The following is a 57,092-nucleotide window of genomic DNA, read 5'->3' on the forward strand; positions in this document are numbered from 1 at the left end:
CCTCGGGGCTGATGCGGGACATGCAGGCCAGGCTCGCCGGCGATCCGGAGCTGGCCGAGGCGTACCGGGCCGCCCACGACGACTACGTGGCGCGCCGCGACAGGGCGGCCGCCGAGGACGGCCTGGAGCCGCTGCCCCGCGACATGCAGAGCACCGGGGGCATGCCCACCCGGGTGAAGTGCCTGCACGCCCTGGTCGGGCACGAGCTGGCGGTTCCGGGGAGCAACCCCTTCGGCCGCGAGGCCCTCGACGCGCTCGGCGACTGGTGGTCCGCCGGGCCGTGCGTCGCCCGGGACGTGACACCGTGTGCCCAAGCCGCGGCACCGACCACGAAGGAGACCGAGTGATCCGCGTCGCCGCGATCGACTGTGGCACCAACTCCGTCCGTCTGCTCGTCACCGACATCGGCAGGGACAGGCTGATCGACCTGGAGCGCCGGATGGAGATCGTCCGGTTGGGCCAGGGGGTCGACGAGACCGGCAGGCTCGCGCCTGAGGCCCTGGAGCGCACGTTCGCCGCGATGCGCGGCTACGCCGGCCTCATCGACCGGCACGGGGCCTCCGCGGTCCGCGTGGTCGCCACCAGCGCGACGAGGGACGCCGCCAACCGGCAGGACTTCGTCGACGGCGTGCGCGACATCTTCGGGGTCGAGCCCGAGGTGATCACCGGCGCGGAGGAGGCGGAACTCTCGTTCGCAGGGGCCACCCGCGACCTGGTGCGGTTCTCGTACGAGACGGGCCTGCCCGCCCCCGACGGCACCCGCCCGCCGTACCTCGTGGTCGACATCGGCGGCGGCTCGACCGAGTTCGTGCTCGGTTCGACACACGTGGAGGCCGCGCTGTCGGTCGACATCGGGTGCGTCCGGCTGACCGAGCGCCACCTGCGCGACGCGGGTGACCCTCCGTCGGCGGAGGCGATCGAGGCGATGACCGCCGACATCGACGACGCGCTCGACCGGGTCGCGGCCGAGGTGCCCGTGGAGCGGGCGCTGACGATGGTCGGGCTCGCCGGATCCGTCACCACCGTCGCCGGAATAGCGCTCGACCTGCCGGAATACGATCCGGAGAAAATTCACCACTCGCGAATTTCCGCAGGTCAAGTACATGACATCGCCGAGCGGTTGCTTGGAATGACCGTTGAACGCCGGGCGGCGATTCCCCTCATGCATCCCGGAAGGGTCGACGTGATCGGGGCGGGCGCGCTCATCCTGGACCGGATAGTGACCCGGTACGGCTTCGGCGATGTCGTCGCCAGTGAGCACGACATCCTCGACGGCATCGCGTGGTCGCTCGCCGATTCATAACAAGACCTAGACATTTCACCTGTTTAGGGAGTATTGAGGAAAGCTTCCCGTTTATGGTTAGGTAAAGAAGCTTTAGCGAGGCTTTGCCGTGGGGCCCGGCACAGCTGTTGTCGGCGCGGCAACCGTCTCCCGAGCGATCTTGCCTCCCAACGAACGGAGCATCCCCTCATGAAGTCCGGACTAGCAAGCAAGCTAGCCGCAGCAGGAGCCAGCGCGGCCATGCTGGCAACCATGGCAGTAGGCATGCTGGCCACGCCCGCAGCGGCGGCCAGTGGATCGAGCCAGGCGGGGAAGGTGGCCTCGGCCGCCGCCAAGCCGAGGCCCGCCGTCTTTGCCGGCACCCCCAAGGCCTCCCCCGCGAAGTACGCGGGTGAGTGCCCCGTCAACGTGACCTTCTCCTCGAAGATCAAGGTGAAGGCCGTCAAGAGCAAGACCACGGTCGCCTACCGGTGGCTGCGTGGAGACGGCTCCAAGAGCAAGGTGAAGTCCTTCACCTTCCGCGGCAAGGGCGTCAAGAGCTTCACGGTCAAGGAGAAGGCCACCTTCAAGGGCAACGTCAAGGGCTGGCAGGCCATCCAGGTCCTTGCCCCGCGCGGCGTGAAGTCCTCGAAGGGCTACTTCTCGGTCGCCTGTGGTTCCGGCGAGGACAAGCACGAGATCATCAACCCCCGCGTCGGCGCTCAGGTGTGGGTCGACGAGGGCAACTGCAAGGCTGTCCTGGTCGGTCGCATCCACGCCTCCGGCGTCCGCTGGGTGCACTACCGCTGGGTCGTCAACGGCCACGTCGTCGACCGTGACTCCGTCCGCGTCGACGGCTCGCGCAAGGTCTTCCACGTGATCAGGCCCCGTGACGACTTCAGGGGCTGGGCCTCGCTGCAGATCGTCGGCCCGGTGGAGGCCTCCTCCAACCGCGCCTACTTCAAGATCTGGTGCAAGGACACGTCGCCGAAGGTCTGGGCCTCCGTCGACGCTCCGGCCGCCTACGAGGGCACCTGCCCGACGACCCGTACGTTCAGCGCCGTGCTCAGCGCGAGTGGTCGCACCACCGTGAAGTACCGCTGGATCCGCGACGGTGTGGCGGGCGACTGGAAGCACGCCTACTTCAGCGGTCACGGCCCGCAGCGTGAGCGGGTGTTCGACAGCTGGACCGCCTCGGTCTCCGGCGAGTCCAGGCGCGCGATCGACATCGCCGGTGGCCCGACCACCGGCACCGCGGTGGCCAAGGTCGTCTGCAAGGTCGCTCCGACCCCCACGCCGACCCCCACCCCCACCCCCACTCCCACCCCGACCGCCACGGCTACCACCACCGCCTGATGGCACGGTAGGTCGAGGTAGCGTGCCCGGCGGCTGACGCCGGGCCGCGTCCCGAGTGAGACGAGAGGCGGCGCCCGCATCCAGCGGGCGCCGCCTCTCGCGTTTCCGCGCCCGTCCTGCGGAGTGCGCGTTCCGGAGACCGTGCGGCGCGAGCGACGGGGTGTGGACCTCGTGGTCTCCCGCGTCGGGCACCATCGAGGGATGACCCACGTTCCTCCCGGATCCGGCTGGCCCGACGATCCCGCCCGTCCCGACACCCCGGTCGCGCACGACCCCGCCGAGGTGCGGAAACTCGCGGGGGAGAGCCGTACCCTCGCGGAGCTCACGGCCGCGCAGTCGGTCTGCCGGGCCTGCCCGCGCCTGGTGGAGTGGCGTGAGGAGGTGGCGACGGTCAAAAGGCGGGCGTTCGCCGAGGAGACCTACTGGGGCCGGCCCATCGCCGGGTGGGGCGACGAGAGGCCCGAGATCCTCATCGTCGGGCTGGCACCGGCGGCGCACGGCGGCAACAGGACCGGGAGGATCTTCACCGGCGACCGCAGCGGCGACTGGCTGTTCGCCTCGCTGTACCGGACGGGCCTGGCCGTACAGGAGACCAGCCTTCGCGCGGGGGACGGCCAGCGGCTCATCGGCGCGCGGATGGTGGCGGCGGTCCGGTGCGCTCCCCCCGCCAACAAGCCCGAGCCCGCCGAGCGGTCCGCATGCTTCCCCTGGCTGTCCCGCGAGGTCGCCCTGGTCTCGGCGGACGTACGGGTGGTCGTCGCGCTCGGAGGCTTCGCCTGGCAGGCGATTTGGCCCGCGCTGAAGGACGCCGGGTACGCCCTGCCGCGGCCGAGACCGCCCTTCGGGCACGGCGCGGAGGTGGAGATCACCTCCCCCCTGGGAAGTTCCGCACATCTTCTCGGCTGCTATCACCCCAGCCAGCAGAACACCTTCACCGGCCGGGTGACCGCGCGGATGCTCGACGATCTCTTCACCAGGGCGAACGCGCTTCGCGGCTTGTGAACTCGATCACAAAGAGAAGATCAGCAGGAATTCTGTTGAGAAGAGTGGGTGTTTCTAGCCGGTAGCGGAAATTCTGGTCAGATTGCCACATGAGCGGCTGGCGCGATCGGAGGCCCGAGCGTATGCTTGTGAAAGGTTTCACAAGCTATGAAACTTAAGGATGGCGTCGAAGTGAACCGCAACTCCAAGCACATCGTGGTCGTCGGTGGAGGCTACGTCGGCCTTTACACCGTGCTGCGCCTGCAGCACACCCTCCGCAAGGAACTCCGCGAAGGAAGCGTGCGCATCACCGTCCTGACCCCCGAATCCCACATGACCTACCAGCCCTTCCTCCCCGAGGCCGCCGCGGGAAACCTCTCGCCCCGGCACGTGGTCGTCCCGCTCCGCCGCGTGCTCTCGAAGGCGACGATCCTCAACGGCAGGGTCTCCAAGGTCAACCACGCGGCCAAGTCCGTCACCTTCGCCCCCAACGTCGGCACACCGCACGAGATCGACTACGACATCGTGGTCATGGCCGCCGGATCGATCTCCCGTACGCTCCCCATCCCCGGCCTGGCCGACGCCGCGATCGGTTTCAAGACGGTCGGCGAGGCGATCGCGCTGCGCAACCGGGTGCTCGAGCTCCTCGACCGGGCCGAGAGCGACGAGGACGAGGCCCTGCGCAGGCGTGCCCTGACCTTCGTCGTGATCGGCGGGGGTTTCGCGGGCGTCGAGGCGCTCGCCGAGCTGGAGGACATGGCGGTCGACGCCACCCGCTACTACCGGAACATCTCCCGCGAGGACATGCGCTGGATCCTCGTCGAGGCCACCGACCGCATCCTCCCCGAGGTCGGCCCCGAGATGGGCGCGTGGACCGCCGAGCAGCTGCGCGAGCGCGGCATCGAGGTCAAGATGAACACCCGCCTCGAGTCCTGCGAAGGCGGCCTGGTCAAGCTCTCCGACGGCGAGGAGTTCGAGGCCGCCACCATCGTGTGGACCGCGGGGGTGAAGCCCAGCCCGGTCGTGAACGCCGGGGACCTGCCGCTCGACGAGCGCGGCCGGATCAAGACGACCTCCCGCCTGACCGTGGCCGGCGTCGAGGACGCCTACTCGGCCGGAGACGTGGCGGGGGTGCCCGACCTGACCAACCCCGGCCAGTACTGCGCGCCCAACGCGCAGCACGCCGTGCGGCAGGCCAAGGTCCTGGCGGACAACATCACCCGGAGCCTGCGCGGGCGGGAGCTCGCCGACTACCGGCACAGGTATGTCGGCTCCGTCGCCGGTCTGGGCCTGCACAAGGGCGTCGCCAACGTCTACGGGATCAAGCTGCGCGGGCTCGCCGCGTGGTTCATGCACCGCACCTACCACCTGTCGCGGGTGCCCACCGTCAACCGCAAGGTCCGTGTGACGGCCGACTGGACCCTGGCGCTCTTCTTCAAGCGCGAGACCGTCTCTTTGGGGGAGATCGAGGAGCCGCGCACGGAGTTCCGCGCCGCGGCGACGAACTGAACCCCCGCCCCGCAGGGCGGAACCGACTCCCGAACCCGGCGGTGGGCGACGAGGCCCACCTCCGGGTTCGCCGTTCCCCGCGGTGTGCTATTCCTTGACCGGGCCCCTCCGAAGCCGAGGCGATCCACGGGTTTCCAATGAAAGTGATGCGACGGTTGCCTTGAGCAGTTACGCATGAGTGGTCCGTTACGTATGATTACGGCGCCCCCGTAGCCCAATGGCAGAGGCAAACCCCTTAAAAGGGTTCGAGTGAGGGTTCGAGTCCCTCCGGGGGCACTCATGACGATCTGCCGGACAAGGCCCATGACCAGTGAAAACCGGGTCGTGGGCCTTTCCTCGTTTATCCGGCCGTCCATGACCGGTGCCGAACGGCCACGGCCGTCCACCCCAAATGCGTCCGCGAAACTTTTGGTTACCCAAATGTGATCGGTTTTCCCGGGCGCGTTCGGGATTCGCCACCGGGCGAGGAGCCCCCGCATCCCGGCGCCCTTCGCGTGGAGGGAGGTGGACGGGCGGGGGTACGGCGCCGCCGTGGCCCGCCCGCTCGGTGATCTCGGCGGCGGGCGCACCGGCGGGAGCCGGACACCCCACCGCGTTTCCCCTCCTGGCAGGTCTGACCGTAACTTGGAAATATGGACGGTAAAAATACCCTCGGGGAGTTTCTCCGTGCTCGACGCGAGGTCACGACCGTCGACCAGGTGGGACTGCCGCGGACCCGTCGCCGGACACCCGGACTGCGCCGGGACGAGGTCGCGATGCTGGCCGACGTGAGTACCGACTACTACATCCGTCTGGAACAGGGGCGGGAGCGCAATCCGTCGGTCCGGGTGCTCGAAGCCCTGGCGCGGGTCTTCCAGCTCGGTCCCGAGGCGGTCGAACACCTTCACGATCTCGCGCACCGCAGGAGCCCCGGCCGCGAGCCGGTCGGCGGTTCCGACCGGTTGCGTCCGGCGGTGCGGCGGTTCATGGAGAGGTGTGATCACGCGGTCACGTTCGTGCTGAACCGCCGGCTCGACCTCCTCGCCAGGAATCCACTGGCCACCGTCCTTTACCGAGGAGTGGGCGGCTGCGACAACGCGCTGCGGCTGGCCTTCCTCAACCCCGTCGCACGCGAGTTCTACCTGAACTGGGAACAGCAGGCCCATGACCTGGTGGCCCACCTCCGCGCCATCGGGGGAACGGGCCACGCGGACCCGTTCGTGCTGGAACTGGTCGAGGATCTCTCACGGGGGAGCGAGGACTTCCGGAGGCTGTGGGCCCGCTACGACGTCCGTAGCAGGACGTACAGGTCCGTTCCGTATCGCCACGGCGAGGTCGGGGAGATGACTCTCAACTATGAGGTGTTCCGCGTCGGCGGTCTCGCGGGCCAGCAGCTCGTCGTCGGCCAGCCCGAGCCGGACGCCCCCTCGGAACGCGCTTTCGACGCGCTGAGAAGGCTCGCCGGAGTTGAGGGGACCCACCCGGCCGGCGACGAACGGCGAGCGGGGCGGGGGGCGACCCGTCTCCCGTGAAAGGGCGCGCGTCCCTGGGCGGGCACCGCGTCGCCCGTCAGACGGTCGGCCGGTGATCGGTGCGGATGCGGTCACGGTTCGATGTGCCGCCCGGCCTGGGATTCGGAAGGGTTCCAGGTATAAAATAGTAACCATGAGGGACGAGGCGAACCTGGAGCCCATGCTCCGGGCCAACGGGATCGCCCGCCAGGTGATCGGTCACATCGGGGACAAGTGGTCCCTGCTGGTGATCGCGGCGCTGGGGCCCGGGGCCCAGCGGTTCTCCCGGCTCAAGACGCGGATCGAGGGGATCAACCAGCGCATGCTGACCCGGACGCTGCGAGCACTGGAGCGCGACGGCATCGTCGAGCGCAACGTCTACCCGACCTCGCCGCCCACGGTGGAATACGTGCTCACCCGGATGGGGCGGGACCTGTCGGTGGCCGTGACCGGCATCTGCGAGTGGGCGCGCCGCAACCTCGACGAGGTCGAGGCGTCGCAGCGGCTTTTCGACGAGCGATCGGCGAAACAGATGTGAGGCCCGGGAACCGGGCGCGCTACCCGTTCGTTGACAACATCGGCGGTAGCCGTACGGTCACTTGGACAACATAGATATCGGCACGATACGGCCGTGTGACAACCGATCTAATACGCTGATCGCGTAGGTCGCAGCGTGGAGGCAGCGATGGAGAGCAAGAACCCCGTATTCAGTCGGCAGGCCAAGGGCCAGCAGCAAGGCTGGGGCGCGCCGACCCCCACCCCTGAGCAGCTTCAGGGCATGTACAACACGCCGTCATACGCGCCGCCCGCACAGCGGACGATGACGATCGACGACGTGGTCGTGCGTGGTTTCATCACCCTTGGCACGCTCGTCGTCTCGGCGGCGGTCGCCTGGGTGCTCAACCTCGGTATGGTCGCGGCGATCGCCGGTGTCATCGTCGGACTGATCCTCGCCCTGGTCATCTCGTTCAAGTCCAGCACCAACCCCGTGCTGATCCTCGGCTACTCGGTCGCCTACGGCGTCGCCGTCGGCGTGATCAGCCACGTCTACAACGATCTGTACAGCGGCATCGTCTTCCAGGCGGTGGTCGGCACGGCTCTGGCGTTCGCCGCCATGCTCACCGTTTACTCGCTGCGCATCATCCGCGTGACGCCGAAGTTCACCAAGTTCGTCGTGGCCGCGGGGCTGGGCCTGATGGGCCTCATGCTCATCAACCTGGTCGCCGGTTTCTTCATCGAGGACGGCATCGGCATCCGGTCGGGCGGCCCGCTGGCCTACGTGTTCAGCATCGCCACGATCCTCATCGGCTGCTTCTTCCTGCTCCTCGACTTCGACGAGGTCGAGCGCGGGGTGAAGAACGGCGCCCCGGAGAAGTACTCCTGGCTGATGGCCTTCGGCCTGACCGTCACCCTGGTCTGGATCTACCTGGAGATCCTGCGCCTGCTGAGCTACTTCTCGAGTAGCGACTGACGACAGCGCCGGGAGGCCCCGCCGGACACGTTCCGGCGGGGCCTCCCGTTTTTCTTGGCGGACACGTGAGTGAACGGAAGGCAACGGGGGATAGACGAACCGCGACGGAAGAGAGCATCTCGGGGCTTGCTATCTGGGCTTTCGTGATGCACTGTCGAGCAAAGGAGCCTATCCGTGGAGGTGCCCATGTCGTTGAACCACTCACTGGAGACGCAGAGCAAGCTGATCGCAAGGGTCCCGGACATCACGGGACGCGCACTCCCAGAGTGGTTCCAAGCAATCGACAACGGCCCGTCGTTCCTTCGCTGTGACGAGCGAGCCACCTGGCTCGCCGATGAGCACGGGCTGACCCACGGCTACGCCGCCGCCATTGTGCACGAGCACGAGCGGCATCGCCGTACCCGTTACCTGTAAGTCGCCTATCTTCGTGAAGCCCGCGCCACTTTCTGTGGTGCGGGCTTTGATGTGCGCCATGATGAGCGCATGGATCATGACAAGGCACGCGGATTCATCCGCGCCAACCACCGCGCGGTCATGCTGACCTCGCACGCCGACGGGCGCCCGCAACTCTCCCCGGTCACCGTGGGGCTCGACGCGGAGGGGAACGCGATCGTCAGCACCCGGGAGACCGCGGCGAAGGTGCGCAACCTCCGCAGGAACCCGCAGGTGTCGCTCTGCGTGACGACCGACGAGTTCTTCGGCGAGTGGATCCAGATCGACGGCGTGGCGGAGATCGTTTCTTTGCCCGAGGCGATGGATCTCCTGGTCGGCTACTACCGTGACATCTCCGGCGAGCACCCCGACTGGGACGACTACCGGGCCGCCATGGAGCGGGACCGGCGGGTGATCCTGAAGATCGCGATCACCCGCGCCGGCCCCGACGTGCACGGCTGACCGGCCGTCCCCGGCGAGGGGACGCCGCGGCCGGACATCGGGGTCTCCGATCGCCCGGCCGGGTTCAGCGGGTCCGGCTGTCTCAGCTGAGGCGTTCCAGAACCATCGCCATGCCCTGACCGCCGCCGACGCACATGGTCTCCAGGCCGATCGACCTGTCGTGGAAGGCGAGGCTGTTGATCAGCGTGGAGGTGATGCGGGCACCGGTCATCCCGAAGGGGTGGCCGACCGCGATGGCGCCGCCGTTGACGTTGAGCCGGTCGAGGTCGATCCCGAGGTCCTGGTAGGACGGGATGACCTGGGCGGCGAACGCCTCGTTGATCTCGACGAGGTCCACGTCGCCGATGGCCATGCCCGCCCTGGCCAGGGCCTGCTTCGAGGCCTCGACCGGGCCCAGGCCCATGATCTCGGGGGACAGGCCGGTCACCCCGGTGGAGACGATCCGGGCGAGCGGGGTGACGCCGAGCTCGGCGGCCTTGGTGTCGCTCATCACGATCACGGCGGCGGCGCCGTCGTTCAGCGGGCAGCAGTTGCCCGCGGTGACGGTGCCGTCCGGCCGGAAGACCGGCTTGAGCTGGGAGACCGCCTCGTAGGTGGTCCCTGCCCGGGGGCCGTCGTCCTTGCTCACCACGGTCCCGTCGGGCAGGGTCACCGGGGTGATGTCCCTCTCCCAGAAGCCGTTGGCGATGGCCTTCTCCGCCAGGTTCTGGGAGCGGACGCCGAACTCGTCCTGCTCCTGCCGGGAGACGCCCTTCAGCCCGGCGAGGTTCTCCGCCGTCTGGCCCATCGCCACGTAGACGTCGGGCACCTGGCCGTCCTCGCGCGGGTCGTGCCAGACCCCCTTGCCGCCCTCGGCGGCACTGAGCGAGCGGGCGTGGGCCTCGCCGAACAGCGGGTTCATCGTGTCGGGCAGCGAGTCGGAACTGCCCTTGCCGAAGCGGGAGACGCACTCCACGCCCGCGGAGACGAACACGTCGCCCTCGCCGGCCCTGATCGCGTGCAGGGCCATCCGGGTGGTCTGCAGCGAGGACGAGCAGTAGCGGGTCACGGTGGTGCCCGGCACGTTGTCCAGGCCGAGCAGGGTGGCGACCACCCGGCCCATGTTGAAGCCCTGCTCGCCGCCCGGCAGGCCGCAGCCCAGCATGAGGTCGTCGATCGTGGTCGGGTCGAGCTGGGGGACCTTGGCAAGCGCGGCCTGGATGATCTGTACGGTCAGGTCGTCGGGGCGGATGTCCTTGAGGGACCCCTTGAAGGCGCGTCCGATGGGCGAGCGCGCGGTCGCGACGATGACTGCCTCGGGCATGTGGCTCTCCTGGGTTCGTGTCTGCTCCTCCAGCGGAGCGTACCGCGCGGTATGCCCGAAGCCACGCCCAGGGGGCGGTGTAACAGAACTTTGTACGGGAAGCACAAGGCCCCCTCCCGCCCGGGGGCGGGAGGGGGCCCGGCCACGAATCAGCCGTACATGCCGGGGGAGGTGCCGTCGCCGTCCTTGATCCCGTGGAGGCCGCCCTTCTCGTCACGCCACATCCGCCAGCCGTTCTGGCTGCCGGTGAACCACAGGGGCGGGGCGCCCGAGCCGGACACCCGCGTGCCGTCGGCGAGCCTGAACTGGCACAGCGAGGCCACCGAGTAGAAGCCGGAGTTCTGGCCCTTGAGCGCGAGTGGCTTGGGATCAGTCACGCAGAAGGACCAGGCCCGCTCGTCCTTGACGTCGGCGTTGCGGCCGGTGGGCAGGTCGAAGACGTTGCCCGGCTTGCCGTGCCGCAGGAAGCCGACCTTCTCCATCCGGGTCGGGAAGGCCAGCCACCAGCCCGACTCGGGAACCTGCTCGGCGGAGATCTGGCCGAGGACCCGGCCGCTGTCGGCCTCCAGCCGGGCGAACCCGCCGTAGCGGCCCTCCTGGTCGACCGGGCGGACCACCGGCGCGAAGCCGGGGCTGCCACTGGGGTAGACGCGGACCACCGACGGGCGCATCCAGTTGACCGTGCCGTCGGCGAGCTTGACGGAGAACAGGCCGAAGGCGGAGACCTTGCTCGTCTTCGGATTGGTGTAGGGGGCGACGTATCCGACGAGGTTTCCCGCGGTCGCGCCGAAGGACCAGCCTCCCGACAGGTCCACCCCGGCGCCGAGGGGCTGCTCGACGGGAACCCGCCAGATGGCCTTGCCCGTCTTCAGGTCGCGCGCCTCCAGGACGGGGTGGCGGGCCAGGCGGAGGAACACCACGCGCGAGGCGTCGGACCACTCGGCCTCGGCGATGCCGGGGATCTTCCACATGACCTTGCCGGTCACCGGATCGAGGACGACGACGCGGGCGCTCGCGAGCGCGGTGTTCTCGGGCACGCACACGAACGCCCCGCACCGCTGCGGGCCGAAGGTGGAGTGCACCGGGCGGCTCCACTTGCGCGTCCCGGTCCTGCCGTCGAGGCCGACGAGCGTGGCCTTCCAGCGGCCCCGCCTGGCGGGGTCGATCGTCACCGCGACGGACTGTCCCGCGGAGGTCTCGACGATCGCGGGGGCGGGCACCCCCATCCCCGGCAGGCGGCCCGCCATGGTCGAGGGATGGGCCCACAGCCTCCTGCCGGTGGCCAGGTCGAGGGCCACCGTCTCCAGCGTGCCGTCGGGCTTCATGGAGGTCGTCGTGGCGACGCCACCGGCGGTGGTGGTGCGGCTGACCGCGTTCATCTCGGTGTTGTGCCAGGTGGGATGGTCCGGGGTGGCCGCTTCTGTGCCGGAGCAGCCGCCCAGGGCCAGAGCTCCGGCGAGCACCAGGGCCGGTTTCGCGAGGGGCCGGATCACGGGTATTCCACTCCAATGCGGGCGAGGCGTTACGGCTTCGCAGCGGAGGGTGACCGTGTTCAGGCGTCGTTGGGCCGCATCCCCGGCCTGCGGCCGAGCATGGTCACCCACCGTCCGTGAGGTCCGGTCGCTCGTCCGGCGACACGGGTCGCGGAGACCTCGGCGCCGGGCTCCTCCGCGGCCTGGGCCGCCGCGAGGTAGATCGACTCAGTGCGCCGGGCCCGGGGCTCGGGCCAGAGTTCCAACGCACTGCATACGGAAGGTAGCACCGCGTAAGCAATCTGGAGATAACCTTGAGCAGATGGGTGATAACGATCAAGGCCGAACATCTCCGCGGGGTTCGTGTCGAACTCCTGTCCCAGCAGGTCCGCGAAGGCCACCGTCCGCCCGCCCGCCTCGACCACGGCGACGGTCTGCGCGGCGGCCAGCTGGCGGCTCCACCGCCGTGTCACCCAGCGGAGCGGCTGCGCGATCGGCCGGACCGTGCCGAGGTCGGGGCAGGTGCCCACGACCACCTCCGCCCCCGCCTTCCGCAGCCGCCTGACCGCCTTCTGCAGATGCCGTACGGCGTGGGCGGGCCTGCTCTGCGAGGTGACGTCGTTGGCCCCGACGAAGATGACCGCGATCTCGGGACGGGCCCTCAGTGCCGTGTCCACCTGCTCGCCCAGCTCCGCGGAGGTCGCTCCCGACCTGCCCGCGACGGTCAGCCGCACCGGCCGCTCGGCGATCACGGCCAGCCCGTGGGCGATCAGCACGGCGGGCGTCTCCGCCGGGTCGGAGGTGCCCAGGCCGACGGAGATGGAATCTCCGAGCATGGCCATCCTGAGCGGCTCGCCGCCGAACGCCCCGTACACGCCGTCCGACGGCGGCCCCTCCATGCCGTGCGGGCGGCCGACGGCGCGGCGGGCCACCAGTGCCTCGGCCAGCAGCAGGCCGTAGGTCGCCGCGCCGAGCGCGGTGAGGCCCCCTCCGCCCAGCGCGGCCGCCGCGGCGATGCGGCGGGCGGTCCTCGCCACTCCCGGTGTCCAGATCACGTGGCGTCGCTCCCTCCGTACAGGGCGGTAGCGTTGCCCTTGGCAACACAGCCGAGTCCCCGCCACCCCCATGGGATCACGGCGACCACAACAACAAGCCGACCAGGCTTTGGTATTTCGAGGTGATATCCCGGTGCGCGTACATGACTCGCTCGTCGAGCTGATGGGCAACACCCCTCTCGTCCGGCTGCACAAGGTGACGGAGGGCATCTCCGCCCAGGTGCTCGCGAAGGTGGAGTACTTCAACCCGGGGGGATCGGTGAAGGACCGCATCGCGGTCCGGATGATCGACGCCGCCGAGCGTTCGGGGGAGCTGCGCCCGGGGGGCACGATCGTGGAGCCCACCTCGGGCAACACCGGGATCGGCCTCGCCATCGTGGCCCAGCAGCGGGGATACCGCTGCCTGTTCGTGGTGCCGGACAAGGTGGCCCAGGACAAGATCTCGGTTCTGCGCGCCTACGGCGCCGAGGTCGTGGTCTGCCCGACCGCGGTCGCTCCCGATCACCCCGACTCCTACTACTCCGTCTCCGACCGGCTGGCCAGGGAGACGCCGAACGCCTGGAAGCCGGACCAGTACTCCAACCCGCACAACACCGAGAGCCACTACCACTCCACGGGCCCGGAGGTCTGGGAGCAGACCGAGGGCAGGATCACCCACTTCGTGGCGGGTGTCGGCACCGGCGGCACGATCAGCGGCACCGGCCGCTACCTCAAGGAGGTCTCCGGCGGCCGGGTCAAGGTCATCGGAGCCGACCCGGAGGGCTCGGTCTACTCCGGGGGCACCGGGCGCCCGTACCTGGTGGAGGGGGTCGGCGAGGACATCTGGCCGGCCAACTACGACACCACGATCTGCGACGAGGTCATCGCGATCTCCGACAGGGACTCCTTCAACATGACCCGCCGCCTGGCCCGCGAGGAGGCGCTGCTGGTGGGCGGCTCCTGCGGCATGGCGACGGTCGCGGCGCTGCGCGTGGCCGAGCGGGCCGGGCCGGACGACGTGATCGTGGTGCTGCTGCCCGACGGCGGCCGGGGCTACCTGTCGAAGATCTTCAACGACGAGTGGATGGCCGACTACGGCTTCCTGACCACCTCCAGCGAGGAGGGCCTGGTCAAGGACGTGCTGACCCAGAAGCGCTCCGGCATGCCGGAGTTCGTGCACACCCACCCGCACGAGTCGGTCGACACGGCCATCTCGATCATGCGCGAGTACGGCGTGTCGCAGCTTCCGGTGATGAAGGAGGAGCCGCCGGTCATGGCCGCCGAGGTGGTCGGCTCGATCCTGGAGCGCGACCTGCTCGACGCCCTGTACCGGGGCCGGGTGCGGCCGACCGACCCGCTGGCCGCCCACATGTCGCAGCCGCTGCCGACGATCGGCGCGGGGGAGCCGGTCTCCATCGCCGTCGAGGCGCTGGAGAAGGCCGACGCCGCGGTCGTCCTCGACGACGGCAAGCCCGTCGGCCTGATCACCCGCCAGGACCTGCTGGCCTTCCTCGCCAACCGCTAGCCGTGCTCCCGGCCGGGTCCCCCGGCCCTCAGGCCCCCGGCTCTCGGCTCTCGGAGACGCGGGGGTCTTCCGGCTCCGCGCCGCCGGGGGATCCGAGGGTTTCCAGCGGGAGGTCTCCCGGGGCGGGGGCCTCCGGGGTCAGAGGGGGAACTCCGCCATCACCTCCCAGGCCCCGGAGGGGGTGGGCCCGGCCATGAGGCGGCCGCCGAGCGCCTCGACGCGCTCGGCCATGCCCACCAGGCCGAAGCCGCCACCGAGGCGGGAGATCCTGACGTCGGCCGCCGAGCCGTAGTTGCGCACCCGCAGCCGTACGGCGCCCCCGGTGGCCGAGGCGCCGCCCACGCCCGCGCCGGTCGAGGTGCTCGCGGAGACGTAGGCGGCACGCCGGCTTCGCGGGTCCTGGCCGTTCCTCGTCCTGGCGCGCACGCTCTCGGCCCACGCGCGCAGGCCGGATCCGTCGGTGAGCCTCAGGTCCGCCTCGACCCAGCCGGTGCCCGGGGCGTGCCTGCGGACGTTGGTCAGCGACTCCTGGAGGACCCGGTGGAGGGTGGTCATCACCTCCTGGGCCACGGTGTCGTCGGTGATGCCCTGGCCGATGTCGAAGGTGACCTGGGGACCCGCGGCGGAGAAGCGCTCGACCATCGTGCGCATGTCCATGAGGGTGCTGCCCGGTGAGCGGGCCGCCTGGTCCTCCGCGCGCAGCACGCTGACCAGGCGGCGCATCGAGGTCAGCGCGTCGGCCCCGGCGTTGGCGATCGCCTCCAGGGAGGGGACCACGGCCTCCGGCTTCTGCTCGGCGACGACCTTGGCGGCCTGCGCCTGCACCACGATCCCGGTGATGTGGTGGGCGACCAGGTCGTGCAGCTCCCTGGCCAGTTCCAGGCGCTCGGACCGCCGCACCGTGTCGACGGCCTCCCGGCGGCGCTCCAGCTGGAAGCGGAGGTAGGCGCCGATCCCGGCGGCGAAGGACCAGCAGACGAAGAGCAGGAAGCCGACGGCTATCGCCGGCTCCGGGCCCATGGAGTTCAGGCGGGCGGTGGAGGCTTCGAGCACGACCATCGTCGCGAGGGAGAGCAGCGCGGCCCGCCGTACCGGCTCGATCGCGCGCAGCCCGCCGACGGTGAGGACCAGCAGCGACCCGATCTCGGCCGCGCCGGGGCTGCCGTCGCCGTCGGTGATCCCGATGAGCAGAGAGGACAGGAACGACACCGTCAGCAGGGTGACGAGCCCGCCGATCCGCCGGCGGCGGCGGCGCACCACCGCCACGACGCCCACCAGGCCGCACACGGGGCTCAGCAGTATCGCCGGGTTGGGGCCGTTCGTCGCCGCGACCACGTCGATCAGCAGGAGCAGGACAAGCCAGCCGATCAACGCTATCTCGCTGAGGCGTTTGACCCAGTAGACCAACCGGCTCGTTTCTCCCACGGTCCCCGAGCCTAGGCCTCGGGGAGGAGATGTCATATCGGCCGTTCGGCCGAACCGTCCCCGCCGGGACCGGCTCTTCAGCGGAGGCGGCGGCGGGAGCCCGTGACCGATCCTTGAGAGGTCGAAGGGGGAAAGAGATGACCATCATCGGGATCGTGCTGCTGGTCGCGGGGCTCGTGGTCGGCGCGGCCCTGACGCTCGCCGACCCGCTCCTGCTCTCGCGGATCAGCGGGGAGCGCGTCGAGTAGGCCGAGTAGGTGGCGCAGGGCCGTGAGGAGCGGCTCCCACGGCCCTGGGACCCCCGCTGCTGCGAGTAGCGTTGACCCCATGAACCATGGATTCGAGACGCTGGCCATCCACGCAGGTCAGGAGCCCGACCCCTACACCGGGGCCGTGGTGCCGCCGATCTACGCGGTGTCCACCTACAAGCAGGACGGCGTGGGCGGGTTGCGCGCCGGATACGAGTACAGCCGGTCGGCCAACCCGACCAGGACCGCGCTGGAGGAGGCCATGGCCGCCGTCGAGGGCGGCAGCCGTGGCCTGGCCTTCGCCTCGGGCCTGGCGGCCGAGGACACGGTGCTCCGTACGATCTGCAGGCCGGGTGACCACGTGATCATCCCGAACGACGCCTACGGCGGCACCTACCGCCTGTTCGCGAAGGTCCACGAGCGCTGGGGGCTGCACTACGACCCGGCGCCGCTGGGCGACCTGGCGGCGGTGGCGGCCGCCGTGACCCAGAAGACCAAGATCATTTGGGTGGAGACGCCCACCAACCCGCTGCTCGGCATCGCGGACATCGCGGCCCTGGCCCAGCTCGCGACCGAGTGCGGCGCGCTGCTGGTGGTGGACAACACCTTCGCCTCCCCGTACCTGCAGCAGCCGCTGGCGCTGGGCGCGGACGTCGTGGTGCACTCGACCACCAAGTACGTGGGCGGCCACTCCGACGTGGTCGGCGGCGCGCTCGTCGCGCGGGACGCCGGGCTGGGCGAGGAGCTCGCCTACCACCAGAACGCGATGGGCGCGGTGGCCGGGCCGTTCGACGCCTGGCTGACGCTGCGCGGCCTCAAGACGCTCGGCGTGAGGATGGACCGTCACTGCGACAACGCCGAGCGGGTGGTGGACCTGCTGCTCGCCCATCCGCGGGTGACCTCGGTGCTCTACCCGGGCCTGGCCGACCACCCCGGCCACGAGGTGGCGGCCAAGCAGATGAAGCGTTTCGGCGGCATGGTCTCCTTCCGCGTCGCCGGAGGCGAGGCCGAGGCGGTCGAGCTGTGCGACCGGACCAAGCTGTTCACCCTGGGCGAGTCGCTCGGCGGCGTGGAGTCGCTGATCGAGCACCCGGGCCGGATGACCCACGCCTCCGTGGCGGGCTCGCCGCTTGAGGTTCCCGGCGACCTGGTACGCCTGTCGGTCGGCATCGAGTCGATCGACGACCTGCTGGCCGACCTCACCCAGGCGCTGGGGTAGCGACGGGCACGGGGAGGCGCAGGGAGGCTCCGGCCGGGCCGTCGCGACGGGCCTGGCACGGGCCTGAGGGGGCCGGGCGGCCGCCGTCCGACAGGGCCGGGGGGCCCGGGGATGGGCTCTGACCGAGCCGCGGGGCGGCCGGGCGGCTCAGACCGGGTCGCCCCAGACCATCAGCACCAGGATGACCATCCAGATCAGCACGATCACACCGGAGAGTGCGGCGATCCGGCCCACCTGCACCTTGGCGTCGTCGTCCGGGTTCTCGCTGGCGAGGACCCGGATGGCGGTGCTCTGGTCCCGGTCCACCATGATCAGCAGTACCGCGGCGACGATGAAGAGCGTCATGGACACCGACAGGTACGGCTTTCCGAGAAATTCGCGGCCCAGCAGCAGCCCGAACAGGAAGACCCCGATGGACGCGAAACCGTAGAGACGCGTGGTCTTGTGCAGATAACGCAGGACGCCGACGTTCTTGGCGCGGATGAATCTGGGAGTGGACATCGTGGCGGCGGTGATCGGCCCCAGAGCGAAGATCGCAAAACCGATGTGCAGCCAGAGCAGCAGGTCTGTCATGCGCCAGACATTAGTATCCGGTGATCTCGTCTGGGTACGGCTCGCGCGGGTCACTCACCTTCGGTGGTGTCGTTCCTGTCGCGCGTGGGCGGGACCATGCACAACTCGAAACAGACGCAGACGATGAGCATCAGCGCCACGAGAACTCCCGCGAGCATCGGGCTCACTTCCTCCCCTTTCGAGAACCGTGTTTTTCCATTACTGGGTAGACGGCGTTTGTTTCGGGGTGGTTGTTACGGAAGGGTCACGGTTGAGGGGGGCGATGTCCGGCGTACGAGATTTTCGATCTTCGCATTCCGCTCGGAGCACGTCCGCGGGGTTAGTAGGATCGTGGGCGAGCTCGTTCCCGTGTGATGAGACCGGCGGCGGTGAAGTCGCGGTCGTGCCGGGCGGGCGTTCCATCGGACAGAGTAAGACGGCACAAGGGAGTGCCCGCCGTGGGTGTCAAACATGTCGAGCCGTACACCGAGGAGTGGCGGGAGCAGCCGTCCCGCTACGCCCGCCTCGTCGTCGAGGCGCTGGGCGACCAGGTCGAGAGCTGGTGGCAGGGGCCCTGCGACCCGCGCACCGTCACCATCCGCCTGATCGACGGCGACGCGCTGGTCTGGGACGAGGAGAGCGGCTGGCGCCGTGGCCGCTACGCGAGCGGCGACCCCGCGACCCCCACGGTCCTCACCGGCGACCGCTATCTCGGCGGCGGCCTCCTGCTCTCCCCCGAGCGGGTCCCCTCCGCGATCGCCGACGCCCGCGCGGGCGTCGGCAACAGCACGGCGTGGCGGCCCTGCTACCGCTCCCACCGCCACCACCGCGACGGCTTCGATCTGGCGCTCGACGGCTACGTCGCCTACGTCAACGCCTGATCCCTCACAGGGCTCAGCGGGTGCGGCGGGACCGCAGGAAGTCGCTGACGACGTACTCTCCCAGGCGGTCGGCGCCGGGGGAGAAGACCCGGCCGCCGTTGCGGCGCCCGACCTCGTTCACGAAATCCTTCAGGCGCTCGTCGTCGGCGAGCATGAAGACGTTGAGCGTCGCCCTGCGCCGGGTCATCTTGTCGACCTCGGCGAGGGTCAGCTCCAGCGTCTCCTGGGTGGGCGGCCACTCGAAGGCCGCCGAGCCGTTGCGCCGCAGGTGGGCGGTGGGCTCACCGTCGGTGACCACGAGCACGACCGGCTCGAAGTCGGGGTGGCGGTCCAGGTGGCGTCCGGCGATCAGCAGGGCGTGGTGCAGGTTCGTCCCCTGCACCATGTCCCACTCCAGCCCCGCCAGTTCGTCGGGCTGCAGCACCCGGGCGTAGTTGGAGAAGCCGATGATCTGCACGGAGTCCTGGGGGAACTTCGAGGCCACCAGCGCCTGCAGCGCCATCGCCGTCTGCTTGGCGGCGGCCCAGGTGCCGCGCAGCGCCATCGAGTAGGACAGGTCGACCAGCAGGCACACCGCGGCCGCCGTGCGCCGCTCGGTCTCGGCCACCTCGAAGTCGTCGACCGACAGGGTCACCGTGCCGCCGCTCCCGCCGCGCCGGACGCCGTTGATCACCGTGCGGACCACGTCGATCGGCTGCTCGTCGCCGAACCGCCAGGGCCGGGTGGAGCCGGTGAGCTCACCGGCCGAGCCCGCGTCCACCTGGTCGTGGTCGCCGCGGCGCCCGCTCTCCAGGGAGGCGAAGACGCGACGCAGCGCGGTCTCTCCCAGCCGCCGTACGGCCTTGGGGGTGAGCTCCAGCTTGCCGCGCCGGCGCAGGAGGTAGCCCTGCTGCTCCAGCTCGCGCTCGATCTGCTTGAGCGCCTCCAGGTCGTCGACGGCCGACCGGCCCAGGGCGCGCCGGATCGCGGCCTCGTCGATGTCGTCCATGCGGGCGCCGGGGTAGTCCTGGCGGAGCGCGGCCTCCAGCTGGGTCAGGTCGGCGAGCTCGTCCAGCGCGCTCACGGCGTCGGACATCCCCATCGGCTCGTTGCCGCTCAGCCGCTCCGGGGTGTTCCAGGCCAGGTCGGGGCGGCGGGCGTAGAGGGATTCGCCCAGGCGGCGCATCTGCTCGTCCAGCCCGGCCTGCTGGAGGGTCTGCTCGATCAGCTGGTCGAGCTCCTCACGCTGGGCCGGGGTCAGGGAGGCCAGCAGGCGCTGGGTGGCCGCGGCCCGCCGGGCCAGGGCGTCGACCAGTTCCTCCAGGTTCCGCGGCGACTCCGGGAACATGTCCCCATATTTCGACATGAACTGCTCGAAGTCGGCCTGGGTGTGCTCGCCCCGGGAATCCCGGTCGAGCATGTCGTTCAGATCGGACATCATCTCCCTGACCCGCTCCATGGCGGCCGGGTCGGGGTTGGCCAGAGACTGCCGCATGCCGCGGAACTGGCTGTCGAGCACCTCCCTGCGCAGCAGGTCGCGCAGTTCCTCGAAGGTCCGCTGTGCGGCGGCCGAGCGCCACCGGTAGGTGCCCAGCTCCCGGATGGCGCTCGCCGTGTCGTCGGGGAGGGCGGCCAGCTCCGCCTCGCGCAGCCGGGCCTCGTCCGAGGGATCGGGGAACAGCTCGGCCCGCTCCTGGCCGATCGCCTTGTCCAGCAGCGCCCTGGCCCGCTCCAGCGTGCCGTCGAGACGGCCGCGCTCGCGCAGCTCGCGGCGCCGCCGCCGCACCTCGCGGAGAAGATCCTCAAGGCCGCGACGGTCCTGCGCGCCCGGCAGGCCCTCCTTGAGCAGGTCGCGCAGGGCGTGCGCGGGATTGGAACCGGACAGGATCGCGTCGCCCATCCGGTCCAGCGCCGAACGGACGTCGTACGGCGGGGCGAGCGGGTCGGGCCCGTCCCGGTACTCGCCATAGCGATAGCTCATGCAGACACCTCAGGTGCGGTAAACCGTCGTGCCGTCCACCTCGTCCTTGGACAGCCGGCGCAGGAGGTAAAGACCCTCCATGGCGAATTCCAGCGCGGCGGCGGCGTGCCCGGGGGACTCGTCGCCGATGCCGAGCTGGGACATGATCCTTGCCAGACCCGGAACCGGGCCGATCCTGCGCAGCAGCTCGGCCGCGGGAACCGTCACCCCCGACTCCACCTGGACGCCCTCGGAGAACTTCTCCAGCAGCGGGTTCAGGTCCGTGCCGCCGAGCGTGCCGCGGAACGTCTCGGCCACCGCCCTGCGCAGCAGGTGCGAGAGCACCTCGGTCTCCCGGCCCTCCTCGCTGACCTCGAACTCCACCTTGCCGCGCAGCGTGTGCACGATCCCCGGCAGGTCGGCGACCCTGGCCACCGCGTGGTCCTCGCCGGTCAGCGCGGCACGCCGTACGGCGGAGGCGGCCGCTGTCTCGGCGGCGGCGATGGAGAAGCGGGCCGAGACCCCCGAGCGGGCGTCCACCGCGGTGGACTCGCGGACCAGCCGGGTGAACCGGGCGATCACCTCGATCAGGTGGTCGGGCAGGTCGGCACCCACCTGGCCGAGCGCGGCCTCCTGGCGGATCAGGACCAGCTCGGTCTCGATCGACAGCGGGTAGTGGGTGCGGATCTCGGCGCCGAAGCGGTCCTTCAGCGGGGTGATGATCCGGCCGCGGTTGGTGTAGTCCTCGGGGTTGGCGCTCGCGATCAGCAGGATGTCCAGGGGCAGGCGCAGGTTGTAGCCCCTGACCTGGATGTCGCGCTCCTCCAGCACGTTGAGCAGCGACACCTGGATGCGCTCGGCCAGGTCGGGCAGCTCGTTGACGGAGAACACCCCGCGGTTGCTCCTGGGGACCAGGCCGTAGTGGACGGTCTCCGGGTCGCCGAGCGTGCGCCCTTCGGCGATCTTGATCGGGTCGATGTCGCCGATCAGGTCGCCGACGGAGGTGTCGGGGGTGGCGAGCTTCTCGCCGTACCGCTCGTCCCGGTGCTTCCAGGAGATCGGCAGCTCCTCGCCCGCCTCGCCGGCCAGGCGGCGGCAGCGGACGCACGAGGGTTCGTAGGGGTGGTCGTTGATCTCACAGCCCTCGACGACGGGGGTCCATTCGTCGAGGAGCCCGGTCACGGTGCGGATCAACCGGGTCTTGCCCTGACCCCGCTCACCGAGCAGGACCAGGTCGTGCCCGGCGAGCAGCGCTCGCTCCAGGTATGGCAGGACGGTGTCGTCGAAGCCCACGATGCCGGGGAACCGCGGCTCTCCTGCCCGCAGGCGGGTCAGGAGATTCTCACGGATCTCGGCCTTTACCGTACGGTGAATATGGCCGCTCGCGCGCAGCTCGCGCAGAGTTCGTGGCTCTGGGATGTGAGGCACGGGATCGAGCCTACGTCCACAACGCCCGATCCGGCACTCTCATCCCTCTTTCGGATCTTGACGATTGCGTGGCGGTCAACGTGAGTGCTTGTCTCGGCAGTGGGGAGAATCGCTCCAAGACAAGGCATCGGACGGCTCCCCCGCCGGGGAGCCGGGACGATCTTGGAAGGGGCCGTCACGCGGGATCTCCGGAGTTCACGGTGTCCCGGCACTGAGGGACGTCACGGCTTCACTACAGGATTCACGGCAAGATCCAAGGCTCAGGGCTTCAGGGCTTCAGGGCGAGTTTCCGGTGAGACCCGGACACTCCCCGGCGAGCCACCGGACAAGGGATCAAGAAGGAGAGGCGAGACGAGTGGCGCTGATGACGAGCCGTTTCGCCGACGGCCTCGCGGTGGGGTCCGATCTGGTCTCCGCGGCCGAGACCGCGGTGCGCCAAGCCCTGTCCGGCCTGTCCGGACCGGCCGACCTGCTCTGCTTCTTCATCTGCGGTGACGATCCCGACGACGTCTCCCGCGCAGGGCTGCGAGCGATGAGCATGGCACCCGGCGCCGCCGTCCTCGGGTGCAGTGCCACCGGGGTCATCGGCGACGGGCAGGGGGTCGAGGTCACCCCCGCGGTGAGCGCCTGGGCCGCCTCCCTGGGCGGGGCACGGCTGACGACCTTCGCGCTCGACACGCTGAGGACCGACGACCGGTTCGTCGTGGTCGGCCTGCCCGACCGTGCCCCCGACGACCACGCCGCCATCCTGCTCGCCGACCCCTACAGCTTCCCCACCGACGGCTTCGTCGAGCGTTCCGAGGAGGTCATGGGCAACCTCCCCCTGATCGGGGGCCTGGCCAACGCCATCCAGGGCCGCGGGGCGGTCCGGCTGTTCGTCAACGGGGAGATCCACACCGAGGGAGCCGTCGGGGTGCTGCTCAGCGGCGCCCTCAACGTCAGCACCGTCGTCAGCCAGGGCTGCCGCCCGATCGGCCCGACGATGGCCGTCACCTCCGCCGAGGACAACCTCCTGCTCGAACTCGCCGGACAGCCCGCCCTGGCGCGGCTGGAGGAGATCGTCAGCGCCCTGGACGAGGACGACCGCGACCTGGTCGCCTCGGGGCTGCAGATCGGCATCGCCATGGACGAGTACGCCGAGAAGCACGAGCACGGCGACTTCCTGATCCGGGGCGTGCTCGGCATCGACCCCGAGCGGGAGGCCGTGGCCATCGGTGACGTCGTGGAGATCGGCCGTACCGTCCGCTTCCAGGTCCGCGACGCCGCCACCGCCGACGAGGACCTGTACGAGCTGCTGGACGCGCACCGCGAGGAGTTCGGCCGGGTGGACGGCGCCCTGCTGTTCTCCTGCAACGGCCGGGGCTCGGCCATGTTCGGCAGCGCCGACCACGACGCCGTCGCCGTCCGCGACACCCTGGGCCCCATCGGGGTGGCCGGTTTCTTCGCCGCCGGAGAGGTGGGCCCCGTGGGCGGCCACAACCACGTCCACGGCTTCACCGCCTCCGTCCTGGTCTTCTCCTCCCACCAGCCTGCCGACCGCTCGTGACGTCCGCGGGAACCCGGGGACGTCCCGAGCGGTCGGGCGGCGAAGGCCGTTACGGCGTCACCGGCGTGCCACCGAAGGTCACGACAAGGCGGCCGTCCGCGGCGAAGGACCAGCCCAGGGTGCCGGTGTAGGAGGAGCAGCGGGAGCCGTTCGAGCCGGACCAGAACTGGTTCGAGCCGTCGGCGTTGCCGATGATCCTGTCGTTCGACCCGCTGTCGCACGAGGTGTTGTCGCGAAACACCGAGGAGCCGCCGTCGAAATTGAAGTTGCGTTCCTCGCTGCCGACGCTGACGTTGCTCGACACCGTCATCGTGCCGGGGTTGCGGTTGTAGGTGAACCCGTGCTTGCCGTTCCCGTACGCGATGTTGCGCTGGATGACGTGGTTGACCGCGATGTCCTCGCCGCCGAGCTTGTAGCCGTTGCGGTCACCGTTGCCGGCCTGGCCGCCGTTGCCGAGGGTCCCGTTGTCGTAGGCGAGGGAGTCCTCGACGGTCACCGCGCCGATCGGGCCCGTGTCGCTCTTGGTGTAGAGGTCCCAGCCGTCGTCGATGTTGTTGTGGGCCACGGCGTAGCGGAAGACGTTGCCCGGACCTGAGGTGAGCTTGGCGGCGAAGCCGTCGGCATCCTCGCCGTCGGAGTCGGCGTTGTCGTGCGACACCGCGCTCAGGACGAGGTTGTTGGACGGCCACTGGCTCTGGGGCGCGCCGGCCACCAGCCGCGAGAGCTGCAGCCCCGTGTCGCGATTGAAGCGCGTCACCGTGCGCTCGATGATGTTGTTGTTGCCGGCGAGGAGGATCCCGTTGTCACCGGCACGCTCGACGACGATGCCGTAGATGTGCCAGAACGACCCGCCCACGGCGAGCCCGCGGTTCGCCGGATCCTCGCTCTGGGCCGAGAAGTTGAGCACCGGAGTCTCGCCCGGGTGGGCGGACAGCTTCTTGCGGGCGCCCGAGGTGCCGTCGTTGCCCGGCGCGATGGTGACCGTCTGCGAGAGGTCGTAGCGCCCGCCGCGCATGAAGATCGTCCCGCCGGGAGCGACGCGGGTGATCGCGGAGGTGAGCGTCGTCGGGGCCGATTCCGTCCCGGCCGCGCTGTCCGTGCCGTTCGGCGCCACGTACAGCGTGTCGCCCGGCGGCTCTGTCGTGCCGCCGGTCTCGACGTCGAGGTGGTCGAGGTTGGGCAGGCCGGCGCTGCCGGTGGGGTTGAACCGGATGGTGTTGGCGCCGGCGTTCAGCGAGACGGTCAACGTCTTGGTGGCCCAGGTGTTCCAGGCGCCGGTGCCTTCGAACGAGGGGGTCTGCACGGTGGTGCCGTTGACGATCAGGTTGGTCGGGCGGGCCGTGGTGCCGTTGGCGAACCGGACGCCCAGGGTGGCCGTGCCGGCCGTGGCGGCGGTCACGGTGAACTGGGCGTGGGCGCCCGCGGCGTTGGTGCCGTTGCAGAAGCCGCTGCCGGAGTATCCGGCGTGGTTGGAGTCGATGGTGCCGGTGCAGACCGCGGGCGAGGTCTCGGCCTCGTAGCGGGTGGTCGCGGCATGCGCGGCGGATTGTGTCAGTCCGACGAGTACGCCGGCGAACAGGCCGGCGCATGCGATGACGGTTTTGAGGCGCATCCTTCGTCTCCACAGGCTCGGTAAGCGCTTTCCCAGATCGAGCGAAGCTAAGCACGCACCGGCGCGCGTGGGAAGGCCCGGATGCGAACGAGACCGCCCGCGGCACCTCGGCCTCACCGGCAGGCGGCAAGTCGGCCGAGGTCGCGGCGGCGAAAAGGGGGAGCGCGCCATCGTCACGCCGGGTGGCCGGGCGGCCGGGCAGTCATGAAAGTTTCACGAGGATGTGGTGGGTGTGAACCGTATGGGGGTGACCGCGCGAGCCCTCTCGCCAGCGTTTTTGCAAACGATTGTTGCAGGAATCGGATCGTGACCAGGAGGAACATTCGGCTCCGTTTGCAGTTTTACCTGAATGTATTGACGTTTCCTCCATGTAACGCGACTGTGTCTGCAATCGGTTGTTCACAGACGTGGTCTCTGGGTGGCCCGCGTGACCGCTGCGTCAAGGTGGCATGCGTTGAGGCAGCGGAGCAGGTGGTTTCCCAGCAGACCTGAGGGATTGAAGAGCTGGAAGGCGCCGTGCCGCACGCGGACGGGCGCGGATCTCACCACGACCCCATCCGGGGACGACCCCCGGGGCTCGCAACCTCTGCTTTGCCATGCCCTGAACCCACACAGATCGCAGAAACGGAGCTGAACGTGCGTAGAAAAGAACACTTCGGCAGGAGACTGGCGGTCATCCTGACCGCCGGCCTCATCACCACCGGCGGGCTGGTGGTCACGTTCAACACGCCCGCCTCGGCGGCCCCCTCCAACGGCAACTACACGCTGGCCAACGCCGGCAGCGGCCTGTGCGCCACCGTACCCGGGCAGAGCACCGGCGACGGCGTCCAGCTGAACCAGAGCACCTGCGCCGACGCCGCCGGGCAGGTCTTCACGCTCACCTCCTCGGGCGGCGGCTACCAGATCAAGGCGGCGCACAGCGGCAGGTGCCTCGGGGTGCGGGACGCCTCCACCAGCGCCGGCAAGGCGGTCCAGCAGGAGTCCTGCACCTCGGCCGCCTCGCAGACCTGGCAGCTCACCGCCTCGGGGTCCAACTACCGGGTGGTCAACGGCAACGGCGGCAAGTGCCTCAACGTCAAGGACAACTCCACCTCCTCCGGAGCCCTGCTGCAGCAGAACTCCTGCGACTCGGTGGCCACCAAGCAGTGGACGCTGCGGCCCGCCGGCGGGGGCGGCACGCCCGACCCCGACCCGGACCCCACCCCCACTCCCACCCCGACCGTGACGCCCACCTCCGGCGGCGGTGACGGCAGCGGTCCGTGGCCCTCGGACACCGGCAGCGTCCACCAGACCACCACCCGCAACGCCGGCACGTTCTTCGACGGCGGCATGAAGCGCTACTACGGCATCGGCGACGGCGGCCAGGGCGAGAGCCAGGACCCGATGTTCGTCGTGGCCAACGGCGGCACCATCCAGAACGTCATCCTCGACGCCCCCGCCGGCGACGGCATCCACTGCGAGGGCTCGTGCACCATCCGCAACGTCTGGTGGAACGACGTCGGCGAGGACGCCGCCACCTTCCGCAGCTCCAGCTCCTCGGCCACCTACCTGGTGGACGGCGGAGGCGCCAAGTCGGCCTCCGACAAGGTCTTCCAGCACAACGGAGCCGGCAAGCTGACCATCCGCAACTTCCAGGTGCACAACGCCGGCAAGCTGTACCGGGCCTGCGGCAACTGCTCCACCTCCTACCAGCGCCACGTCGTGCTGGACGGCATCACCGCCCGCTCCACCAAGGTGCTGGCCGGGATCAACTCCAACTGGGGCGACACCGCGCGCTTCAGCCGGATCACCGTCTACGGCAGCACCACCATCTGCGAGCGCTACAAGGGCGTACCGAAGGGCAGCGAGCCCAGCAAGATCGGTGAGGGCCCCGACGGCACGCACTGCCTGTACTCCGAATCCGACATCACCCGCCGCTAGAGCTTCCGGGCAGGCGGGCGGGCGCTGCCCCCGCCCGCCTACCCGGCGCTCCCGAAAGACGTCCTTGACCGGAACGGCGAGACCACCTCGACCGCCAGAACCCGCAACGGTGGCGGCTTCTCGCGTCGTGTCCGTCGCTGGAGCCGGCCGAGGTGCCGGAAAGGTCAATCTGCAGCGGTCCCCTCCTCCACTTGTCATCCGACTTGTCATCTGACGACCCGGCAATCTTGGAGACCAACGATGCGCTTGACGATTTCTCTCGCGTGCGCCGCTCTGCTGGCCGGCATGCTCGCCGCGCTGCCCGTGAACGCGTTGTACGTCGCGACCACCGGTGACGACACCAACCCGGGCACACTGGCCTCGCCGCTGCGGACGATACAGCGGGCCGTGGACCTGGCACAGCCGGGGTACACGATCGTCATCCGCGGCGGCACCTACGCGCCGGGCACCAACATCCAGATCCTCAAGAGCGGCACGCCGAGCCAGCCCATCACGATGCGCAACCACGACGGCGAAAAGGTCGTCCTCGACGGCGAGAACATGTCCTACACTCCCGGCGCGGTCGGCTCCACCGTCCCCCGCCCCGAACGGGGCGCCATCCACATCGAGGGTGACTGGTGGCGCCTGACCGGCCTGGAGATCATCCACGGCCCGTACGGCATCTTCGGCCTGGACACCGGCAACAACATCTTCGACCGTCTGATCACCCGGGACAACTACGAGTCGGGCCTGCACCTTCAGGGCGCCTCCGGCAACAACCAGATCATCAACCTGGACGCCTACGGCAACCGCGACCCGCGCAAGAACGGCGAGAGCGCCGACGGCCTGGCCATCAAGGAAGGCTCGGGCAGCGGCAACGTGGTGCGCGGCGCCCGGTTGTGGAACAACTCCGACGACGGCCTGGACTTCTGGATGTTCCTGTCCCCGATCACCGTGGAGTCGTCGGTGGCGTGGGGCAACGGATTCAACCGGTGGAACCTGCCCGACTACACCGGAGACGGCAACGGCTTCAAGCTCGGCGGCGGTGACCCCGACCCGCGGGCCGACCACGTGACCCGCAACTCCATCGCGTTCGACAACGCGGTCGGCGGCTTCATCGACAACGGCGACCCCGGCCGGTTCACCGTCGACCGCAACACCGCGTGGCGCAACGGCGGCACCGGCTTCGACTTCGCCGACTCCGACTCCACCCTCACCAAGAACCTGTCGGTGGCGAACGGGACGCAGGTCTCGCTCGGCTCGTCGTCCTCGGGCTCGGGCAACTCCTGGAACCTCGGAGGCACCTGGACCTTCGCCGGCACCGACTCCGGCACGATCAAGGGGCCGCGGGCGGCGGACGGCTCGATCCCATCCTCCGCCTTCCTGCGCCCGGCCAACGGCGCCGACGTCGGAGCACGTATCTGACCTGGCCGGATCCGCGTTCCGCAGGTTCCCGCACAGGTGCGCCGGCCCTGGGCGGCGACGGTCACGAGAACGCGAGGACGCACGCCGTACGATGATCCGCATGTCGGACCCTCAGGTGGCCTATGACGACGTGGTCGCCGCGCGCGAGCTGCTGGCCGACGTCGCCCTGCGCACCCCGCTGCTCCACTCCCACGTGCTCTCCGAGATCATCGGCGGGCCCGTCCACCTCAAGTGCGAGAACCTGCAGCGCTCGGGTTCGTTCAAGATCCGAGGGGCGTACGTCAGGATCGCCGGGCTGACCGGGGAGGAGCGGCGGCGCGGAGTGGTCGCGGCCAGCGCGGGCAACCACGCGCAGGGGGTCGCGCTCGCGTCGGGGCTGGTCGGCACCGGGGCGACGGTCTACATGCCGCAGGGGGCGCCGCTGCCCAAGGTGGCCGCGACCCGGTCGTACGGTGCCGAGGTGCTCTTCGCGGGTGACACCGTGGACGTCGCGCTGGAGCGGGCGAGGGAGCACGCGAACCGGACCGGGGCCGTGTTCATCCACCCCTTCGACCATCCCGACGTCATCGCCGGGCAGGGCACGATCGGGCTGGAGATCGTGGACCAGCTGCCCGAGGTCGGCACGATCGTGATGTCGCTGGGCGGGGGCGGGCTGGCGGCCGGGGTGGCGCTCGCGGTCAAGTCGCTGCGGCCGGGCGTGCGGATCGTCGGGGTTCAGGCGGAGAGGGCCGCCGCCTACCCGGCGTCGCTGGCCGTCGGGCACCCGGTCGAGGTCAGGCCCGCCTCGACGATGGCCGACGGCATCGCGGTGGGCCGCCCGGGTGAGCTGCCCTTCGAGCTGATCCACTATCTGGTCGACAGCGTCGTCACCGTCACCGAGAGCCAGATCTCCCAGGCGCTGGTGCTCTGCCTCGAACGCGCCAAGCAGGTCGTCGAGCCCGCGGGCGTGGCCGGGGTCGCCGCGATCCTGGCCCACCCGCACGTCTTCGAGCCCCCCGTGGTGGCCGTGCTCTCCGGGGGCAACATCGACCCGCTGCTGCTGGCCAAGGTCCTCCGGCACGGCCTGGCCGCCGCCGGGCGCTACCTCACCCTGAGGGTGCCGCTCTCCGACCGGCCGGGCGCGCTGGCGACGCTGCTGGCGCGGCTGGCGGAACTCGGCGCGAACGTGCTCGACATCGTGCACGAGCGGCTGGGCATGCACCTGGGGGAGGTCGAGGTCCAGCTCCAGCTGGAGACCAAGGGGCCGGTGCACTCCGAGGAGGTGCTGGGCTCCCTGCGCGTCGAGGGATACAAGATCATCGTCACGTGAGCCGCCCGGCCGGGCCGCAGGGGCTCCTCACCAGGTGGTCGGCTTCTTCGCGGTGAACAGCCAGGCGTCGAAGAGGGGGCCGAGCTGCTTGCCGGAGATCTTCTCGGCCATCGCGACGAATTCCGGGGTCGTGACGTTCCCGTACCGGTGCGTGGCGCTCCACTCCTTCAGGAGCCTGAAGAACGCCGGGTCGCCGATCCGCTGCCTGAGCGCGTGCAGCGTCATGCCGCCCCGGGTGTAGACGGAGTTGTTGAACAGGTCATCCGGCCTGGCCTGGCCTGGGGCGTAGCTCCAGATCGGGTCGTCGGTCCCCGCGCTGTAGTGCCTGCGGAAGAGCTGCTCGGCGGTGGCCTGGCCGTCGTGCTCCGACCAGAGCCACTCGGCGTAGGTCGCGAAGCCCTCGTTGAGCCACAGGTCCTTCCACCGGGTGATGCTGAGGCTGTCGCCGAACCACTGGTGGGCCAGCTCGTGGGCGATGATGGCGTCGTCGGGGGCGAATCCGCCGTACATGGGCTTGGTCTGGTTCTCCAGCGCGTAGCCGGCGGGGAAGTCGTCGACCACGCCTCCGGTGGAGGAGAAGGGGTAGGGGCCGAAGACCGTGCTCCAGTAGTCGGTGACCCTGCCCGACACGTCGTACAGCTTGCGCAGCGAGCCGCGGAACCTCGGGTCGACGGCCGCGATGTTCTTCAGGCCTCCGGGGGTCCTGCCCTGCAGCATCTCGAATTTGCCCAGCGTCATGGTGGCGAGATAACTGGCCATCGGGTGGCTCTCCCGCCACCGGAACGTCGTCCTGCCCCCGGCGGTCTTCGGCGCGCCGACGAGCTCGCCGTTGGCCAGCGCGGTCAGCCCGGCGGGCACGGTGACCTCGAAGTCGTAGCTCGCCTTGTCCGAGGGGTGGTCGTTGCCGGGGAACCATGTCTTGGCGCCGTTGGGCTGGCACGTGACGAACGCGCCGTCCTTGGTCGGGATGAAGCCGTACGTGCCCAGGTTGGAGGAGCCCCGGACCGGTTTGGGTTCGCCGGCGTACGCGACCTCGACCGTGAACGCCGCGGCCTTCGGGATGGACGCGGCCGGGGTGACGCTCAGCTCGGTCCCGGCCCTGTCGAATCTCGCGGGCCTGCCGTCCACGGTGATCCGGCTGACGGTGAAACCGGAGAGGTCGAGGTTGAAGCTCGCCAGGCTCTGGGTGGCCCGCGCCGAGATCCGGGCCACTCCCGACAGGTGCTTGGACGCCGGTTCGTAGCCCAGCTTGAGCCCGTAGTGGCCGACGTCGTAGCCGCCGTTGCCGTCGGTGGGGAAGTCGGAGTCGCCGATCCCCGGGGCGCCGGGGGTGGCCTCGTGGCCGGCGGCGATGTCGGAGGCGGAGGCGACCGGCTTCAGAGGGCTCACGACGGAGGCGTCCGGTCTCACGGGACTCGCCGAGGGGATGCTCGCCCCGTTCGACGCCGAGCAGGCGACCGCGCCGATGGTCCCGAGCGTGCTGAGAAGAGCGGCGGTCGCCGTGGTGGCCAGCCGTTTGGACGCCATACGTTAAAGCCCCTTTCCCGGCCGGACGGCCGAGCCCGTGGAATGGCACACTACGCGACTGACCTGCGCCGATCAGGCGTCTATGACAAGCGTCCCGGCCGCGATGTCGTGCACGGCCTGCTTGCGCGACTGGAAAAGGATGAAAGCCACATCTATCCAGCCCAGGCAGCAGGTGGAGTACATCAGCCAGGAGACCAGTTCGCGGAGCGCGACCTGCCCGACACCGGCCTTGTGCCCGCTGGTGTCCGCCACGCGCAGCCGGAAGATCTTCTTGCCGAGCGTCTGACCGTTCCAGAAGGCGGTCAGCAGCCAGTAGTAGAGGAAGCCGATCACCGCCACCAGGAGAGTCTCCGCGTAGGGTACCTGCACCGACAGACCACTCTCCGCGCCCGTGACGGTGGTGACGGTCCGGTAGGTGAAGGGCGAGGAGAGGACTCCGACGATGAGAAGGTCGAGGATTCCCGCGAAGAGGCGGCGCCAGCGTCCGCCCAGCCTGATGGCGCCCGGCCAGGGGAAACCGCCGGAGGATTCTCCCGCGGGCGGGTAACCGAAGACGGGATCGGGGCCTCCCTGCCCGCGGCCGGGAAAAGAACCGGAGCCGGGGACGCGGGAAGAACCGGAGGAAGGGCCGTGGGAGGAGCCCTGCCGGTGGCCTGGAGAGGGGCCGGGGTCGGGTTCGTGGCCGGCGCCGGGGCCCGGGCCCTCGTGACCCGGGCCGGGGGGTGCGGGATCGGACCACGGGTCCGATCCCCGGTCGTCCGGCGGTGGCGGTGCTGATCCCATCCAGGGGTGATCACCACAAGAGCGCCACGGCAAAGCCAAGGACGGTTACGGGTTGCCCCGAGCCGCGGCCGGCCCCGGTCGGGGGCCGTCGGCGGGTCCGGACCACAGATCCCCGGCCGCCGGTCGCTCCCCGGAGCGTGGGCCGCCGCCGACGGCCCTTCGCACGCCCCCGGTCGCGGAGTGCTCCCGGGCCGTGGCCCCCGGCGGCCCCGGGGGGCGGGTCGCCGGGGGCCACGGCCCGGGACGCGGGTCGCCGGCGGTCCCGAGGCGTGGGTCGCCGGCGGCACGGTCAGTCCGAGCGGCCCTCGGTCACAGGTTGCCCCGCAGGTCCTGCTCGCGCTCGATCGCCTCGAAGAGCGCCTTGAAGTTGCCCTTGCCGAAGCCGAGCGAGCCGTGCCGCTCGATCAGCTCGAAGAACACCGTCGGGCGGTCCTGCACCGGCTTGGTGAAGATCTGCAGCAGGTAGCCGTCCTCGTCCCTGTCGACCAGGATCCCGCGCTTCTTCAGCTCCTCGATCGGCGCGCGGACCTCGCCGATGCGGGCGCGCAGCTCGGGGTCGTCGTAGTAGGAGGCGGGGGTGTTCAGGAAGCTCACACCGGCCGCGCGCATGTGGTCGACGGTGGTGAGGATGTCGTTGGTGGCCAGCGCGATGTGCTGCACGCCGGGGCCGCCGTAGAACTCCAGATACTCGTCGATCTGCGACTTCTTCTTGGAGATCGCCGGCTCGTTGAGCGGGAACTTCACCTTGCGGGTGCCGTCCGCGACCACCTTGGACATCAGCGCCGAGTACTCGGTGGCGATGTCGTCGCCGATGAACTCCGCCATGTTGGTGAAGCCCATGACCCGCTTGTAGAACTCCACCCACTCGTCCATCTTGCCGAGCTCCACGTTGCCGACGCAGTGGTCGACGGCCTGGAACAGGCGGCCGTTGCGCACGTCGGGGGCCGCCACCAGAGGCTCCGCCGCGACGTAGCCGGGCAGGTACGGGCCGCTGTAGTTGGACCTGTCGACCAGGGTGTGCCGGGTCTCGCCGTAGGTCGCGATCGCCGCCGACACCACCTTGCCGTGGTCGTCCTCCACCACGTGCGGCTCCACGAGACCCCGCGCGCCCTGGGCGAGCGCGTGGGCGTAGGCGGCCTCCACGTCGGGGACCTCGATGGCGAGGTCGATCACGCCGTCACCGTGTTCGGCGACGTGGCGGGCCACCCCGGTGCCGGGACGCACCGCCCCCCGGAACTCGAACCTGGCCGAGCCCGAGGTGAGGACGTACGCCACCTCGTCGCGGCTGCCGTTCTCCGGCCCCCGGTAGGCCACCAGCCGCATGCCGAAAGCGCTGGAGTAGTAGTGGGCGGCCTGCTTGGCGTTGCCCACAGCGAAGACCACGCAGTCCATACCGTTCACAGGAAAGATGTCGCTCATGCGAATACTGTCTGTTTTTCTGGGCTGTTTGTGCAACACTGTCTTCAAGTACTGCGCAAACTGCACACCTACTCGCCGGTCACCGCGGAGTATCTGTACATCATGACGATCGACCAGCTCGACGCCCGGCTCATCGCCCTGCTGGCGGCGGAGCCCCGGCTCGGGGTGCTGGAGTGCTCGCGGCGGCTCGGCGTGGCCAGGGGGACCGTGCAGGCACGCCTCGACAGGCTGACCGCCCGGGGTGTGGTCACCGGGTTCGGCCCGGACATCGCTCCCGCGGCGCTCGGCTACGACGTGACCGCGTTCGTGACCCTGCAGATCCGCCAGGTCAGCGGGCACGATCCGGTCGCCGACCAGCTCGCCGCCATTCCCGAGGTGCTGGAGGTGCACACGATCACCGGCGGCGACGACATGCACTGCCGGGTGGTGGCGCGCAGCAATGCCGACCTGCAGCGGGTAATTGACCTGATCGTTGATGTCCGGGGCGTGGTCAGGACCTCTTCGGTGATCGCCTTGGACACCCCTGTGCCATACCGTGTTCTGCCTTTGGTGGCCGATGTCCCGCGCAAGGGGAAGGGCTAGCCGTACCATGCCAAGCAGGGGCCAGACACCGTTATCCATCGTTTACCCTTAACGGTCCGCAACCGTCGGGGGTCAGCGGCGGGTCCTATCGGGGGGTCACGCGTGTTAAAAGGCGGGACGGGCAGTCCCAGGAGGAAGCTCCTGAGGATCACACTCGTCGTCTTCGGCGTCGGGCTGATCTCGGCGATCGGCCTGCTCGGAGTGGTGTGGGCGATCACCCCCATTCCCGACAGCACGCAGCCGAGGGCCACCGCGCAGGGGTCGGTGATCTACTACCGCGACGGCAAGACCGTGCTGGCCAGACAGGGCGTCAACCGCAAGAGCGTGGCCCTCGACAAGGTGCCGCAGAGCCTGCGGAACGCGGTCATCGCCGCGGAGAACCGCTCCTTCTACGAGGACCAGGGCGTCTCCCTCTCGGGCACCTTCCGCGCCATGTGGTCCACGGTCAGCGGCCAGCAGCTCCAGGGCGGCTCCACGATCACCCAGCAGATGGTCCGCAACTACTACAGCGGCCTCAGCCAGGAACGTTCCATAATCAGGAAGCTCAAGGAGGTCATGATCTCCTTGAAGGTGGACCAGTCGAAGTCGAAGGACTGGGTGCTGGAGCAGTATCTCAACACGATCTACTTCGGCCGGGGCGCCGACGGGGTCCAGGCGGCGGCCGGCGCCTACTTCGGCAAGGACGTCGGCAAGCTCACCCTCGCCCAGAGCGCCTACCTGGCCGCGGTGATCCAGCAGCCCTCCAGGTTCGCCGACCCGCAGGGCCCCGACCTCTACGCGGCCAGGGACCGCTGGAGGTCGGTGATCGACGGGATGGTGGCCACCGGGGCCATCACCTCCCAGGAGGCCGCCGAGGTGACCTTCCCCACCCTCCGCAAGCCCAGGGCGATCTTCGCGCCCAAGGGGCAGGAGGGCTACATGCTCGACCAGGTGACGGCCGAGCTCAAGAGCAGGGGCTACACCGACGAGGTCATCAACCAGGGCGGGCTGAAGATCGTCTCGACCTTCGACAAGAACCTGATGGCCGCCGCCGAGCGCGCCGTCACCTCGGTCCTGCCGGACGACACCCCGAAGAAGGTCCGCACCGGGCTGGCCGCCGTCGACCCCGCCACCGGTGAGGTCGTGGCCTTCTACGGCGGGCGCAGCTACACCGCCAACAAGTTCGACAACTCCTTCTCGGCCAAGGTGCAGGCCGGATCGACGTTCAAGGCCTACACGCTGGCCGCGGCCCTGGACAACGGCTTCGGCCTCGACACCAGGGTCGACGGCAACTCGCCGCTCCGGATCGCCTCCGCCGACATCCCCAACTCCGGCGGCTACTCCTACGGCGAGGTCAACCTCGTGAAGGCGACCCAGAGCTCGGTGAACACCGCGTTCGTCGACCTCGCCCAGAAGGTCGGCCTGAACAAGGTCGTCAAGGTCGCCGAGCAGGCCGGGATCCCCGCCGAGCAGCTCGACCCGCACCGGGGCGCCGCCACGCTCCCGCTCGGCGTGGCGTCGGTGAGCGCCGTCCAGAACGCCTCCGGCTTCGCCTCCTTCGCCGCCGAGGGCGTCCACCGCGAGGCTCACGTGATCCGCTCGGTCACCGACGCCGAGGGCAAGGTCGTCAAGAGCTCCACCAAGGGCAAGCGCGCCTTCGGCGAGCAGGCCGCCATCGACGCCACCTACGCGCTGACCCAGGTCGTCGAGGCGGGCACCGGCTCCGCGGCCCGCCTGTACGACCGTCCCGTGGCGGGCAAGACGGGCACCACCGACGAGTCGGCGGCCGTCTGGTTCGCCGGGTTCACCCCGCAGCTGGCCGTGGCGGTCGACATGTTCCGCGACGACAACAAGCCGGTGACGGTGAACGGCAGCGCCCTGTACGGCGGTTCCTACCCCGCGCAGATCTGGCGTGCCTTCATGACCGAGGCGATGGAGGGCAAGCCGGTCAAGGAGTTCAAGGAGCCGTCCAACTACGGCTACTCCGGCTCGTACGGCGGCTACGGCCCCGACGACGAGTACGGCGACCAGCAGGGCGACGGCCTGGACAGGAGCACGCCCGGCCCCGGCGAGACGGGCACCCCCGGCCCCGACCAGAGCGCCACCCCCGACCAGGAGACCCCGGGGCCCGACCAGCCCCCGACCCCCGAGGATACCGGCGAGGGACCGGGCGGTCCCGGCGACGGCCCCGGGCCCGGCCGGGGCGACGACCCGGACGGGCGTGGCGGCGAGGGCGGCGACGGGAGCGGTGACGACTTCGACCTCGACGGTCTGGGCCACCGGCTCGGCGACCCCGTCCAGGGCAACTGACGAGACCCGGGGCGACCGGCGAGGGTCCGGGGGCGGTCACGCGGACGGCGATCTGCCCGGCGACCCCGTCCAGGGCGGCGGCCCCCGGCGTCCAGGACGACGGACCTCGGCCGCTCCGGCGGTCCCCGCCCGATTCCGACGACCACCCGGTCCGTCACGCCCGGTCCGTCACGCCTGGTTTGTCACGCCTGGTTTGTCACGCCCCGCTCGCCAGCTCGGCTCGCAGGGCAGCCGGGGTGGTGACGGGCATCCTGCAGGTGAAGCCACGGCACACGTAGGCCGCGGGCTCGCCGCCCACCAGGCCCCTGCCGGCCAGGAGCGGGACCTCCCCGGCACCGGCACCGTCATCGACATCGGAACCAGCGCCGGCACCGGCGGAATCGGGCTCGCCGAGCGCCAGGACCAGACCGGGCAAGGGTGACAGCAGGGCCGTCCTGTGCAGGGCCGCCGTCGCCGGATCGCCCGCCGGGCCCACGATCGCGACCTCGATCGGGCCGGACAGCGCCGCCTGGGCCGCGGCCAGCCCCCACCCGGCGAACCGCGCGTGCTTGTCGGCCAGCACGGTGACCGTGCCCAGGGCCGCCTCGGCCGCCTCCCGGTGCCGGGCCGAGCCGGTCAGCGCGGCGTACGAGAGCAGCGCGCCCGCGGCGGCGAACTGGCCGGACGGGGTGGCGTTGTCGGTCGCGTCCCGCGGGCGCTGGAAGAGCCGCTCCGCGTCGTCGGCGGTGTCGTAGAACCCGCCGGAGCCGTCGGAGAACCGGGCCAGGACGGTGTCGAGCAGCGCCTCGGCCCGCCGGAACCAGCGGACCTCCCCGGTCACCCCGTACAGGGCGAGCAGGCCCTCGGCGAGGTCGCCGTAGTCCTCCAGGACTCCGGCGTTGGTCCCCGCCCTGCCGTCGCGGGAGGTGCGCAGCAGCCGGTCGCCGTCCAGGTGGAGCTCGTCGACCAGCACGGCCGCCTCGCGGGCCGCCGCGACGAGGTCCGGCCGCTCGAACAGGGCACCGGTCTCCGCGAGGGCGGCGATGGCCAGGCCGTTCCAGGCGGCCACCACCTTGTCGTCCCGTCCCGGCCGTACCCGGCGGGCCCGCGCGGCCAGCAGCGCGGAGCGGACCCGGGCGAACCGCTCGGCGTCGCCGGGGTCGGGGTCGGCGAGGAGCTGCAGCACCGAGGTGCCGTGCTCGAACGTCCCGGTCACCTCGAACAGCTCGATCGCCCAGAGCCCGTCCTCCTCGCCGAGGACCTCGCGGATCTCCTCACCGGTCCAGGCGTAGAACTTGCCCTCCACGCCCTCGCTGTCGGCGTCCAGGGCGGAGGCGAAGCCCCCCTCGGGGGTGCGCATCTCGGCCAGCAGCCAGTCGGCCGTCTCCAGCGCCACCCTCCTGCCCAGGGCGGAGCCGGTGGAGCGCCACCAGTGCGTGTAGACCCTCAGGAGCAGGGCGTTGTCGTAGAGCATCTTCTCGAAGTGCGGGACCACCCACTCGGCGTCCACGCTGTAGCGGGCGAACCCCCCGCCGAGCTGGTCGTAGATGCCGCCCCGCGCCATGGCCTCCAGCGTCCGCCCGGCCATGGACGTCGCCGCGTCGGCGGTCGCCCGCCGCTCCCCGTCCTCCATGTCCCGCGTGGTCCCGGTGGCCGCCGCGCCGTAGCGCAGCAGGAACTCCAGGGCCATCGACGGCGGGAACTTGGGTGCTCCGCCGAAGCCGCCGCGGACCGCGTCGAAGGACCCGGCCAGGCTGTGCACGGCCCGGGTGAGCGTGTCCGGCGTGGGCAGCGGCCCGGACGGCAGCGCCGACCGCTCGTTCAGCGCCTCCACGATCTTCGAGCCCTGCTCCAGCACGGCCTCCCGCTCTTCGGTCCAGGCGCTCGACACCCCGGCCAGCAGCCGCTGGAACTGCTGCCTGGGGAAGTAGGTGCCGGTGTAGAAGGGGTGGCCCTCCGGGGTGGCGAAGACCGTCATCGGCCACCCGCCCTGACCGGTCATGGCCTGGGTGGCCGCCATGTACACCGCGTCGACGTCCGGCCGTTCCTCGCGGTCGACCTTCACGTTGACGAAGCGCTCGTTCATCAGCGTGGCCGTGGCCCGGTCCTCGAAGGACTCGTGAGCCATCACGTGGCACCAGTGGCACGCCGAGTAGCCGACGCTGATCAGCAGCGGCACGTTCCGCCGGACGGCCTCGGCGAACGCCTCCTCGCCCCATTCGAACCAGTCGACGGGGTTGTCCGCGTGCTGCAGCAGATAGGGGCTCGTCGCGTCCTTCAAGCGGTTCATAACGACCTTTCCTGCGTACGCGGTGCGTGCGTCCTCCTCGCGAGGTGCGCGGAGATCGCGCGTCGCGGTTGTACCCACACGATCCTTCTCACACTAAACCGGGAGAGGGACGAGGCCGCGAGCATGGGCGGGCGGCCGAAATTTTAGGCCGCGGATGGCGTGCGCGGGTGCGTCGCTCCCGTACGCCCGCCGGTGGCTCTGGTGGGGTTTGCGGGGGACCCCCGGGGTGCCCCTCTCCTCGGCGGCGGCACGCGGCTCCGGACCGGCCTGACCCGTACGTGAGGCGGACAGGACTGGCCGGGCGCGAGCCGGGAACAAGGGGGCCGTGATGGTGAACAGGTCGGTTGTGCGGAGCGGCGCCGGGCGGATCGCCGCGCCGGGAACGATTCTGGGCATCGGGCTGGGAGGGTTCGTCGACGGCATCCTGCTGCACCAGATCCTGCAGTGGCACCACATGCTGACCAGCACGAACACCGACAACATCGGAGTGAGGTACTACCCGGCGGACACCGTTCCCGGGTTGCGGATGAACACGCTGTGGGACGGGCTGTTCCACGCGTTCACCTGGCTGGCGGTGCTGATCGGCCTCGGCCTGCTGTACTCGCGGGTCCTGCACTCCCGCGGCCGGGTGTGGAGATCGCGGGAGCTGTGGGGCTGGATCCTCGTCGGATGGGGGGCGTTCAACCTGGTGGAGGGCATCATCGATCACCATCTGCTGGGCATCCACCACGTGCGGACCGGCCCGTACCAGACCTGGTGGGATCTGGGATTCCTGCTCCTGGGCGCGGCGCTGGTGGCCGGCGGGTGGCTGCTGCAGCGTGGCGGCGGCCCGGTCGAGCTGTGCGACGAGGGCGGGCGCGCCCCCGCCGCGCCGACGTCATGATCGTCCTGGCGTCTGGGGCCCACGAGGTCCACGAGCACGGCGGCGGCCTGGCGGCGGCGCTGCCGCCGGCGGTCCTGGCCGTGGTGGCGGGCGGGTACGTGCTGCTGGCGGCGCGGCGCGGTCGCGAGCCCAGAGGCTGGAGCCGGTGGCGGACGGCGGGTTTCCTCGCGGGCGTCGCGCTGGCCGCCGCCGCCGTGACCGGGCCCGTCGCCGCGTTCGCCGAGACGGACTTCCGCGGGCACATGCTGCAGCACCTGCTGATCGGCATGCTGGCGCCGCTGGGCCTGGTGCTCGGCGCCCCGGTGACGTTGCTGCTGCGCTCGCTGCCGCCGGTCCACGGACGGCGCCTCGTCGCCGTGCTGCGCTGCCGGGCGATGCGCCTGGTGGCCGACCCGTGGATCGCGCTGCTGCTCAGCGTAGGCGCCATGGTGGCGCTGTACTGCACCCCGCTGTATCGGATCATCTCCACCGGCGCGCTGCCGCACCACCTGGTGCACGTGCACTTCCTGCTGTCCGGTTGCCTGTTCGCCTGGGTGATCGCCGGCCCCGACCCGGCGCCGCGGCGCCCGCCGGTCCCCCTGCGGCTGGTCGTGCTGGGGGTGGCCATCGCCGTACACGCCACGTTGTCGCAGCTGATGTACGCCGGGCTCGTCGTCGACGTGCCGGTGCCGGTCGCGCAGCTGCGCGGAGCCGCGGAGATCATGTACTACGGCGGCGACATCGCCGAGCTGCTGCTGGCTTTCGCGCTGGTGAGCACCTGGCGCCCCGTCCGGGCCACCGCCGCGCGCCGGACGCGCGCTCCGGCCGCCGCGTCCGGCGTCTCCTGACCCCTCCCGTGGCTCCCCCGGACGGGCGCCCTGACCCCTCCCGTGGCTCCCCCGGACGGGCGCGGTGCCTCGGGTGCGCGAGAGTGACACCGGGCGGGAAGGTGTGTTCACCGCTCTTCCGGCGTAGGCTCACTGGGCGTGGATCTCGACTTCGTGTGTGTACACGCCGGAAGGGCGGCCTCCGAGCTGACCCGGCGTGATGTTGCCCGTGCGCTGCTCGCCGTGCCGTCCGGCGTGGCACTGGTGGCGCTGCCCGATCTGAGGCGGGCGCTGCTGGCGGCGGGCAACCCGCTGTCGGTGCCCTTCTGGGACTCCGCGAAGGCGACGCTCAGCGCGATCGAGTCCGGCGGCGCGACCGTGGGGGACGTGCAGCGCTGGATGGAGTCCACCGGCACCGAGCCGCTCCTGCTCACCCCGAGCTTCTTCGTCTGGCCCGAGGAGGACGAGCGAGGACCGGTCGGCGAGGAGATGTTCCACGGGCTGGTCGCCTACCTGGAGGAGCGGGTCGCCGCCGGGGAGATCGATCCGGACGCGCTCGCCCGGGGCGACGAGCAGGCCAGGGAGGCCTACGCGGATCTCCAGGAGCGCTGGCTCACCGGCCCGCTGCCCGACGGGCGGATCCCCGGAACCGCGGTCTCCGACGAGCAGGACGAGGAGCTGTTCGCCGCCTGGGACGAGGAGGAGGCGTTCGCGCTGGCCGAGCTGCGGCGCATCCTGGCCGAGCTGCCCGACCCCGAGCGGCCCGTCAGGGAGCTGCAGGCCGCGGCCACCCGGCTGCGCGAGGTGCTGGGCAGGCCCGGCTATCCCGGCAACGTGCTGCGGGCCTGCGCCGGGTACGAGGGGGAGCCGCTGCCGGCCGACGACGAGGAGCTCTGGCTGACCGTCACGGCGGGCATCGCGGGGCCGATCTCCGACCTGCCCGACGAGGAGGACCGGCTGGAGGTCTTCTCCGACCTGGACGGGGAGCTCAGCCACGAGGACTCGGTGCTGGCCGCCCTGTGCGCGATCCACCACGCCGACTGGCTGGCCGTGGTCGCCGCCCTGGCCAGGCGCGGCCCCGGGGTGCTGGCGTCGCCCGAGCGGATCGCCAGGCTCATCGCCGAATCGGAGGACATCGACGTCGACCTGGACGAGCCGGAGGACCTGGAGGCGGCCGAGACGCTCTTCAGCTCGGTCACCCCGCTCTGGGCGTGCCTCGGGATCGTCGACAGGACCGAGGTGCTCACCTCGCTGGGCCGCTGGGGGCTGCCCAGGGCGCTGGAGCGCGCCTGGTCCTCGACGGACACCCTCGGAGACTGACGGGCGTTCCCGTACGGCCAGAAGAGGCCGGTGAGCCGTCGTGTACGGCCAGAAGCGGCCGGTGAACCGTCGCGATCCGTGGTCGCGCTTCGTGACGGCGGTCCTTGACGACGGCCTGTGACGACCGCCCGTGACGGCGCCGTCCGCCGGTCGGCGGACGGCCCGGCTCTCGCGCGGCTCCGGGCGGGAGCCGTGAGGTCAGGCCTCCTCGTCGAGGAGGTCGAGGTAGCCCTCGGGGACCAGATCCTTGTACTCGAGGTGACGCCGGATGTAGCGGGCGATGAACGGGCAGAGCGGCACGACCGACCGGCCGGACGAGCGGCTCGCGTCGAGAGCCGCGGAGGCCAGCCGGCTGCCCAGGCCCTTGCCCTCGTGCTCGGGGAGGATCTCGGTGTGGGTGAAAATGATCTTTCCGGCGCGCAGGCGGTACGCGGCGAACCCGGCGACCTCGCCGTCCAGCAGGATCTCGAAGCGGGAGGCCTCGGGGTTGTCGGAGACCTCGATGTCGTCGGCCATGGTCGTTCTCGCTCGCTCTCGGGGTTTTCGGCTCGGCTGATCCCGCCCTTCGCGCGTGTCGCGCGGTGGCCGGTCGGGACCGTGGATCCGGCGGGGCCGGGGGCTAGGGAGCGGTCGGCGTCGTGGTGGTGTCGGCGCCCTTCCGCTCCCTCAGCTCGGCCTCGGAGGGGACCTCGATCCTGGAGATCTGCTTCCTCATCGACTTGACCAGCATGTACAGGGCGAACCCCAGGCCGGCCACGACGAGGAAACCCAGGAGACCCGGGCTGACGTCACCTTTGGTGACGGTGTCGAATGCAATCACATGTCAAGTTTGCCACCGTCACCCCATGGTCGCGTCAGTGGCAGGCGTGCGAGACCGTGTCCGCCGGGACATCCGTGTGGACACCGGTGAACAGGTCGTCCTCGGGAAGCTCGACGTCCACGAGCGAACGGGCCAGGTGGTAGTCCTCGGTCGGCCAGACCTCGCGCTGCAGGTCGCGCGGGCAGACGAACCAGAAGCCGTCCGGGTCGACCTGGGTGGCGTGCGCGAGCAGCGCCTCGTCGCGGAGCTCGAAGTAGTCGCCGCAGGGGACGCGGGTGGTCACCGGCCACTTCTGCGGGCGGTCCTCCCAGCGGGAGATCCACTCGGCGTACGGGGAGCCGATGCCGCGGTCGTTCATCGCCTCGTGCAGCGCCTCGAACCGGTCCTTGGTGAAACCCATGTGGTAGTAGAGCTTCAGGGGCTGCCAGGGCTCGCCGGCGTCCGGATAGCGGTCGGGGTCGCCTGCCGCCTCGAAGGCCTCGACCGAGACGCGGTTGGTCATGATGTGGTCGGGGTGCGGGTAGCCGCCGTCGTCGTCGTAGGTCAGGATCACGTGCGGCCTGAACTCGCGGACGGCCGCCACCAGCGGCTCCGAGGCGATCTCCAGCGGCTGCAGCGCGAAGCAGCCCTCGGGCAGCGGCTCGCTCTCGTCCTCCGGCAGGCCGGAGTCGACGAACCCCATGAAGCGCTGCTGAACGCCGAGGATCTCCCGGGCGCGCTCCATCTCCAGGCGCCGGACCTCGCCGATGTTCTCGAGAATCTCCGGACGCTCCATCTTGGGGTTCAGGATCGACCCGCGTTCGCCTCCGGTGAGCGTACAGACCAGCACGTCCACGCCCTCGGCCACGTAGCGCGCCATGGTGGCGGCGCCCTTGCTCGACTCGTCGTCGGGATGCGCGTGAACGGCCATCAGCCTGAGCGGTGCACTCACGGGCTCGGTGTCTCCTTATGTCGGTCGCGCGTCGGATCGTCGCCGGTCGCCTCGCGGACGGCCCGCCTGGCCGTGTCTTCCGCTCCGCTCGACGTGGTGCCCCCGCGCGCCCTCGGCTTACGTCACTCTAGGGAGAGGTTAGTTTCTCTTGGGCGGTCGCGAGGGCGAGGCCCCCGCAGGGGACAATTGTCTCGGATAACACCGAGGTAGTGCAGGGAGATTCCGTCATGGCCACCAGCGAAGCCGAGAAGGGCCGTCAGGACGGTCCTGTCCTCGGCACCCCGGGCGACTTTCCCGACCGCCCGGAGCGCAGGGGACGCTTCGTCGTGCACGCCGTGATCGCGATCCTCTGCGCCGTGTGCGCGGGGGGATGGGGCTACGTGATGTGGGCGTCCAAGGGCAACACGGAGGTCATCGACCAGGTCATCGCGTTCGACGCCACCCGCGGCGATTCTCTGCAGATCACCTTCGAAGTGAACAAACCATCCGATCGCGCGGCGCTCTGCCGCCTGCGGGCCACGGACGTCAGCCACGTCGAGGTCGGCAGCAAGGAGGTCAATATTCCGGCTGGTGAGGGGTATGTTCGGCTTACCGAACGGCTAGAGACCAGTGCTCAGGCCACTTCCGGTCATGTCCAGTACTGCTATCTCGTATAGTGAGACATTTGGGGAGGCGGTCGAGGGGTTAACTTGTTAGCCTTTCGAAATTCGACCGACCGCAACCCCCCAAGCACCAAGCACGAAGCCCCCGAGGAAGCAAGGAGAACCCGTGGCCGACTCCCACAGCGAGAGCGTCACCTGGCTCACTCAGGAGGCGTACGACCGCCTGAAGGCTGAGTTCGAGCACCTCTCGGGGCCCGGGCGCGTCGACATCGCCAAGAAGATCGAGGCGGCACGCGAGGAAGGCGACCTGAAGGAGAACGGCGGCTACCACGCCGCCAAGGACGAGCAGGGCAAGATGGAGGCCCGCATCTTCCACCTCCGCCAGATCCTCGACAGTGCCAAGGTCGGCGAGGCGCCCCGCACCGAAGGTGTGGTCGGTCCTGGAATGACGGTCACCGTCCGTTTCGAGGGCGATGACGAGGAGGTCGCCTTCCTGCTGGCCTCCCGTGAGGAGAGCGGCGCCCCGATCGACGTCTACTCGCCCAAGTCGCCGCTCGGTGCGGCGATCAACGGCAAGAAGATCGGCGAGAAGGCGACCTACACGATGCCGAACGGCCGCTCCAACACGGTCGAGATCCTTGAGGCCGTGCCGTACATCGGCAACTGACCTCCCCATACTCCGATCGATTCGCTGATCCGCCGGGACGGGTGTCCTGGCGGATTGCCGTGTGTCAGAGGATTTGGCAGGGTTTCGTAAGTCGTGCGGCCACATTGCAGATAGGGCGCTTTTCGATGGGTTCGCGTGCATTGGAGGGCGCTCTACGGCACCCTCGTAGGGCTGGAGTCCGCGGGGAAGGGGAGATGTCGTGTTCGATCGGCGGCCACGTGTCTCCGACCTGATCCGGGAGGCCCGGCAGGATCTCGCCTACCGCCCCCGCCTCCGCTACAGCCACCGCACCGCCCACCTGATGAGGCGGGTCGTCCCCGTCCTGGCCGTCCTGCTCGTCGGCGTGCTGGCCACCGGCCTGATGGTCTTCGCCCAGATGCCGGAGGCCGAGCCGGAGACGATCACGATGCGCAGGTCCGTCGCCACCCTGCCGACCCAGGTGGCGAAGCCCGCCCAGGGCGGGCCGGCGGCACCGGAGCCGGTGGCGCCGCTCACCTCGATGCGGCAGCCGCACCTGTTCGTCGTCGCGCACCGGCCGCTCAGCGCGACCGTGGTCGCCAGGATCGCCCAGCTGTCCGGGGTACGGGCGGTGGAGCGGGCCGACGCCGCGGAGGTGATCCTGGACGGCAAGCCGGTGCAGACGCTCGGGGTGAACCCCTCGACGTTCCGCGCGTACACCCCCAAGCCGACCGCGCGCTCCGACAGGCTCTGGCGGAACGTCTCGGCGGGGGAGGTCGCCGTCTCCTTCGTCCTGGGCAACGACGGGGGCATGCCCCTGGGCAAGACCTTCACCACCGCCGGGCGCAACCTGCGCGTCGGGGCCTACGCCACGATGGGCATGGGCGCCATCGACGCCGTGGTCTCCCGCCCGACCGCCCGCGCGCTGGGCATCCCGGAGAACAACGCGCTCGTGGTGAGCGCGCCGAAGGCCGACTCCGCGAGGCTGCGCCTCACCCTCCTGCGCGCCCTGCCCAAGGGGGCGCAGGTCGCGGTGATCAACCCGGTGCTGAGGGCCCCCGGCAAGACCGCCGCGGAGACCCCCGGCAAGGCCGTGACCTGGTCCGCGAGCTCCTTCATGACCGCCCCCCAGGTCACCACCGCGCTCACCGCCGCGATCGGCAAGCTCGGCCGCCCGTACGTGTGGGGCGCCGAGGGTCCTGACAGCTTCGACTGCTCGGGCCTGGTCCAGTGGGCGTACGCGCAGGCGGGGATCAAGGTGCCCCGGGTGACGCACCAGCAGTTCGTCTCAGGTCCCCAGATCCCGCTCTCCGAGGCCCAGCCCGGTGACCTGCTGTTCTGGCGGCACGACCCCACCAACCCCGGTTACGTCTCGCACGTGGCCATCTACTGGGGAGGCGGCAAGATGCTGCACGCCCCCAGGACCGGCGACGTGGTCAAGCTCGTCCCCGTCACCACCCGCAACTTCGCCGGGGCCGTACGGATCAGCCCGCAGGTCGCCGCCCGGGTCCGCTGATCCGCGTCCTCCGTTCCCACCCGTTCCCACGCCTCCCGCACGTTCCCACGGGGTTCCGCCTGCTCGGGTTCGGCGCGGCGCGATGCTGGCCTCGTTCGATGAAGCGTTGTAATCTAAATTACATGGGAAAAGATGAAGCGGTGGCGAAGCTGCGCGGCTGGTTCGCGGGGAGGCTGCCCGAGGAGTGGTTCGAGGGCGGGGTGGAGATCGTGCTGGACCGCGAGGAGATCGCGGTGGTCGGCAGGCTCCGGGCCCCCGCGCTCGATGACGACGTCTCGGAGGTGGAGCGCTCCGCCGCCATGGAGGGCGGGATCCTGCGTTTCCGCGAGGAGACCAGGGAGCGGCGCGTCGAGATCGCGCTCGAGGCCGAGCAGCGCTTCCGCAGAAAGGTCTCCTGGGGAGTCGCCGTCGGCGACAAGACAGTGATGTTCACCACACTCTCGGTGCCTGTCATGACCCGGCTCAAGCAGTCGGAGCGTCAGGTGCTCGACACCCTCGTCGCGGCCGGGGTGGCCCGCAGCCGCAGTGACGCGCTCGCCTGGTGCGTGCGCCTGGTGGGCAACCACACCGACACCTGGCTGGCGGATCTGAGGGACGCGCTCCAGCACGTCGATCGCGTCCGGGCGGCGGGTCCGGACGTGAATTCCTGAGCCTGGGCAGCGGAAATGACCAATGAATTGGTCTGAACCTGTTCGCCGATTGGTTTAGACCTTTCTCATTGGCCTATACCACTGCCGATGCGGCTTTTTTAGATTCACTTCTTTTGGGTAGGGGTTTCAAAACCTTGCGTCTCCTGCCAGGCCATACGCCGTAGGAGGCGCCGGGCCTGGAGCGCCATGACGCGTGATCGTGCGAATTCACTGGTCTATGCCAATTGGATTGAGCGCGGTTCGTTCGTCAATGATGTTTTGGCCCGGAGAAGTGTAAAGGAGCCCCAGTAGTGTCCGTTACCGTAGATGTCACCGCCGTCAGCCCGACCAGCCACGAGGAGCTTGCCGGGTGGGTCAAGGAGATCGCCGAGCTGACCCAGCCGGACCGGATCGAATGGTGCGACGGCTCCGAGGCCGAATGGACCCGCCTGACGAACCTGCTGGTCGAGCAGGGCACGTTCACGCGTCTGGCCAAGCGGCAGAACAGCTTCCACGCCACCTCCGACCCCAGCGACGTCGCCAGGGTCGAGGACCGGACCTACATCTGCTCCGAGCGTGAGGAGGACGCGGGGCCGACCAACAACTGGATCGCCCCCGCCGAGATGCGCCGTACCTTCGGCGAGATCTTCAAGGGCAGCATGCGCGGCCGGACGATGTACGTGGTGCCGTTCTGCATGGGCCCCCTGGGCGGTGAGATCTCCCAGCTCGGCGTGGAGATCACCGACTCGCCGTACGTGGTCGTGTCCATGCGCGTCATGACCCGCATGGGCGACGACGCCCTGCGGCTCATCGAGGAGCGCGGCGGCTACGTCAAGGCCGTCCACTCGGTCGGCGCCCCGCTGGAGCCCGGCCAGGACGACGTGCCGTGGCCGTGCAATCCCACCAAGTACATCAGCCACTTCCCCGAGACCCGCGAGATCTGGTCCTACGGCTCCGGGTACGGCGGCAACGCCCTGCTCGGCAAGAAGTGCTACGCCCTGCGCATCGCCAGCACGATGGCCCGCGACGAGGGCTGGCTGGCCGAGCACATGCTCATCCTCAAGATCACCCCGCCCTCCGGGGAGACGCGTTACGTCGCGGCGGCCTTCCCGAGCGCCTGCGGGAAGACGAACCTCGCCATGCTCCAGCCGACCCTCCCCGGATGGAAGGTCGAGACGATCGGCGACGACATCGCCTGGATGCGCTTCGGCGACGACGGGCGGCTGCGCGCCATCAACCCCGAGGCGGGTTTCTTCGGCGTCGCCCCCGGAACCGGTGAGTCCACCAACGCCAACGCGATCAGGACGCTCTGGGGCAACAGCATCTTCACCAACGTCGCCCTCACCGACGACGGCGACGTGTGGTGGGAGGGGCTCACCGACCGGCCCCCGGCGCGCCTGACCGACTGGAAGGGCCGCGCCTGGACGCCGGACTCCGGCGAGCCCGCCGCGCACCCCAACGCCCGCTTCACGGTCCCGGCCGCGCAGTGCCCGACGATCGCCCCCGAGTGGCAGGACCCCGATGGGGTGCCGATCTCCGCGATCCTGTTCGGCGGGCGCCGGGCCAGCGCGGTCCCCCTGGTCACGGAGTCGATGAGCTGGCAGCACGGCGTCTTCGTGGGGGCCAACATCGCCTCGGAGAAGACCGCCGCCGCCGAGGGCAAGGTCGGCGAGCTGCGTCGCGACCCGTTCGCGATGCTGCCCTTCTGCGGCTACAACATGGGCGACTACTTCGCCCACTGGCTCGCGATCGGCCGGCGGGAGAACGCCCGGCTGCCGCGCATCTACTACGTGAACTGGTTCCGCAAGGACGACGGGGGCAGGTTCATCTGGCCCGGCTTCGGCGAGAACACCCGCGTGCTCAAGTGGATCGTCGACCGCCTCAACGGCCGGGCGGAGGCGGTACGGACCCCCATCGGCCTGCTCCCCGCCCAGCTCGACACCGAGGGCCTCGACGTCTCCGAGGAGAACATGCGGACGCTGCTGAGCGTCGACGAGGAGATCTGGAGGCAGGAGGCGTCGCTCATGCCCGCCTTCTTCCAGACCTTCGGCGACCACATGCCCAAGGAGCTCTGGGAGGAGTACGAGGCCCTCGTCGCCCGCCTGGGCTGAGTGCCGCCGCTGAGTGCCGCCTGGGCCGCGTGCCCGCCTGGATCGAGTGCCAGGCCGGACGGGGTGTCCGCCTGGCCGGGCGCCCGCCCGGGTCGATCGCCCGCCTGGATTCGGTGTCCGCCCGGGTCGATCGCCGGGCGGGGCACCCGCGCAGGGGAAGGCGCGTCCGGGGTCACCGGCTCCGGCCGCGCCGGGGCCGGTGACACGTGTTTCGCCTGGTGACCGACATCTCACCGGGTCGCCGTCGAAGTCGGGTGAAACTTCTGCCAGGCTGTGCGCGTCTACCTGGGTACACGGGACGTCACTCCTGTGGCCCACCTTCCCCCCAAGGAGGCGGACATGGAGTTCTCACTGTTCGTCATCGCCTTCGCCGTCGGCCTGGTCATCCTCTCCACGGCCTTCGCGTTGCACCGCGAGCACCGCCGGGTTCGCTCGGCCATGGTCGGCCACTACGGCGGGCCACCGAACCCGTACGAGCTCGCCTATCTCTCCGGAGGGCCGCGCCGCGTGATCAACACCGCGCTCGGCCTGCTGGCCAGGGCCGGGGCGATCCGGATCTCGCGCGGCGGCCAGGCCAGCCTGGTCGCCGGGGCACGGCCGTCTCCCGACCCGATCGAGCACGCCGTCATGGAGTCGCTCCACCTGCGCGGAGGCTCGGCCCCGGTGGGCGAGGTCCGCCGCGCGGTGGCCGAGGGGCAGAGCGTCGACGGCCTGCGCTACCGCCTGCTGGGGCTCGGCCTGCTGGTGCCCGAGGGCGCGCTCGACCACGCCCAGGTGCTGCTGGGCCGGCTCCAGATCACCTCGATCATCGAGGTGATCGTCGTGGCGGGCATCCTGCTCGCGGGAGCCACCGGGGGACTCGGCACCTTCGCGCTGCTGGTGGGCATGTTCTCGGTGATCGGTGGTTTCTCCGTCTACGCGCGGCAGAAGCGGGCGCTGCGCGACGTGCTGAGCCACGCCGGTCACGAGGTGCTCGCCTCCGCCCGCCGGACCTACGCGCGGGGCGCCCGCCCTGTCGCGCCCGATCTGGCCTTCGCCGTCGGCATCCCCGTCGCCCTGTACGGCCTGAGCGAGCTCGGCGAGCCCGGCCTGGAGGAGGAGCTCCAGCGCCAGGCCGCGGGCGGTTCGAGCGGCTGCGCCACGGGCGCCTGCGGCGGCGGTTCGAGCTCGGGGGACGGTTCCTCCTTCGGCGGTGGCGGTGACTTCGGCTCCGGTGGCTGGGGTGACTCCGGCGGGTCGGGTGACGGCGGTGGCGGGTCCGGCTGCGGCGGAGGGTGCGGCGGTGGCGGTTGCGGTGGGTGAGCGGCGTCCGGCCCCGGCGGTGAGGACGGCCGGTGCCGCAGGAGAGGCAGTGGCGGCCCGGCGGGCAGGCCGGAACGGTGACGCCTCCGATGGCGGCTGAGTCTCCGGCGCTGGGGGTGGGCATCGGCTGGCGGCCGGAGATCGACCTGACCGTGGAGCGGCTGCCCGGGGTCGACTTCGTCGAGGTCATCGCCGAGAACATCGGCCCCGCCAGGCTCCCCGAGTCGCTGCGGGTGCTCCGCGCCCGCGGGGTTCCGGTGATCCCGCACGGTGTCGGGCTGGGCGTCGGCGGCGCCGAGCCTCCCGACCCGCGGCGGCTGGCGCACCTGGCGGACTGCGCCCGCGCCCTGGACGCGCCGCTGGTCAGCGAGCACCTCGCCTTCGTACGGGCGGGCGGGATGGAGGCCGGGCACCTGCTTCCGGTCCCGCGCACCCGGGCCGCGCTCTCCGTCGTCGCCGAGAACGTGCGGCGGGCGCAGGACGCGCTTCCCGTACCGCTGGCTCTGGAGAACGTCGCGGCCCTGTTCGGCTGGCCGGAGGACGAGATGACCGAGGCCGCCTTCCTCGGCGAACTGGTGGAGATGACCGGCGTCGGGCTCCTGATCGACGTGGCGAACCTCTACACGAACCAGGTCAACCTGGGCCTGTCGGCCACCGCCGCGCTGGACGGCCTCCCGCTGTCCGAGCTGGCCTACGTCCACGTCGCCGGAGGCCACTCCCGCCAGGGGCTGTGGCACGACACCCACACCGCCCACGTCCCGCAGGACGTGCTGGACATCCTCTCCGAGCTGTGCGCCCGGGTCGATCCGCCCGGTGTGCTGCTCGAATGGGACGACGACTACCCCAGCGACGGCGCCCTGGAGGGGGAGCTCGACCGGATCCGCGGCGCGATGGCCCGTGTCTGACGACGCGGTGCCCGGGGACGCCACCGGCCGGGTGCGGGAGCCGGGCGGCCACGAGGGGCGGGCGGCCGTCGAAGGGGTTCGAGGGACCGCCAGGGAGCGGGAGGCCGCGAGAGAGTCGCTGGAGGCCGGGGAGGGGCGGGGGGTGCACCGGGAGCCGGAGACCGGCGAAACGGCGCGTGAGGCCCTTGCCAGGGCTCAGGAGGCCCTGGTGGCGGCCCTGGTGGCCGGGCGGGAGGCGCCGCGGGGGTTCGACCGGGAGCGGCTGCGCGTCCAGGAGGCCGGCCTGATCTCCAAACGGCGCAGGGCGGTGGCCAGGCTACGGCCCGACCTGGTCGCGTCGCTCGGCGACGGCTTCGCCGGGGAGTTCGACGCGTACGCGAGAGGCCGCCCCAAGCCGCCGGGCGGCTCACACGCCGACGCCCGCGACTTCGCCGACCGTCTCCGCGCGGCGGGACGGCTGCCAAAGGAGCCCGTGACCCCCGAGCCAGGCCCCGTGCCCCGCCGGTGGTCGCTCTTCGGCAGACGCCGTTGAACCGCGCGTCGAGCCGGTCGAACCGGCCGCGTCGAACCGCGTGCGTCGAGCCGGGTGCCGCCGGGCCGGAGGCGCTGAGCCGGGTGCCGTCCCACATCGAGCGTGCCGGACCGGGCGCCGCCGAAACTTCTGGTCCTCCCCGTTCGTCCACTGGGTAGTGAACCTGGCGCAGGGACGTCATCCCGGAGGCCGTCATGCAGACCGTACAGATCATCGTCGTGGTGGGTCTCGCGCTTCTCGGCGTGTCGGTGCTGATCGCGCTGCGCCTGGCCGTGCGCCCCTCGCGCGTCTACGAGGGACCCGAGCTGACGCCGTACGAGCTGGCGCTGCTCGCGGGCGGCCGGCCCCGGGTGGTCGACACCGCGCTGGCCTCGCTGACCGCGACAGGGGCGGTCAGGGCGCGGCGCGACGGGCGGCTGACGCAGGTGTCGGGCCAGGTCGGTGTGCTCACCCAGCCGGTGCAGACCGAGATCCTCGACCACCTCAGGGGGCAGGGGGACGGCGTGCCGGTCTGGGTGATCAGGGACAGGGTGGCCCAGGGGGCCGCGGTGACCATGCTGATCGCGCGGCTGAGGGACCTGGGGCTCGTCGACGCGCCCGGTTCCGGCCGGGCCGACCCCACCCACCCCAACCGCGCGGGGAAGACCGCGCTGGCCCACTACCGCCTGCGCCACCGCGAGGACAGGTCCCTGCCGCCCCGGGCCGGCGGCCACGTCGACCACGTCGAGCTGAGCATCCTGGGCGTCGCCCTGCACGGCCTGAATCAGTGGGAGGACGGACGGCTGTCGGCCGCCCTGTCCATGGACGGCCCGCCACCGCCTCCCGCGCCACGACGCGGCTCCCGCCGTCGCGGCGCCTCCGACGCCTCGGCGGGTGCCTCCTACGGCTTCTTCGGCGGCGGGGGTGGGGACGGCGGCTCCGATTCCGGCTCAGGTTCCAGCTGCGGGGGCGGGGGCGGGGGCGGCTGCGGCAGCTCCTGAGGGCCCTGTCCGGCCGGGGCGCGGTCGGTTAGGTTGGGCCGACACCTGCCGGCCGACACCGGCCGACACCGGCCGACCAACATAGGCCGGCCGATCCAGGCCGGCCGGCACGTGCCGACCCATGATCGGGCGCCTGCATCGGAGTGACCGTGGGAAAGTTCGTCGATCACGAGACCTGGCCGTTGCGGCCCGAGGACGAGGGGCCGCACCCGGCGGGCCCCGAGCCGCTGTGGAGCGAGTCCGTCTATCTCGACTTCGCGGCAGAGGACGGCTCGCTCGCCGGTTACGTCAGGCTCGGCCTGTATCCCAACTGGAACCGCGCCTGGTACTGGGCGTGCCTGGTCGGCAGAGACCGGCCGGCGGTGCTGCTGGCCGACCACCACGTCCCGCTGTCCGTCCCCGGTCCTCCCTCGCAGGACGGGGCGGGGACGCGTCCCGGGGTCCTCGCGGTGCGCGGCGAGGGTGGCGGGGGGTTCCGGGCCGCCCACGACGTGACGGACCCCATGCGGTCCTTCCGGGTGACCCTCGACGCAAGGGCGGCGGCCGTCGTGGACGACCCCGCCATGGCGTACGGGGACCTCGGGGGCGCCGGGACGACCCCGCTCGCGTTCGACCTGGAGTGGCGGAGCGGCGGCGACCCGTACCCGTACCGCTTCATGTCCCGCTACGAGATCCCCTGCGCGGTCGCGGGGACGATTCGGGTCGGCGGGGACGAGGAGATCGCCTTCTCCGGGTACGGCGAGCGCGACCACAGCTGGGGGGAGCGCGACTGGTGGCAGATGTCGTGGCTGTGGAGCTCGGGGCGGCTCGACGACGGCACGTTCTTCCACGGCATGCGCGCCAACGTCGGCTTCGAGATGCCCTGGCCGTGCTTCACGGTCCCGCCGGGCGGGGGGACCGAGGAGCGGGAGGGTTTCACCGCGGCGAGCGAGTTCGGCGCGGACGGCTTCCCGTCGGGGGCGCGGCTGGAGGTGCCCGGCATGCCGATGACGGTCGTCCCGCTCGCCTTCGCCCCGGTCGCCATGACGTCCCCCGACGGGGAGGTCGCCCGCTTCCCGCGCGCCCTGTGCCGGTTCGAGGCCGAGGACGGGCGGTCCGGGTACGGCTGGACCGAATGGCATCAGCCGCCCGGCTGGCGGGGACATGGATGGCGTTGATCGTGTTTTGGCGGACTGGGCCAGGGATACCCTCTCTGAGGTGGGGGGACTGCGTTGTCTTGATGGTTCTTATCTGACCGTTACGCCGGTGGCGTGCCGTGACAGTGTCGGCACGCCGTACGAGATCACCCTGCAGCTGCACCGCGACGGCGCGCTGTACGGGACGGTGGGCGAGCGGTGCGGCTGGTTCCTCACCCGGCTGGCGCGGGGGGTCGCCGAGGCGCGCGCGGGCCACGAGGCCCGGTGGCCCGACCCCGACGACCGCTTTCCCGGCGACACGGAACTGTTCGCCTTTCGTTACCGGGCCAGGAACGGTGTCGTCGGCGGCGGCGAACTCCGCTGCCAACTGCGGACCATCCCGGTCTGGGTCCCGGGGCTGCGAGGGCCAGGCGGGGAGTGGCGGCTCACCAGAAGGGCTTTCCTGGAGGCATGGGGCGGCGGCGGGATGGGGATGCGCGCCGTTCTGACATCCTCTGAGCTGGGTGTTTTCGTGGAGGCGCTCGTCGCGGAGGCCGAGGACTGCCTGGGGTCCCGCAAGCCGGGCGAGCCCGCCAGAACCCTGTAGAGGGGGCGGAGAGGTCCGCGGGGCGGCGATAATTGCCTGTCAGTGCCCATTCGTGGCGGGTGCTGAGGGAGGGGCTTCCATGGGCGTGCGCGATCTCGTCTACCGGGTGTACGAACGCAGGCTTGAGGCGAAGCTGTCCCGTCAGCGGGAGATGGCTCCCCGGCACGTCGGCGTGATCGTCGACGGCAACCGGCGCTGGGCGCGCTCGATGGGCATCGACGATGTGAGCCGCGGGCATCGCAAGGGCGCCGACAAGATCTCGGAGCTGCTCGGCTGGTGCCGTGAGGCCGGGGTCGAGGTCGTCACCGTGTGGCTGCTGTCGAGCGACAACATCAACCGTTCCAAGGACGAGCTGGACCTCCTGATGAAGATCATCGAGGACGTCGTCCAGGAGCTCGTGGCCGACGGATGGCACATCAAGCCCATGGGCGCGCTCGACCTTCTGCCCGATCACACGGCCCGTGTCCTCAAGAACGCAAAAGAAGCGACATCACATCGTCCCGGTTTGATTGTGAACGTTGCTGTTGGGTATGGAGGAAGGCGTGAGATCGCTGATGCGGTGCGCTCCCTTCTCCAGGAGCACGCGAGCAAGGGCGCGAGTATCGAGGACCTCGTCGAGGTCCTCGATGTCGAGCACATCGCGGAGCATCTCTACACGCGCGGTCAGCCCGACCCGGATCTGGTCATCCGGACCTCGGGAGAGCAGCGGCTCTCCGGCTTCCTGCTCTGGCAGAGCGCTCACTCCGAATTCTACTTCTGCGAGGCCTACTGGCCTGACTTCCGCAGGGTCGACTTCTTGCGTGCTCTCCGCTCCTACGCCGCGCGGCACCGCAGGTACGGTTCCTGAAACTCCACATGAACGGCCCCTTTCGGTCAGTCTTAAGCAGTTGGAAGTCGGGCATTCAGGACGTACCGTAAGAAGTAGGAGAGCACAGCTCACCTACGCCGGAGAGGGCCCGCCTTTGCGTCACGACCTGCTGAGGAGGGCCGGTCAACGGTCCCTGCTCGACGTTCTCGTGAGCGGGCCCGGGGCCGGTCCGCATCCCAGCTCATGGCAGGGCGCCGTCCATGGCGCCCGGGGGAGAACGCGTGGCAAACCCTTCGTCCTCACCCACGTCGCCGGCAGTGCAGCGGCGCACGTACGTCCTGGACACCTCGGTGCTCCTGGCGGATCCAACGGCGATGAGCCGTTTCGCCGAGCATGAGGTCGTCATCCCGATCGTCGTCATCACCGAGTTGGAGGGCAAACGCCATCATCCAGAGCTCGGATACTTCGCGCGCAAGGCGCTAAGGTCCCTCGACGAACTCCGGGTGACGCACGGACGACTGGACGAGCCCATGCCGATCGGCGAGGGCACCATCCGGGTCGAGCTCAACCACAGTGACCCGTCCATCCTGCCCGTCGGGTTCCGGCTCGGCGACAACGACACCCGTATCCTGACCGTGGCGAAGACCCTCGCCGCGGAGGGCGCGGACGTGGTGCTGGTCTCCAAGGACCTGCCGATGCGGGTGAAGGCCGCCTCCATCGGGCTCGCCGCGGACGAGTACCGCGCCGAACTCGTGGTGGAGTCCGGCTGGACCGGCATGGACGAGCTCCAGGTGACCTCGGAGGATGTCGAGACCCTCTTCGAGCACGGTACGGCCGACATGGTCGAGGCCCGTGACCTGCCCACCCACACGGGTCTGCGCCTGCTGTCCAGCAAGGGTTCCGCGCTGGGCCGGGTGCTGCCCGACAAGTCGGTGCGGCTGGTGCGCGGAGACCGCGAGGTGTTCGGCCTGCACGGCCGTTCCGCCGAGCAGCGCATCGCGCTCGACCTCCTGATGGATCCCGAGGTGGGCATCGTCTCGCTGGGCGGCCGGGCGGGCACGGGAAAGTCCGCGCTCGCCCTCTGCGCCGGCCTGGAGGCGGTCCTGGAACGCCGCCAGCACCGCAAGGTCATCGTCTTCCGTCCCCTGTACGCCGTGGGCGGCCAGGAGCTGGGCTACCTGCCCGGTTCCGAGAACGAGAAGATGGGCCCGTGGGGTCAGGCGGTCTACGACACCCTGGGCGCGGTCACCACGCCCGAGGTGATCGAGGAGGTCATGGACCGGGGCATGCTGGAGGTGCTCCCGCTCACCCACATCCGCGGCCGGTCGCTCCACGACGCCTTCGTCATCGTGGACGAGGCGCAGTCGCTGGAGCGCGGGGTGCTGCTCACCGTGCTGAGCCGGATCGGCGCCAACTCCCGGGTCGTCCTCACCCACGACATCGCCCAGCGCGACAACCTGCGGGTGGGCCGCCACGACGGCGTCGTGGCGGTGGTGGAGAAGCTCAAGGGGCACCCGCTGTTCGCGCACGTCACCCTGACCCGCTCGGAGCGCTCGCCGATCGCGGCGCTGGTCACCGAGATGCTGGAGGACATCACGATGTGACGGGGCGTCCCGACGCCACTGCCGGAGCGCGGTCGCGGGTGCCGTACGAGCACCCGCGACCGCGCTCCGCGCGTTACGGCGCCGGGTCTCTCGTGAATACGGTCTCTCGTGGTGCGGGTCTCTCGTCGTGACGGGGCCGGGCGGGGCGGGATCCTCAGGGCGGCAGCCGCACGCCGGGCGCCGCGAGATTGCGGTACTCGAAGCAGCCCCGGTCGCCCATCGTCTCCGGGGTGCCGGGGAAGAGGCGGGTGACCTCGACGCTCCAGATGCTCTCCTGCTTGTTCTGCCGGATGGTGCAGGTGATCTGGGCGAGGGCCTCCTTGGAGACCTTGCCCTCACCCGTGATGA

51 protein-coding genes and 1 tRNA gene (2 of these 52 cut by a window edge) are annotated in these 57,092 nt (G+C 70.5%); 36 read left to right on the top strand and 16 right to left on the bottom strand.

The features are described from left to right. From ACTOQ1_RS17115 to ACTOQ1_RS17165, 11 genes are all read left to right on the top strand, one after another. Positions 1–347: the 3' portion of a DUF501 domain-containing protein gene (locus ACTOQ1_RS17115; RefSeq protein WP_440068220.1), read on the top strand. Its footprint begins 202 nt before the window's first position; the window shows 347 of its 549 coding nt (coding positions 203–549); the start codon falls outside the window, past its left edge; it ends in the stop codon at positions 345–347. After that, positions 344–1,303, top strand: coding sequence for a Ppx/GppA phosphatase family protein (locus ACTOQ1_RS17120; protein WP_440068222.1), 960 nt, complete (start codon positions 344–346; stop codon positions 1,301–1,303). Before ACTOQ1_RS17115 ends, ACTOQ1_RS17120 begins: the two co-directional genes overlap by 4 nt. Before the next feature lie 231 nt (positions 1,304–1,534). Continuing rightward, entirely contained in the window at positions 1,535–2,617 is a 1,083-nt protein-coding gene (locus ACTOQ1_RS17125; RefSeq protein WP_440068224.1) for a hypothetical protein, read from the top strand. A 201-nt stretch (positions 2,618–2,818) separates the two neighbouring features. Continuing rightward, complete coding sequence (locus ACTOQ1_RS17130; RefSeq protein WP_440068226.1) at positions 2,819–3,619, top strand: uracil-DNA glycosylase; 801 nt, start codon at positions 2,819–2,821, stop codon at positions 3,617–3,619. A 147-nt stretch (positions 3,620–3,766) separates the two neighbouring features. Then, positions 3,767–5,107, top strand: a complete 1,341-nt coding sequence (locus tag ACTOQ1_RS17135; RefSeq protein ID WP_440068228.1) for an NAD(P)/FAD-dependent oxidoreductase — start codon at positions 3,767–3,769, stop codon at positions 5,105–5,107. A gap of 203 nt (positions 5,108–5,310) precedes the next feature. Then, positions 5,311–5,383: transfer RNA gene (locus ACTOQ1_RS17140), tRNA-Leu, on the top strand. Positions 5,384–5,739: 356 nt separating this feature from the next. After that, positions 5,740–6,618, top strand: coding sequence for a helix-turn-helix domain-containing protein (locus tag ACTOQ1_RS17145; RefSeq protein WP_440068230.1), 879 nt, complete (start codon positions 5,740–5,742; stop codon positions 6,616–6,618). A 133-nt stretch (positions 6,619–6,751) separates the two neighbouring features. Continuing rightward, the gene (locus ACTOQ1_RS17150) at positions 6,752–7,135 is read left to right on the top strand and encodes a winged helix-turn-helix transcriptional regulator (RefSeq protein WP_440068231.1); all 384 of its coding nucleotides are present in this window, start codon (positions 6,752–6,754) and stop codon (positions 7,133–7,135) included. A gap of 147 nt (positions 7,136–7,282) precedes the next feature. Beyond that, positions 7,283–8,068, top strand: coding sequence for a Bax inhibitor-1/YccA family protein (locus ACTOQ1_RS17155; protein WP_362684943.1), 786 nt, complete (start codon positions 7,283–7,285; stop codon positions 8,066–8,068). A 186-nt stretch (positions 8,069–8,254) separates the two neighbouring features. Further along, positions 8,255–8,482 carry a DUF4287 domain-containing protein gene (locus ACTOQ1_RS17160; protein ID WP_329093696.1) on the top strand — a complete coding sequence of 76 codons (228 nt, stop codon included), beginning with the start codon at positions 8,255–8,257 and terminating at the stop codon, positions 8,480–8,482. 69 nt (positions 8,483–8,551) lie between these two features. Beyond that, positions 8,552–8,962, top strand: a complete 411-nt coding sequence (locus ACTOQ1_RS17165; RefSeq protein ID WP_440068234.1) for a PPOX class F420-dependent oxidoreductase — start codon at positions 8,552–8,554, stop codon at positions 8,960–8,962. An 82-nt stretch (positions 8,963–9,044) separates the two neighbouring features. Here ACTOQ1_RS17165 and ACTOQ1_RS17170 read toward each other — a convergent pair whose 3' ends face one another. The 3 genes from ACTOQ1_RS17170 to ACTOQ1_RS17180 form a co-directional block, all read right to left on the bottom strand. Further along, a complete protein-coding gene (locus tag ACTOQ1_RS17170) occupies positions 9,045–10,265 on the bottom strand; it encodes an acetyl-CoA C-acetyltransferase (RefSeq protein ID WP_440068235.1) in 1,221 nt (406 codons plus the stop codon). Positions 10,266–10,414: 149 nt separating this feature from the next. Further along, the gene (locus tag ACTOQ1_RS17175; RefSeq protein WP_440068237.1) at positions 10,415–11,758 is read right to left on the bottom strand and encodes an outer membrane protein assembly factor BamB family protein; all 1,344 of its coding nucleotides are present in this window, start codon (positions 11,756–11,758) and stop codon (positions 10,415–10,417) included. Positions 11,759–11,817: 59 nt separating this feature from the next. Next, complete coding sequence (locus tag ACTOQ1_RS17180) at positions 11,818–12,792, bottom strand: SGNH/GDSL hydrolase family protein (protein ID WP_440068239.1); 975 nt, start codon at positions 12,790–12,792, stop codon at positions 11,818–11,820. A gap of 133 nt (positions 12,793–12,925) precedes the next feature. Here ACTOQ1_RS17180 and ACTOQ1_RS17185 point away from each other — a divergent pair, with 133 nt between their 5' ends. Next, positions 12,926–14,296 carry a cystathionine beta-synthase gene (locus ACTOQ1_RS17185; RefSeq protein WP_440068241.1) on the top strand — a complete coding sequence of 457 codons (1,371 nt, stop codon included), beginning with the start codon at positions 12,926–12,928 and terminating at the stop codon, positions 14,294–14,296. Between the two features lie 138 nt (positions 14,297–14,434). Here ACTOQ1_RS17185 and ACTOQ1_RS17190 read toward each other — a convergent pair whose 3' ends face one another. Further along, entirely contained in the window at positions 14,435–15,721 is a 1,287-nt protein-coding gene (locus ACTOQ1_RS17190; RefSeq protein WP_440068243.1) for a sensor histidine kinase, read from the bottom strand. 327 nt (positions 15,722–16,048) lie between these two features. Here ACTOQ1_RS17190 and ACTOQ1_RS17195 point away from each other — a divergent pair, with 327 nt between their 5' ends. Beyond that, a complete protein-coding gene (locus ACTOQ1_RS17195) occupies positions 16,049–17,188 on the top strand; it encodes a cystathionine gamma-synthase (RefSeq protein ID WP_440068245.1) in 1,140 nt (379 codons plus the stop codon). 147 nt (positions 17,189–17,335) lie between these two features. Here the strand turns inward: ACTOQ1_RS17195 and ACTOQ1_RS17200 are convergent, their stop codons facing one another. Next, the gene (locus ACTOQ1_RS17200) at positions 17,336–17,761 is read right to left on the bottom strand and encodes a hypothetical protein (protein ID WP_440068247.1); all 426 of its coding nucleotides are present in this window, start codon (positions 17,759–17,761) and stop codon (positions 17,336–17,338) included. Between the two features lie 437 nt (positions 17,762–18,198). Between ACTOQ1_RS17200 and ACTOQ1_RS17205 the strand changes: the two genes are divergently transcribed. Further along, positions 18,199–18,621 (top strand): DUF6292 family protein, encoded by a 423-nt coding sequence (locus ACTOQ1_RS17205; protein WP_440068249.1) that lies wholly within the window; start codon positions 18,199–18,201, stop codon positions 18,619–18,621. A gap of 13 nt (positions 18,622–18,634) precedes the next feature. Here the strand turns inward: ACTOQ1_RS17205 and ACTOQ1_RS17210 are convergent, their stop codons facing one another. Both ACTOQ1_RS17210 and ACTOQ1_RS17215 read right to left on the bottom strand, forming a co-directional pair. Then, a complete protein-coding gene (locus tag ACTOQ1_RS17210) occupies positions 18,635–20,581 on the bottom strand; it encodes a vWA domain-containing protein (RefSeq protein WP_440068250.1) in 1,947 nt (648 codons plus the stop codon). A gap of 9 nt (positions 20,582–20,590) precedes the next feature. Continuing rightward, entirely contained in the window at positions 20,591–21,988 is a 1,398-nt protein-coding gene (locus ACTOQ1_RS17215) for a sigma 54-interacting transcriptional regulator (protein WP_440068252.1), read from the bottom strand. A gap of 364 nt (positions 21,989–22,352) precedes the next feature. Between ACTOQ1_RS17215 and ACTOQ1_RS17220 the strand changes: the two genes are divergently transcribed. Beyond that, positions 22,353–23,534 (top strand): FIST signal transduction protein, encoded by a 1,182-nt coding sequence (locus ACTOQ1_RS17220; RefSeq protein ID WP_440068594.1) that lies wholly within the window; start codon positions 22,353–22,355, stop codon positions 23,532–23,534. Between the two features lie 49 nt (positions 23,535–23,583). Here the strand turns inward: ACTOQ1_RS17220 and ACTOQ1_RS17225 are convergent, their stop codons facing one another. Further along, positions 23,584–25,146: a CBM35 domain-containing protein gene (locus ACTOQ1_RS17225; RefSeq protein ID WP_440068254.1), complete on the bottom strand. Its 1,563-nt coding sequence runs from the start codon at positions 25,144–25,146 to the stop codon at positions 23,584–23,586. 636 nt (positions 25,147–25,782) lie between these two features. Between ACTOQ1_RS17225 and ACTOQ1_RS17230 the strand changes: the two genes are divergently transcribed. The 3 genes from ACTOQ1_RS17230 (at position 25,783) to ilvA (ending at position 29,779) form a co-directional block, all read left to right on the top strand. Beyond that, positions 25,783–27,066 (top strand): pectate lyase, encoded by a 1,284-nt coding sequence (locus ACTOQ1_RS17230; protein WP_440068256.1) that lies wholly within the window; start codon positions 25,783–25,785, stop codon positions 27,064–27,066. 240 nt (positions 27,067–27,306) lie between these two features. Continuing rightward, a complete protein-coding gene (locus tag ACTOQ1_RS17235) occupies positions 27,307–28,470 on the top strand; it encodes a right-handed parallel beta-helix repeat-containing protein (protein ID WP_440068258.1) in 1,164 nt (387 codons plus the stop codon). 100 nt (positions 28,471–28,570) lie between these two features. Beyond that, entirely contained in the window at positions 28,571–29,779 is a 1,209-nt protein-coding gene (ilvA, locus tag ACTOQ1_RS17240; protein ID WP_440068259.1) for a threonine ammonia-lyase, read from the top strand. A gap of 27 nt (positions 29,780–29,806) precedes the next feature. Here the strand turns inward: ilvA and ACTOQ1_RS17245 are convergent, their stop codons facing one another. The 3 genes from ACTOQ1_RS17245 to hppD form a co-directional block, all read right to left on the bottom strand. Further along, positions 29,807–31,306 carry a M1 family metallopeptidase gene (locus tag ACTOQ1_RS17245; protein WP_440068261.1) on the bottom strand — a complete coding sequence of 500 codons (1,500 nt, stop codon included), beginning with the start codon at positions 31,304–31,306 and terminating at the stop codon, positions 29,807–29,809. A 72-nt stretch (positions 31,307–31,378) separates the two neighbouring features. Beyond that, positions 31,379–32,089, bottom strand: coding sequence for an RDD family protein (locus ACTOQ1_RS17250; protein ID WP_440068262.1), 711 nt, complete (start codon positions 32,087–32,089; stop codon positions 31,379–31,381). A 309-nt stretch (positions 32,090–32,398) separates the two neighbouring features. After that, positions 32,399–33,508: a 4-hydroxyphenylpyruvate dioxygenase gene (hppD, locus tag ACTOQ1_RS17255; RefSeq protein WP_440068264.1), complete on the bottom strand. Its 1,110-nt coding sequence runs from the start codon at positions 33,506–33,508 to the stop codon at positions 32,399–32,401. Between the two features lie 102 nt (positions 33,509–33,610). Here hppD and ACTOQ1_RS17260 point away from each other — a divergent pair, with 102 nt between their 5' ends. Further along, positions 33,611–34,090 (top strand): Lrp/AsnC family transcriptional regulator, encoded by a 480-nt coding sequence (locus tag ACTOQ1_RS17260; RefSeq protein WP_440068595.1) that lies wholly within the window; start codon positions 33,611–33,613, stop codon positions 34,088–34,090. A gap of 102 nt (positions 34,091–34,192) precedes the next feature. Further along, positions 34,193–36,379: a transglycosylase domain-containing protein gene (locus ACTOQ1_RS17265; protein ID WP_440068266.1), complete on the top strand. Its 2,187-nt coding sequence runs from the start codon at positions 34,193–34,195 to the stop codon at positions 36,377–36,379. Positions 36,380–36,575: 196 nt separating this feature from the next. On the opposite strand, the gene ACTOQ1_RS17270 is transcribed toward ACTOQ1_RS17265, so the two are convergent. Continuing rightward, complete coding sequence (locus ACTOQ1_RS17270; RefSeq protein ID WP_440068268.1) at positions 36,576–38,648, bottom strand: thioredoxin domain-containing protein; 2,073 nt, start codon at positions 38,646–38,648, stop codon at positions 36,576–36,578. 328 nt (positions 38,649–38,976) lie between these two features. Here ACTOQ1_RS17270 and ACTOQ1_RS17275 point away from each other — a divergent pair, with 328 nt between their 5' ends. The 3 genes from ACTOQ1_RS17275 to ACTOQ1_RS17285 all read left to right on the top strand — a co-directional run bounded on the left by ACTOQ1_RS17275 (position 38,977) and on the right by ACTOQ1_RS17285 (position 41,657). Next, a complete protein-coding gene (locus tag ACTOQ1_RS17275) occupies positions 38,977–39,531 on the top strand; it encodes a DUF2243 domain-containing protein (protein WP_440068270.1) in 555 nt (184 codons plus the stop codon). After that, positions 39,528–40,358 (top strand): cytochrome c oxidase assembly protein, encoded by an 831-nt coding sequence (locus ACTOQ1_RS17280; RefSeq protein ID WP_440068272.1) that lies wholly within the window; start codon positions 39,528–39,530, stop codon positions 40,356–40,358. Before ACTOQ1_RS17275 ends, ACTOQ1_RS17280 begins: the two co-directional genes overlap by 4 nt. Before the next feature lie 138 nt (positions 40,359–40,496). Beyond that, complete coding sequence (locus ACTOQ1_RS17285) at positions 40,497–41,657, top strand: hypothetical protein (protein ID WP_440068274.1); 1,161 nt, start codon at positions 40,497–40,499, stop codon at positions 41,655–41,657. Positions 41,658–41,855: 198 nt separating this feature from the next. Here the strand turns inward: ACTOQ1_RS17285 and ACTOQ1_RS17290 are convergent, their stop codons facing one another. The 3 genes from ACTOQ1_RS17290 to mca form a co-directional block, all read right to left on the bottom strand. Beyond that, on the bottom strand, positions 41,856–42,173 hold the full coding sequence (locus tag ACTOQ1_RS17290; RefSeq protein WP_440068276.1) for a GNAT family N-acetyltransferase: 318 nt from the start codon (positions 42,171–42,173) through the stop codon (positions 41,856–41,858). A gap of 103 nt (positions 42,174–42,276) precedes the next feature. After that, on the bottom strand, positions 42,277–42,477 hold the full coding sequence (locus ACTOQ1_RS17295) for a hypothetical protein (protein WP_440068277.1): 201 nt from the start codon (positions 42,475–42,477) through the stop codon (positions 42,277–42,279). Between the two features lie 34 nt (positions 42,478–42,511). Continuing rightward, entirely contained in the window at positions 42,512–43,408 is an 897-nt protein-coding gene (mca, locus tag ACTOQ1_RS17300; protein ID WP_440068279.1) for a mycothiol conjugate amidase Mca, read from the bottom strand. A gap of 227 nt (positions 43,409–43,635) precedes the next feature. On the opposite strand from mca, the gene ACTOQ1_RS17305 reads away from it, so the two are divergent. The 13 genes from ACTOQ1_RS17305 (at position 43,636) to ACTOQ1_RS17365 (ending at position 56,744) form a co-directional block, all read left to right on the top strand. After that, the gene (locus ACTOQ1_RS17305) at positions 43,636–44,064 is read left to right on the top strand and encodes a DUF4307 domain-containing protein (protein WP_440068281.1); all 429 of its coding nucleotides are present in this window, start codon (positions 43,636–43,638) and stop codon (positions 44,062–44,064) included. A 112-nt stretch (positions 44,065–44,176) separates the two neighbouring features. Then, positions 44,177–44,677 (top strand): transcription elongation factor GreA, encoded by a 501-nt coding sequence (greA, locus tag ACTOQ1_RS17310; RefSeq protein WP_344750139.1) that lies wholly within the window; start codon positions 44,177–44,179, stop codon positions 44,675–44,677. A 199-nt stretch (positions 44,678–44,876) separates the two neighbouring features. Beyond that, positions 44,877–46,151, top strand: coding sequence for a C40 family peptidase (locus ACTOQ1_RS17315; protein ID WP_440068283.1), 1,275 nt, complete (start codon positions 44,877–44,879; stop codon positions 46,149–46,151). Positions 46,152–46,273: 122 nt separating this feature from the next. Beyond that, complete coding sequence (locus ACTOQ1_RS17320) at positions 46,274–46,801, top strand: hypothetical protein (RefSeq protein WP_440068284.1); 528 nt, start codon at positions 46,274–46,276, stop codon at positions 46,799–46,801. 290 nt (positions 46,802–47,091) lie between these two features. Continuing rightward, entirely contained in the window at positions 47,092–48,891 is a 1,800-nt protein-coding gene (locus ACTOQ1_RS17325; RefSeq protein ID WP_440068285.1) for a phosphoenolpyruvate carboxykinase (GTP), read from the top strand. A gap of 339 nt (positions 48,892–49,230) precedes the next feature. Then, on the top strand, positions 49,231–50,193 hold the full coding sequence (locus tag ACTOQ1_RS17330; RefSeq protein ID WP_440068287.1) for a TIGR04222 domain-containing membrane protein: 963 nt from the start codon (positions 49,231–49,233) through the stop codon (positions 50,191–50,193). Between the two features lie 32 nt (positions 50,194–50,225). Continuing rightward, positions 50,226–51,098 carry a DUF692 domain-containing protein gene (locus ACTOQ1_RS17335; RefSeq protein ID WP_440068289.1) on the top strand — a complete coding sequence of 291 codons (873 nt, stop codon included), beginning with the start codon at positions 50,226–50,228 and terminating at the stop codon, positions 51,096–51,098. Further along, the gene (locus tag ACTOQ1_RS17340; protein ID WP_440068291.1) at positions 51,091–51,630 is read left to right on the top strand and encodes a hypothetical protein; all 540 of its coding nucleotides are present in this window, start codon (positions 51,091–51,093) and stop codon (positions 51,628–51,630) included. The genes ACTOQ1_RS17335 and ACTOQ1_RS17340 overlap by 8 nt, the downstream gene beginning before the upstream one ends. 194 nt (positions 51,631–51,824) lie before the next feature. Beyond that, positions 51,825–52,610 carry a TIGR04222 domain-containing membrane protein gene (locus ACTOQ1_RS17345; RefSeq protein ID WP_440068292.1) on the top strand — a complete coding sequence of 262 codons (786 nt, stop codon included), beginning with the start codon at positions 51,825–51,827 and terminating at the stop codon, positions 52,608–52,610. A 149-nt stretch (positions 52,611–52,759) separates the two neighbouring features. Next, positions 52,760–53,767 carry a DUF7064 domain-containing protein gene (locus ACTOQ1_RS17350; protein WP_440068294.1) on the top strand — a complete coding sequence of 336 codons (1,008 nt, stop codon included), beginning with the start codon at positions 52,760–52,762 and terminating at the stop codon, positions 53,765–53,767. A gap of 88 nt (positions 53,768–53,855) precedes the next feature. After that, positions 53,856–54,332, top strand: coding sequence for a hypothetical protein (locus ACTOQ1_RS17355; RefSeq protein WP_440068296.1), 477 nt, complete (start codon positions 53,856–53,858; stop codon positions 54,330–54,332). Between the two features lie 79 nt (positions 54,333–54,411). Then, positions 54,412–55,179, top strand: a complete 768-nt coding sequence (locus ACTOQ1_RS17360; RefSeq protein ID WP_344750149.1) for an isoprenyl transferase — start codon at positions 54,412–54,414, stop codon at positions 55,177–55,179. A 221-nt stretch (positions 55,180–55,400) separates the two neighbouring features. Next, positions 55,401–56,744: a PhoH family protein gene (locus ACTOQ1_RS17365; RefSeq protein ID WP_440068298.1), complete on the top strand. Its 1,344-nt coding sequence runs from the start codon at positions 55,401–55,403 to the stop codon at positions 56,742–56,744. Positions 56,745–56,898: 154 nt separating this feature from the next. Here ACTOQ1_RS17365 and ACTOQ1_RS17370 read toward each other — a convergent pair whose 3' ends face one another. Next, positions 56,899–57,092, bottom strand: partial view of a hypothetical protein gene (locus tag ACTOQ1_RS17370; protein WP_440068300.1) — the 3' end only. The gene runs 439 nt beyond the window's last position; only the last 194 of its 633 coding nucleotides appear in the window; its start codon lies off the right edge, out of view; it ends in the stop codon at positions 56,899–56,901.

Origin of the sequence: Streptosporangium sp. OZ121 (assembly GCF_051918885.1) — a bacterium.
Taxonomy (GTDB): Bacteria; Actinomycetota; Actinomycetes; order Streptosporangiales; family Streptosporangiaceae; genus Streptosporangium.

Coding starts and splice junctions, on each gene's coding strand:
- ACTOQ1_RS17125 (WP_440068224.1), top strand. CDS start 1,535: ATGGCAGTAGGCATGCTGGCCACGCCCGCAGCGGCGGCCAGTGGATCG.
- ACTOQ1_RS17130 (WP_440068226.1), top strand. CDS start 2,819: ATGACCCACGTTCCTCCCGGATCCGGCTGGCCCGACGATCCCGCCCGT.
- ACTOQ1_RS17135 (WP_440068228.1), top strand. CDS start 3,767: ATGAAACTTAAGGATGGCGTCGAAGTGAACCGCAACTCCAAGCACATC.
- ACTOQ1_RS17145 (WP_440068230.1), top strand. CDS start 5,740: ATGGACGGTAAAAATACCCTCGGGGAGTTTCTCCGTGCTCGACGCGAG.
- ACTOQ1_RS17150 (WP_440068231.1), top strand. CDS start 6,752: ATGAGGGACGAGGCGAACCTGGAGCCCATGCTCCGGGCCAACGGGATC.
- ACTOQ1_RS17155 (WP_362684943.1), top strand. CDS start 7,283: ATGGAGAGCAAGAACCCCGTATTCAGTCGGCAGGCCAAGGGCCAGCAG.
- ACTOQ1_RS17160 (WP_329093696.1), top strand. CDS start 8,255: ATGTCGTTGAACCACTCACTGGAGACGCAGAGCAAGCTGATCGCAAGG.
- ACTOQ1_RS17165 (WP_440068234.1), top strand. CDS start 8,552: ATGGATCATGACAAGGCACGCGGATTCATCCGCGCCAACCACCGCGCG.
- ACTOQ1_RS17170 (WP_440068235.1), bottom strand. CDS start 10,265: ATGCCCGAGGCAGTCATCGTCGCGACCGCGCGCTCGCCCATCGGACGC.
- ACTOQ1_RS17195 (WP_440068245.1), top strand. CDS start 16,049: ATGAACCATGGATTCGAGACGCTGGCCATCCACGCAGGTCAGGAGCCC.
- ACTOQ1_RS17200 (WP_440068247.1), bottom strand. CDS start 17,761: ATGACAGACCTGCTGCTCTGGCTGCACATCGGTTTTGCGATCTTCGCT.
- ACTOQ1_RS17210 (WP_440068250.1), bottom strand. CDS start 20,581: ATGAGCTATCGCTATGGCGAGTACCGGGACGGGCCCGACCCGCTCGCC.
- ACTOQ1_RS17220 (WP_440068594.1), top strand. CDS start 22,353: ATGACGAGCCGTTTCGCCGACGGCCTCGCGGTGGGGTCCGATCTGGTC.
- ACTOQ1_RS17225 (WP_440068254.1), bottom strand. CDS start 25,146: ATGCGCCTCAAAACCGTCATCGCATGCGCCGGCCTGTTCGCCGGCGTA.
- ACTOQ1_RS17235 (WP_440068258.1), top strand. CDS start 27,307: ATGCGCTTGACGATTTCTCTCGCGTGCGCCGCTCTGCTGGCCGGCATG.
- ilvA (WP_440068259.1), top strand. CDS start 28,571: ATGTCGGACCCTCAGGTGGCCTATGACGACGTGGTCGCCGCGCGCGAG.
- ACTOQ1_RS17245 (WP_440068261.1), bottom strand. CDS start 31,306: ATGGCGTCCAAACGGCTGGCCACCACGGCGACCGCCGCTCTTCTCAGC.
- ACTOQ1_RS17250 (WP_440068262.1), bottom strand. CDS start 32,089: ATGGGATCAGCACCGCCACCGCCGGACGACCGGGGATCGGACCCGTGG.
- hppD (WP_440068264.1), bottom strand. CDS start 33,508: ATGAGCGACATCTTTCCTGTGAACGGTATGGACTGCGTGGTCTTCGCT.
- ACTOQ1_RS17260 (WP_440068595.1), top strand. CDS start 33,611: ATGACGATCGACCAGCTCGACGCCCGGCTCATCGCCCTGCTGGCGGCG.
- ACTOQ1_RS17270 (WP_440068268.1), bottom strand. CDS start 38,648: ATGAACCGCTTGAAGGACGCGACGAGCCCCTATCTGCTGCAGCACGCG.
- ACTOQ1_RS17275 (WP_440068270.1), top strand. CDS start 38,977: ATGGTGAACAGGTCGGTTGTGCGGAGCGGCGCCGGGCGGATCGCCGCG.
- ACTOQ1_RS17280 (WP_440068272.1), top strand. CDS start 39,528: ATGATCGTCCTGGCGTCTGGGGCCCACGAGGTCCACGAGCACGGCGGC.
- ACTOQ1_RS17290 (WP_440068276.1), bottom strand. CDS start 42,173: ATGGCCGACGACATCGAGGTCTCCGACAACCCCGAGGCCTCCCGCTTC.
- ACTOQ1_RS17305 (WP_440068281.1), top strand. CDS start 43,636: ATGGCCACCAGCGAAGCCGAGAAGGGCCGTCAGGACGGTCCTGTCCTC.
- ACTOQ1_RS17320 (WP_440068284.1), top strand. CDS start 46,274: ATGGGAAAAGATGAAGCGGTGGCGAAGCTGCGCGGCTGGTTCGCGGGG.
- ACTOQ1_RS17330 (WP_440068287.1), top strand. CDS start 49,231: ATGGAGTTCTCACTGTTCGTCATCGCCTTCGCCGTCGGCCTGGTCATC.
- ACTOQ1_RS17345 (WP_440068292.1), top strand. CDS start 51,825: ATGCAGACCGTACAGATCATCGTCGTGGTGGGTCTCGCGCTTCTCGGC.
- ACTOQ1_RS17360 (WP_344750149.1), top strand. CDS start 54,412: ATGGGCGTGCGCGATCTCGTCTACCGGGTGTACGAACGCAGGCTTGAG.
- ACTOQ1_RS17365 (WP_440068298.1), top strand. CDS start 55,401: ATGGCGCCCGGGGGAGAACGCGTGGCAAACCCTTCGTCCTCACCCACG.